This window comes from Streptomyces sp. UF-297 (assembly GCF_058245575.1).
Map to the genome: position 1 here is coordinate 1 of NZ_JBSIBZ010000041.1, position 52,759 is coordinate 52,759.

A 52,759-nucleotide genomic window follows, 5' to 3' on the forward strand; every position below is an offset into this window, starting at 1 on the left:
GTCGTACGGGCATCTCCGCGTCTGCGGGGGCGTTGGCGGGGTCCTGGACCGGCCGGTCCGCCGCAGAGCCGCAGGGGTGGATCCGCGGGGCCGCTCCGGTCCGCCCGCGGGGGTGGGACGCGCAGGGGGGACGGCGTATGGAGCCGCGCGCGGGTGGGGTACCCTCTTCTGCTCGATTGGCGGTCGACATGACCCGTATGGCACACTGTCCAGGTTGCTCGGTTGAGTGCCGATGCTGCGCGCCTCCCGCCGGGAGGACTGGAAGCGAGTCCCAGGTATTCGTCGCCTCTTATCAGGGGCGGAAGTACGGGAATCTTCCGGGAAGCGTCAGCGGGGTGCCTCGGCCAGGCGCCCGGTGGGTGTTCTTCCCCCGCCTTCTCCTTCTTGAAGGATTCCCCTGTGGGGATTCACGTAGAAGGGGTGCGACACGCCCGACCGCGTGGGTCGGAGGCAGGACCGTGCTTCTCCCGAAGCGCAGCGCACCGGGTCCCAGAGCGTTACGAGAGACAGGACTACGAAGTAGCCATGGCGGGACAGAAGATCCGCATCCGGCTCAAGGCCTACGACCACGAGGTCATCGACAGCTCGGCGAAGAAGATCGTCGAGACGGTGACCCGCACTGGTGCGTCGGTCGCGGGCCCGGTGCCGCTGCCCACTGAAAAGAACGTGTACTGCGTCATCAAGTCGCCGCACAAGTACAAGGACTCGCGCGAGCACTTCGAGATGCGCACGCACAAGCGCCTGATCGACATTCTCGACCCGACGCCCAAGACCGTTGACTCGCTGATGCGCCTGGACCTTCCGGCCGGCGTTGACATCGAGATCAAGCTCTGAGAGGCGCAGTAGAGATGGCTAAGCAGATCAAGGGCATCCTGGGCGAGAAGCTCGGCATGACCCAGGTCTGGGACGAGAACAACCGTGTCGTCCCGGTCACTGTGGTCAAGGCCGGCCCCTGCGTCGTTACCCAGGTGCGCACCAATGACCAGGACGGTTACGACTCCGTCCAGATCGCCTTCGGCGAGATCGACCCGCGCAAGGTGAACAAGCCCCTCAAGGGCCACTTCGCCAAGGCCGACGTCACCCCCCGTCGTCACCTCGTCGAGGTCCGTACCGCTGACGCCAGCGAGTACACCCTCGGCCAGGAGCTGACCGCTGAGACCTTCGAGTCCGGCGTCAAGGTCGACGTGACCGGCAAGAGCAAGGGCAAGGGCTTCGCCGGTGTCATGAAGCGTCATGGCTTCCACGGCGGCAAGGCCTCCCACGGTGCCCACCGCGTGCACCGCAAGCCGGGCTCCATCGGTGGCTGCGCCACCCCGGGCCGCGTGTTCAAGGGCATGCGGATGGCCGGCCGTATGGGCAATGAGCGGGTCACCACCCAGAACCTGACCGTCCACGCCGTTGACGCGGAGAAGGGTCTGCTGCTCATCAAGGGCGCAGTTCCTGGTCCGAACGGCGGCCTCGTCCTGGTCCGTACCGCGGCCAAGGGGGCCTGAGGTAACCGATGAGCACCATTGACATCCTTTCGCCGGCAGGCGACAAGGCCGGGACCGTCGAGCTCCCCTCGGAGATCTTCGACGCCAAGGTCAGCGTTCCGCTGATCCACCAGGTCGTTGTCGCGCAGCTGGCCGCTGCCCGTCAGGGCACGCACAAGACCAAGACTCGTGGCGAGGTCCGCGGCGGTGGCAAGAAGCCGTACCGCCAGAAGGGCACCGGCCGCGCGCGCCAGGGTTCGACCCGTGCGCCGCAGTTCGCCGGCGGTGGCATCGTCCACGGCCCCGTGCCGCGTGACTACTCCCAGCGGACCCCGAAGAAGATGAAGGCCGCCGCCCTGCGCGGTGCCCTCACCGACCGGGCCCGCAACAGCCGCATCCACGTCGTCTCCGGCGTGGTCGAGGGCCAGGTCTCCACCAAGGCCGCCAAGGCTCTCCTCGGCAAGGTCAGCGAGCGCAAGAACGTGCTCCTGGTCGCCGAGCGCGCCGACGAGGCCGCGTGGCTGTCCGCCCGCAACCTGCCCCAGGTTCACATCCTGGAGCCGGGCCAGCTGAACACGTACGACGTGCTCGTCTCCGACGACGTGGTCTTCACCAAGGCCGCCTTCGAGTCCTTCGTGTCTGGCCCCAAGGCCGTTGAGACCGAAGGGAGCGACGCCTGATGACTGAGGCCGTCGTCACCAGCAAGACCTTCTCGGACCCGCGCGACATTCTCGTCAAGCCGGTCGTCTCGGAGAAGAGCTACGCGCTGCTGGACGAGAACAAGTACACGTTCATCGTCGCGCCCGGCGCCAACAAGACCCAGATCAAGCAGGCCGTCGAGGCGGTCTTCTCGGTCAAGGTCACCGGGGTCAACACGATCAACCGGCAGGGCAAGCGCAAGCGCACCCGCACCGGTTTCGGTAAGCGCGCCAACACCAAGCGCGCCATCGTGACCCTCGCCGAGGGCGACCGTATCGACATCTTCGGCGGCCCGGTCTCCTAACGGAGTCCGAGTCGTCCGGAATCGGACGAGGACTGAGAAATGGGTATCCGCAAGTACAAGCCGACGACCCCGGGCCGTCGTGGCTCCAGCGTCGCCGACTTTGTCGAGATCACGCGGTCCACGCCGGAGAAGTCGCTGGTCCGCCCCCTGCACAGCAAGGGCGGCCGTAACAACGCCGGTCGTGTGACCGTTCGCCACCAGGGCGGTGGCCACAAGCGCGCCTACCGAGTGATCGACTTCCGTCGTCACGACAAGGACGGCGTGCCGGCCAAGGTCGCGCACATCGAGTACGACCCCAACCGCACCGCGCGCATCGCGCTGCTGCACTACGCAGACGGCGAGAAGCGCTACATCATCGCTCCCCGCGGCCTCGGCCAGGGTGACCGGATTGAGAACGGCCCTGGCGCCGACATCAAGCCCGGCAACAACCTGCCGCTGCGCAACATCCCCGTGGGTACGACCATCCACGCCATCGAGCTGCGGCCCGGCGGCGGCGCGAAGTTCGCCCGCTCCGCGGGTGCCTCCGTGCAGCTGCTGGCGAAGGAGGGCTCCATGGCCCACCTTCGTATGCCCTCCGGCGAGATCCGTCTGGTCGACGTCCGCTGCCGCGCCACTGTCGGCGAGGTCGGCAACGCCGAGCAGTCGAACATCAACTGGGGCAAGGCCGGCCGTATGCGCTGGAAGGGCGTCCGCCCGACCGTGCGTGGTGTCGTGATGAACCCGGTCGACCACCCGCACGGTGGTGGTGAGGGCAAGACCTCCGGTGGTCGCCACCCGGTCTCGCCCTGGGGCAAGAAGGAGGGTCGTACTCGCTCGCCGAAGAAGGCCAGCAACAAGTACATCGTCCGCCGCCGCAAGACGAACAAGAAGCGCTAGGAGCGGGTTTAGATGCCGCGCAGTCTCAAGAAGGGGCCCTTCGTCGACGGCCACCTCATCAAGAAGGTGGATGTCCAGAACGAAGCCGGCACCAAGAACGTCATCAAGACCTGGTCCCGCCGCTCCATGATCGTCCCGGCCATGCTCGGCCACACGATCGCGGTGCACGACGGCCGCAAGCACGTCCCGGTGTTCGTCACCGAGTCGATGGTCGGCCACAAGCTCGGCGAGTTTGCGCCGACCCGCACCTTCCGCGGCCACGAGAAGGACGACCGCAAGTCGCGGCGTCGCTGATCGGCGGAGTGCGAAGACTATGACTGACACCGAAGGGACAACCATGGAAGCCAGGGCCCAGGCACGCTACGTGCGTGTCACGCCCATGAAGGCCCGCCGCGTGGTGGACCTTGTCCGTGGCATGGATGCCACGGAGGCCCAGGCGGTCCTGCGTTTCGCCCCGCAGGCCGCGTCTGTGCCGGTCGGCAAGGTGCTGGACAGCGCCATTGCCAACGCCGCGCACAACTACGACCACACGGACGCCTCCTCGCTGTACATCAGCGAGGCGTACGTCGACGAGGGCCCGACCCTGAAGCGGTTCCGTCCGCGTGCCCAGGGCCGTGCCTACCGGATCCGCAAGCGGACCAGCCACATCACCGTGGTCGTCAGCAGCAAGGAAGGAACCCGGTAATGGGCCAGAAGGTAAACCCGCACGGGTTCCGGCTCGGCATCACCACCGACTTCAAGTCGCGTTGGTACGCCGACAAGCTGTACAAGGACTACGTCAAGGAAGACGTCGCCATTCGTCGCATGATGACGAAGGGCATGGAGCGCGCCGGTATCTCGAAGGTTGAGATCGAGCGCACCCGTGAGCGCGTCCGCGTTGACATCCACACCGCTCGTCCGGGCATCGTCATCGGCCGCCGCGGCGCCGAGGCGGACCGCATCCGCGGCGAGCTGGAGAAGCTGACCGGCAAGCAGGTCCAGCTGAACATCCTCGAGGTCAAGAACCCCGAGACCGACGCTCAGCTGGTGGCCCAGGCCGTCGCCGAGCAGCTGTCCTCCCGCGTCTCCTTCCGTCGCGCCATGCGTAAGAGCATGCAGTCGACGATGAAGGCCGGCGCCAAGGGCATCAAGATCCAGTGTGGCGGTCGTCTCGGCGGCGCCGAGATGTCCCGCTCGGAGTTCTACCGCGAGGGCCGTGTGCCCCTGCACACGCTCCGTGCGAACGTCGACTACGGCTTCTTCGAGGCCCGTACGACCTTCGGCCGCATCGGTGTGAAGGTCTGGATCTACAAGGGCGACGTCAAGAACATCGCCGAGGTTCGCGCCGAGAACGCCGCCGCCCGTGCGGGCAACCGCCCGGCCCGTGGCGGCGGCAACGACCGCCCGCGCCGCGGTGGCGAGCGTGGCGGCCGTGGCCGCAAGCCGCAGCAGCAGAACGCCGCTGCCGAGGCCCCCAAGGCCGAGGCCGCTGCCGCTGCTCCGGCGGAGACCCCCGGAACGGAGGCCTGACCGACATGCTGATCCCTCGCAGGGTCAAGCACCGCAAGCAGCACCACCCCAAGCGCAACGGCATGGCCAAGGGTGGCACCGAGCTGGCCTTCGGTGAGTACGGCATCCAGGCCGTGACTCCGGCCTACGTGACGAACCGGCAGATCGAGTCCGCTCGTATCGCCATGACCCGTCACATCAAGCGTGGCGGCAAGGTGTGGATCAACATCTACCCCGACCGTCCGCTGACGAAGAAGCCGGCCGAGACCCGCATGGGTTCCGGTAAGGGTTCTCCGGAGTGGTGGGTCGCGAACGTCAAGCCCGGTCGGGTGATGTTCGAGCTGTCCTTCCCGAATGAAAAGGTTGCTCGCGAGGCGCTGACCCGCGCCGCGCACAAGCTTCCGATGAAGTGCCGCATCGTGCGGCGCGAGGCAGGTGAGTCGTGATGGCGGCCGGTACCAAGGCGACCGAGCTGCGCGAGCTGAACAACGAGGACCTCGTTGCCAAGCTTCGTGAGGCCAAGGAGGAGCTGTTCAACCTCCGCTTCCAGGCGGCGACCGGACAGCTCGAGAACCACGGCCGGCTGAAGGCCGTCCGCAAGGACATCGCCCGGATCTACACCCTGATGCGTGAGCGCGAGCTCGGCATCGAGACGGTGGAGAGCGCCTGATGAGCGAGAAGAATGTGACTGAGACGAACGAGCAGCGCGGCTTCCGCAAGACCCGCGAGGGTCTCGTCGTCAGCGACAAGATGGACAAGACCGTCGTCGTCGCTGTCGAGGACCGCGTCAAGCACGCGCTGTACGGCAAGGTCATCCGCCGTACGAACAAGCTCAAGGCGCACGACGAGCAGAACGCCGCGGGTGTCGGCGACCGCGTCCTCCTCATGGAGACCCGGCCGCTGTCCGCGACGAAGCGCTGGCGCGTCGTCGAGATCCTCGAGAAGGCCAAGTAATTCCTGCGGGATTTCCGCAGGACAGTTCCGCCAGGCTCGGCGAGGGGCACTGAGGTGTCCCTCGCCGGGAACCGGCAGACGATCAGGAGATAGACGTGATCCAGCAGGAGTCGCGACTGCGTGTCGCCGACAACACTGGTGCGAAGGAAATCCTTTGCATCCGTGTTCTCGGTGGTTCCGGTCGCCGCTACGCGGGCATCGGTGACGTCATCGTCGCCACCGTCAAGGATGCGATCCCCGGTGGCAACGTGAAGAAGGGTGACGTCGTCAAGGCGGTCATCGTTCGCACCGTCAAGGAGCGCCGCCGTCCCGACGGCTCGTACATCCGCTTCGACGAGAACGCGGCCGTCATCCTCAAGAACGATGGCGACCCCCGCGGCACCCGTATCTTCGGCCCCGTGGGCCGTGAGCTGCGCGAGAAGAAGTTCATGAAGATCATCTCGCTCGCGCCGGAGGTGCTGTAACCGATGAAGATCAAGAAGGGCGACCTGGTCCAGGTCATCACCGGTAAGGACAAGGGCAAGCAGGGCAAGGTCATCCAGGCCTTCCCCCGCGAGGACCGCGTCCTGGTCGAGGGTGTCAACCGGGTCAAGAAGCACACCAAGGCCGGCCAGACCGCTCGTGGTTCGAAGACCGGCGGCATCGTGACGACCGAGGCCCCCATCCACGTCAGCAACGTGCAGCTGGTTGTGGAGAAGGACGGCCAGAAGGTTGTCACCCGCGTCGGATACCGCTTCGACGACGAGGGCAACAAGATCCGCGTTGCCAAGCGGACCGGTGAGGACATCTGATGACTGCCACCACCAACGCGCCGCGTCTCAAGACGCGCTACCGCGAAGAGATCGCCGGGAAGCTGCAGGAAGAGTTCTCCTACGAGAACGTCATGCAGATCCCCGGTCTGACCAAGATCGTGGTCAACATGGGTGTGGGCGACGCCGCCCGCGACTCCAAGCTGATCGAGGGCGCCATCCGCGACCTCACCACGATCACCGGCCAGAAGCCGGCCGTCACCAAGGCCCGTAAGTCCATCGCGCAGTTCAAGCTGCGCGAGGGCCAGCCGATCGGTGCCCACGTCACCCTCCGCGGTGACCGCATGTGGGAGTTCCTGGACCGCCTGCTGTCGCTCGCGCTTCCGCGCATCCGCGACTTCCGTGGTCTGTCCCCGAAGCAGTTCGACGGTCGGGGCAACTACACCTTCGGTCTCACGGAGCAGGTCATGTTCCACGAGATCGACCAGGACAAGATCGACCGGACGCGGGGCATGGACATCACCGTGGTTACCACGGCGTCCAACGACGACGAGGGCCGTGCCCTGCTTCGTCACCTCGGCTTCCCGTTCAAGGAGAACTGACCGTGGCGAAGAAGGCTCTGATCGCTAAGGCGGCCCGCAAGCCGAAGTTCGCTGTGCGCGCGTACACGCGTTGCCAGCGCTGCGGCCGGCCGCACTCCGTCTACCGCAAGTTCGGCCTGTGCCGCGTGTGCCTTCGTGAGATGGCTCACCGTGGCGAGCTGCCGGGCGTGACCAAGAGCTCCTGGTAATCCCCTAGTTGGGATTCCGGAGTCTCTCGGTAAGCATCTGGTCTGCGGGAGCCCACCCCTTCATCACCTAGAGTGGAAGGGTTGGGCGCCCGCCGCCCAGGAACGACTTACTACGCCGTAGGTCCCCGTGCCGCACCCGTCCCGCCCATGAGCGGGGAGAGGGATGGCACAGATAGGAAACCCCGGCGAGAGAGGCCGAAGGCCAATTCATGACCATGACTGATCCCATCGCAGACATGCTCACCCGTCTGCGGAACGCGAACTCGGCGTACCACGACACCGTCGTGATGCCGCACAGCAAGATCAAGTCGCACATCGCGGAGATCCTCCAGCAGGAGGGTTACATCACCGGCTGGAAGGTCGAGGACGCTGAGGTCGGCAAGAACCTCACCCTCGAGCTGAAGTTCGGCCCGAACCGTGAGCGCTCGATCGCCGGCATCAAGCGCATCTCGAAGCCGGGTCTGCGTGTTTACGCGAAGTCCACCAACCTGCCGAAGGTCCTCGGCGGCCTGGGCGTGGCGATCATCTCCACGTCCCACGGTCTCCTGACCGGCCAGCAGGCGCAGAAGAAGGGCGTGGGTGGGGAAGTCCTCGCCTACGTCTGGTAACCCGGGAACGGAGGAATAGCTAATGTCGCGTATTGGCAAGCTGCCCATCCAGGTTCCCGCTGGTGTGGACGTCACCATCGATGGCCGCACGGTCCAGGTGAAGGGTCCCAAGGGCACCCTTTCCCACACCGTCGCCGCGCCCATCGAGGTCGCCAAGGGTGAGGACGGCGTCATCAGCGTCACCCGCCCGAACGACGAGCGTCAGAACAAGGCCCTGCACGGCCTGTCCCGCACGCTGGTGGCGAACATGATCACCGGCGTGACCCAGGGCTACAGCAAGGCGCTCGAGATCAGCGGTGTCGGTTACCGCGTTCAGGCGAAGGGCTCCAACCTGGAGTTCTCCCTGGGCTACAGCCACCCGATCCTGATCGAGGCCCCGGAGGGCATCTCCTTCAAGGTCGAGTCGCCCACGAAGCTGAGCGTCGAGGGCATCGACAAGCAGAAGGTCGGCGAGGTCGCCGCCAACATCCGCAAGCTTCGCAAGCCCGACCCCTACAAGGCCAAGGGCGTGAAGTACGCGGGTGAGGTCATCCGCCGCAAGGTCGGAAAGGCTGGTAAGTAAGCCATGGCATACGGTGTGAAGATCGCCAAGGGCGACGCTTACAAGCGTGCCGCCGCGAAGCGGCGCCACATCCGCATCCGTAAGCGGATTTCGGGTACCCCGGAGCGTCCGCGTCTGGTCGTGACGCGGTCCAACCGCGGCATCACCGCTCAGGTCATCGACGACATCGCGGGCCACACGCTGGCCAGCGCGTCGACCCTGGACGCGTCGATCCGCGGTGGCGAGGGCGACAAGAGCGCCCAGGCCAAGAAGGTCGGCGCCCTGGTCGCCGAGCGTGCCAAGGCCGCCGGTGTCGAGGCAGTCGTGTTCGACCGTGGTGGCAAGCAGTACGCCGGGCGGATTGCCGCTCTGGCCGACGCCGCCCGCGAAGCCGGGCTGAAGTTCTAAGCCCCGGTTCCGTAGCTAGCGGACGTAACAGAGAGAGGTAAATCCAATGGCTGGACCCCAGCGCCGCGGAAGCGGTGCCGGTGGCGGCGAGCGGCGGGACCGTAAGGACCGGCGGGACGGCGGCGCAGCTGCCGAGAAGACCGCCTACGTCGAGCGTGTTGTCGCAATCAACCGCGTCGCCAAGGTTGTGAAGGGTGGTCGTCGCTTCAGCTTCACCGCGCTGGTCGTGGTGGGCGACGGTGACGGCACCGTCGGTGTCGGTTACGGCAAGGCCAAGGAGGTGCCGGCCGCCATCGCCAAGGGTGTAGAGGAGGCCAAGAAGCACTTCTTCAAGGTCCCCCGTATCGCGGGCACCATCCCTCACCCCATCCAGGGCGAGAAGGCTGCGGGCGTCGTCCTGCTCAAGCCGGCTTCCCCCGGTACCGGTGTTATCGCCGGTGGCCCGGTGCGCGCCGTTCTGGAGTGCGCGGGCATCCACGACGTGCTGAGCAAGTCGCTCGGTTCGTCGAACCCGATCAACATCGTGCACGCCACGGTGACCGCGCTTCAGGGCCTGCAGCGCCCCGAGGAGATCGCGGCCCGTCGTGGCCTGCCGCTGGAGGACGTTGCTCCCGCCGCTCTGCTGCGGGCGCGTGCAGGGGTGAACGCGTAATGGCGCGCCTCAAGATCACGCAGACGAAGTCCTACATCGGCAGCAAGCAGAACCACCGCGACACCCTTCGTTCGCTGGGCCTGAAGAAGCTCAACGACGTGGTTGTCAAGGAGGACCGCCCCGAGTTCCGCGGAATGGTGCACACCGTCCGTCACCTCGTGACGGTCGAGGAGGTCGACTGACATGGCGGAGAACAACCCGCTGAAGGTCCACAACCTCCGGCCCGCCCCGGGCGCCAAGACCGCCAAGACCCGTGTGGGTCGTGGTGAGGCGTCCAAGGGTAAGACCGCTGGTCGTGGTACCAAGGGCACGAAGGCCCGCTACCAGGTTCCGGAGCGCTTCGAGGGTGGGCAGATGCCCCTCCACATGCGCCTCCCGAAGCTGAAGGGCTTCAAGAACCCCGCCCACAAGCAGTTCCAGGTCGTGAACCTGGCCAAGCTGGCCGAGCTCTACCCGCAGGGTGGCGAGGTTACGGTGACCGACCTGGTCGCCAAGGGCGCGGTGCGCAAGAACGAGCTCGTCAAGGTCCTGGGCCAGGGCGAGATCTCCGTGGCGCTGCAGGTGACGGTCGACGCCGTCTCCGGCTCCGCCAAGGAGAAGATTGCCGCCGCCGGCGGCAGCGTCACCGAGCTCATCTGAACTCAGTGACGCAATCAACCGGGGATGCCCAGTAATTGGGGCATCCCCGGTTGGTCGTTCCAAGGGGGGCACGTGCGCCGGTAAGGTGGCGTGCACTGTTGCTGTAATTTCCGGGGGTACCCTCGGGCCCGCCGCGTGGTCTGTGCCTGCGCGGTTCTTTGACCGATTTGTATTCGTCGATCCTCAAGACCGTTACCTCTCGCTCGTCAAGGCGGGAGGCGCAGGAGGCACCGTGCTCACCGCGTTCGCCCGAGCGTTCAAGACGCCCGACCTGCGCAAAAAGCTGCTGTTCACGTTGGGGATCATCCTGATCTTCCGGCTCGGCGCGCACGTCCCGGTACCCGGGGTGAACTACTCGAACGTCGAGACCTGCATGAAGGCGGCAGGTTCCAACAGCGGGCTCTTCGGCCTGGTGAACATGTTCAGCGGCGGCGCGCTGCTGCAGATCACGATCTTCGCGCTGGGGATCATGCCGTACATCACGGCGAGCATCATCCTCCAGCTGCTGACCGTCGTGATCCCACGACTCGAAGCCCTCAAGAAGGAGGGGCAGTCAGGGCAGGCCAAGATCACGCAGTACACGCGTTATCTGACGGTCGCGCTGGCGATCCTGCAGGGTACGGGCCTGGTGGCGACCGCCAAGAGCGGCGCCCTCTTCCAGGGCTGCCCGGTGGCGACCGAGATCGTGCCGAGCGACTCCCTGTTCACCACGATCACGATGGTCATCACGATGACCGCCGGCACCGGCCTGATCATGTGGCTCGGTGAGCTGGTCACCGACCGCGGTATCGGCAACGGCATGTCGATCCTGATGTTCGTCTCGATCGCCGCGACCTTCCCCGGCGCGCTGTGGGGCATCAAGCTCTCCGGCAAGCTGGCCGACGGCTGGATCGAGTTCATCGCCGTCATCCTGGTCGGCCTGGCGATGGTCGCTCTGGTGGTCTTCGTCGAGCAGGCGCAGCGCCGCATCCCTGTGCAGTACGCGAAGCGCATGATCGGGCGCCGTTCCTACGGCGGTACGTCCACCTACATCCCGCTCAAGGTGAACCAGGCGGGCGTCATCCCCGTCATCTTCGCCTCGTCGCTGCTCTACATCCCGGCGCTGATCGCTCAGTTCAGCGGCTCGAAGGCGACGTGGGCACAGTGGATCAGCGCCAACTTCGTCAAGGGCGACCACCCGATCTACATCATCACGTACTTCCTCCTGATCGTCTTCTTCGCCTTCTTCTACGTCGCGATTTCCTTCAACCCTGAGGAAGTTGCCGACAACATGAAGAAGTATGGTGGCTTCATCCCGGGCATCCGGGCTGGTCGTCCGACGGCCGAGTACCTCAGCTACGTGCTCAACCGGATCACGTGGCCGGGCTCGCTGTATCTGGGCCTGATTGCGCTCGTACCAACAGTGGCGTTGGTGCTGTTCAACGCGAACCAGAACTTCCCGTTCGGCGGGACGAGCATCCTGATCATCGTGGGTGTGGGTCTGGAGACCGTGAAGCAGATCGAGAGCCAGCTCCAGCAGCGCAACTACGAAGGGTTCCTCCGCTGATGCGAATCGTCCTCGTCGGGCCTCCCGGGGCCGGCAAGGGTACGCAGGCCGCGTACCTTGCCAAGAACCTCGCGATCCCGCACATCTCCACGGGCGACCTTTTCCGCGCCAACATGAGCCAGGGCACGCCGCTGGGCCAGCAGGCCAAGGAGTACATGAGCGCCGGACAGCTCGTGCCGGACTCGGTGACGATCGGGATGGCTGAGGACCGGATGGACCAGGAGGACGCCCAGGGCGGCTTCCTGCTGGACGGCTTCCCGCGCAACCTCGGCCAGGCCGAGGCGCTGGACGCCTACCTCAAGGGCAAGGACCTGAAGCTGGACGCCGTCCTGGACCTGGAGGTCCCCGAGGACGAGGTCGTCAAGCGGATCGCGGGCCGCCGCATCTGCCGCAACGACAGCAGCCACGTCTTCCACGTGGTCTACAACGCGCCGAAGACCGAGGGCGTGTGCGACGCCTGCGGCGGCGAGCTGTACCAGCGTGAGGACGACCGCGAGGAGACCGTCCGCAAGCGGCTGGAGGTCTACCACACGGAGACCGAGCCGATCATCGACTACTACAAGGCACAGGACCTGGTCGTCACGATCCCGGCCCTGGGCAAGGTGGACGAGGTCACGGAGCGTGCGATGGCCGCGCTCCGCAGTGGCGAGTAGCCCCGAGGCTCCTGATACGGCCGCGGTGCCCCGTAGGGCATCGCGGCCGTACTGTTGAACACGTACGAACGCGCAGCGGGTGCTGCGGTCACAGCGACGAATGAAGGCGGAAGGCGCCAGCATGGTGGAGATCAAGACCCCGGAGCAGATCGCGAAGATGCGCGAGGCGGGGCTGGTCGTCGCCGCCATCCACGCGGCGACGCGGGAGGCGGCGGTCCCCGGCGCCACCACCAAGGACCTGGACGACGTCGCCCGCAAGGTGATCGCCGAGCACGGCGCCAAGTCGAACTTCCTGGGGTACGGCGGCTTCCCCGCCACGATCTGCACGTCCGTGAACGACGTCGTGGTGCACGGCATCCCCGACGAGAACACCGTCCTGCAGAACGGCGACATCATCTCCATCGACGCCGGCGCGATCATCGACGGCTGGCACGGCGACGCCGCCTACACCGCCTTCGTCGGCTCCGGTCACTCCCCGGAGCTGGTCGAGCTGAGCCGGGTGACCGAGGAGTCCATGTGGGCGGGCATCGCGGCCGTACGCAAGGGCAACCGCCTGGTCGACATCTCCCGGGCCATCGAGGGCTACATCCGGCGCCAGCCGCGGCCCGCGAACGGCAAGTACGGCATCGTCGAGGACTACGGCGGCCACGGCATCGGCTCGCAGATGCACATGGACCCGCACCTGCTGAACTATGTCGAGCGCAAGCGCGGCCGCGGCCCCAAGCTCGTGCCGGGCTTCTGCATCGCGATCGAGCCCATGGTCAACCTGGGCACCCCCAAGACCCACGTCCTCGAGGACGACTGGACGGTCAAGTCCGACGACGGCGGCTGGTCCTCGCACTGGGAGCACTCGGTGGCGCTGACCGAGCAGGGCCCGCTGGTCCTGACCGCGGTCGACGGCGGCAAGGCCAAGCTCGCCGAGTACGGCATCGAGGCGGCGCCGGATCCGTTGGCGTAAGTGTCGGGGGCCCTGGCGTAACGATCTCGTGAGCTGGGCAATAATCGTGGATTCGTCTTTTCGTGTGCACTGACGTAGACTGACGCGTCGGCTCTCGTGCATCCGTATGCCTGCTGTTTGGCAGCCACGCGGTGCGAGAGTTGATCAAGGTAGCCGATTCGAAGGGCGAAGCGTGGCCAAGAAGCAAGGTGCCATCGAAATCGAGGGCACCGTGATCGAGTCCCTCCCGAACGCCATGTTCAAGGTGGAGCTCCAGAACGGTCACAAGGTCCTCGCGCACATCAGCGGCAAGATGCGTATGCACTACATCCGCATCCTTCCGGATGACCGGGTCGTCGTGGAGCTCTCTCCCTACGACCTGACGCGTGGCCGGATCGTCTACCGCTACAAGTAGATCTTGTCGACGCCCCGCTCCCGTGGGGTGACGGCACTGACCCGGAGAACCTCACATCCCATGAAGGTCAAGCCGAGCGTCAAGAAGATCTGCGACAAGTGCAAGGTGATCCGCCGTCACGGCCGGGTCATGGTCATCTGCGACAACCTGCGCCACAAGCAGCGCCAGGGCTGACGCACGCCGACCTGCATTTCGCAGTTCTTCGCGCGACGCGAGCAATACGTACATACGCAGGGTCCGACCAGCCACGGCTGGCGACACCTCCGGCGGGGGCCGGAGACCCGGACCGTACCGCCTCTTCTGTCTGCAGGAGGGGCCGGCGGGCGGGAATGGCCCTGCGGAAGACCCCCGAATATCAACTGGAGCCATTGAATGGCACGCGTTTCCGGTGTTGACATTCCGCGCGACAAGCGCGTGGAGGTCGCACTCACCTACGTCTTCGGTATCGGCCGCACCCTGGCGAAGCAGACGCTCGACGCCGCCGGTGTGAACCCGAACACCCGCGTTCGTGACCTGGCCGAAGAGGACCTGGTCAAGATCCGCGAGTACGTGGACGCCAACCTCAAGACCGAGGGTGACCTCCGTCGTGAGGTTCAGGCCGACATCCGCCGCAAGGTCGAGATCGGCTGCTACCAGGGTCTGCGTCACCGCCGCGGCCTGCCGGTCCACGGTCAGCGCACCAGCACGAACGCTCGTACCCGCAAGGGCCCGCGTCGCGCCATCGCCGGCAAGAAGAAGCCGGGCAAGAAGTAGTCCTCAGCAGGACGCTTACCAGCGGTCTTCGCTGTAGGACCGACCACCTCCACGGGAGTAATGAATGCCTCCGAAGGGCCGTACGGCCGGCGCCAAGAAGGTGCGCCGCAAGGAGAAGAAGAACGTCGCCCACGGGCACGCTCACATCAAGAGCACGTTCAACAACACCATCGTTTCGATCACCGACCCCACGGGCAACGTGATCTCCTGGGCCTCGGCCGGCCACGTCGGCTTCAAGGGCTCGCGCAAGTCGACCCCGTTCGCCGCGCAGATGGCCGCCGAGTCGGCTGCCCGCCGCGCGCAGGAGCACGGCATGCGCAAGGTCGACGTGTTCGTCAAGGGTCCCGGCTCCGGCCGTGAGACCGCGATCCGCTCCCTCCAGGCCACCGGCCTTGAGGTGGGTTCGATCCAGGACGTCACGCCGACTCCGCACAACGGCTGCCGCCCTCCCAAGCGTCGCCGCGTCTGACGACCAGCTGAAGCAGGAGACAAAACAATATGGCGCGTTACACCGGGGCCGACTGCAAGCGTTGCCGTCGGGAGAAGCAGAAGCTGTTCCTCAAGGGCAGCAAGTGTGAGAGCGCAAAGTGCCCGATCGAGATTCGTCCTTACCCCCCGGGTGAGCACGGACGCGGGCGCACCAAGGACAGCGAGTACCTGCTGCAGCTTCGTGAGAAGCAGAAGTGCAGCCGGATCTACGGTGTTCTTGAGAAGCAGTTCGTCGGGTACTACAAGGAAGCGAACCAGAAGACCGGCAAGACCGGTGAGAACCTTCTGCGCATCCTGGAGACCCGGCTGGACAACGTGGTCTACCGGGCCGGCTTCGCCAAGTCCCGGGACCACGCTCGTCAGCTGGTCCGTCACGGACACATCAACGTGAACGGCCGCAAGACCGACATTCCGTCGGCTCGCGTGGCCGTGAACGACATCATCGAGGTCCGCGAGTCCTCCAAGAACCTGACCCCCTTCCAGGTGGCTCAGGCGGAGGCAGGCGAGAAGAGTGTTCCGGCCTGGCTGGAATCGATTCCTTCGAAGCTGCGGATTCTCGTGCACGGCCTGCCCGAGCGCCAGGTGATCGACACCCAGGTGCAGGAGCAGCTGATCGTTGAGCTCTACTCCAAGTAAGAGCTCATAACGGGGCGGGCGGTACGACTCCACAGGGGACGTGCCGCCCGTACCCTTGTCAGTACAGCGGACGTCAAATAGTGGTCGTCCACAACTGAAGGATCTCCAACATGCTTATCGCTCAGCGTCCCTCGCTGACCGAAGAGGTCGTCGACGAGTACCGCTCGCGGTTCGTGATCGAGCCGCTGGAGCCGGGCTTCGGCTACACCCTCGGCAACTCCCTGCGTCGTACGCTCCTCTCCTCGATTCCGGGTGCGGCGGTCACGTCCATCCGCATCGACGGTGTCCTGCACGAGTTCACCACCGTGCCGGGCGTCAAGGAGGACGTCACCGACCTCATCCTGAACATCAAGCAGCTGGTCGTCTCCTCGGAGCACGACGAGCCGGTCGTGATGTACCTGCGCAAGCAGGGCCCCGGCCTGGTCACCGCTGCTGACATCGCCCCGCCGGCCGGCGTCGAGGTCCACAACCCGGACCTGGTCCTGGCCACGCTCAACGGCAAGGGCAAGCTGGAGATGGAGCTGACCGTCGAGCGCGGTCGCGGCTACGTTTCCGCCGTCCAGAACAAGCAGGTGGGCCAGGAGATCGGCCGTATCCCGGTCGACTCCATCTACTCGCCGGTGCTCAAGGTCACGTACAAGGTCGAGGCGACCCGTGTCGAGCAGCGCACCGACTTCGACAAGCTGATCGTCGACGTCGAGACCAAGCAGGCCATGCGTCCGCGCGACGCCATGGCGTCGGCCGGTAAGACCCTGGTCGAGCTGTTCGGTCTGGCGCGCGAGCTCAACATCGACGCCGAGGGCATCGACATGGGCCCGTCCCCGACGGACGCCGCCCTGGCCGCCGACCTGGCGCTGCCGATCGAGGAGCTCGAGCTCACCGTCCGCTCGTACAACTGCCTCAAGCGCGAGGGCATCCACTCCGTGGGCGAGCTCGTCGCCCGCTCCGAGGCGGACCTGCTCGACATCCGCAACTTCGGTGCGAAGTCGATCGACGAGGTCAAGGCGAAGCTGGCCGGTATGGGCCTGGCGCTGAAGGACTCGCCTCCCGGCTTCGACCCGACCGCCGCCGCCGACGCCTTCGGCGCCGACGACGACGCGGACGCCGGTTTCGTGGAGACCGAGCAGTACTGAGCCCTGGGCTCACTGAACACTTCCGGCGGGCGGCCGCTCGTCGGTAACTGACACCGGTACCTGATACGGCCGGTGCAGACTGAAGGAGAAACACCATGCCGCGTCCCGCAAAGGGAGCCCGCCTCGGCGGCGGCGCCGCGCACGAGCGTCTGATGCTGGCGAACCTCGCCAAGTCGCTGTTCGAGCACGGCCGCATCACCACCACCGAGGCCAAGGCGCGCCGTCTGCGCCCGGTCGCGGAGCGCCTGATCACCAAGGCGAAGAAGGGCGACATCCACAACCGTCGCCTGGTGCTGCAGACGATCACCGACAAGTCGGTCGTCCACACCCTCTTCACCGAGATCGCGCCGCGCTTCGCGGAGCGTCCGGGTGGCTACACCCGGATCACCAAGGTCGGCAACCGTCGTGGCGACAACGCGCCGATGGCGGTCATCGAGCTGGTCGAGGGCGAGATCGCCAAGAAGGCGACCGTCGCTGAGGCCGAGGCTGCTGCGAAGCGCGCCGTCAAGGAGGCCGAGCAGGCTGCCGAGGCGCCGGCTGAGGAGTCGAAGGACGCCTAAGGCTCTGCCTTGTTGAGAGCGGGTCCACCCCTTTGGGGGTGGGCCCGCTTTCGCGTTCGGTGGGTGGGGGTGGGGGCTCGTTCGCGGTCGCGGGGTCCGCTGTGCCCACCTGTTCCGCCCTGCGGAACGCCTGCCCACAGCGAGAGTGAGAGGATCTGTGGGTGAGTGATGAGGTGGAGCCCGGGTCTGTTCGGGTGCGGTTGGATCTTTCTTATGCCGGGACGGAGTTTTCCGGGTGGGCCAAGCAGGCCGGGGGGCGGCGGACGGTTCAGGGGGAGATCGAGGACGCGCTGCGTACGGTGACGCGGTCGGCCGAGACGTATGAGCTGACGGTCGCCGGGCGGACGGACGCCGGAGTGCACGCCCGCGGGCAGGTCGCGCATGTGGATCTGCCGCAGGAGGTGTGGGACGAGCACCGGGACAAGCTGCTCAAGCGGCTGGCCGGGCGGCTGCCCAAGGACGTGCGGGTGTGGCGGGTGGCCGAGGCGCCGTACGGCTTCAACGCGCGGTTCTCGGCGATCTGGCGCCGGTACGCGTACCGGGTGACCGACCACCCCGGCGGCGTGGACCCGCTGCTGCGCGACCATGTGCTGTGGCACGACTGGGAGTTGGACGTCGAGGCGATGAACGCCGCCTCGCAGCCGCTGCTGGGCGAGCACGACTTCGCGGCGTACTGCAAGCGGCGCGAGGGTGCCACCACGATCCGTACGCTGCAGCGGCTGAGCTGGGAGCGGGGCGCGGACGGGATCATCACCGCGACCGTGAAGGCGGACGCCTTCTGCCACAACATGGTGCGCTCGCTGGTGGGCGCGCTGCTGTTCGTGGGCGACGGGCACCGGCCCGTGGAGTGGCCGGGCAAGGTGCTGGCGGCCGGTGTGCGGGACTCGGCGGTGCATGTCGTACGGCCGCACGGGCTGACCCTGGAGGAGGTCGGCTACCCGGCGGACGACCAGCTGATGGCCCGTAACAAGGAGGCCCGCAACAAGCGGACGCTGCCGGGCGCGGGCTGCTGCTGAGAGGGGGCGCCGCCGGGGCCGTACGCGCGCGGCGTACGGCCCGCGGGGTCAGGAGGACTGGGCCGCGGCGGCCTTGGCGGCCTGGTCGTTGCCGCGCTGCATGATGCGGTGCCAGGCGTAGGCGGCGCCGTCCCGGCCGGCCTGGCGGGCCTTGTCGTCGGAGGTCCGTACGTCCTTGCCGTTGGTGTAGCCGGCGATGGTGAAGTAGGCGTACCGGCCGTAGGCGTTGCTGGTGGCCAGGCAGTCCACGCCCTGGCAGAAGGCGGGCAGGCCGCCGCCGTTGAGCGCCGCCAGGTTGGGCTGGGCCTGCTTTTGCACCGTGTCCGCATCGGCCTTGGAGCCGAAGACGGCGATACCGACGGTGACCGCTATGCCGTCCCGGGAGAAGGTGGCGCGCAGCAGCTGCTTGCAGCCGTTGTTGGACAGCACCGAGACCAGGGCGCCCTGCGCGCCCGAGGTGCAGTCCTTGGTGGAGGACGTCTTCGCGACGGGGTAGGCGCGGTCGCCGGCCACCAGCTTCTTGTCGGGGAAGAGGGTGGCGGGGGTGAGCGGGGCCCGGTCCTTCTTGGGGTCGGTGATGTAGTCCCGCGGGTTGGGCGGCGGCGGGACCGTCACATCGGAGAAGGACGGCTTGGGGGTGTCCGGCTGGGCGGGCAGCTCGGGCGAGGGCAGCGCGCCAGGTTTGCCGGAGCCGCCGCCGCTCTTGAGCACGGCGGTGGTGACGATGCCGCCCACCGCGAGTACGCCCAGCGCGCAGCCGCCGATGACCAGCCAGCGCTTGCGGCGGTTCTTGGCCGCGCTCTCGTCGGCGAGTGCGTTCCAGTCGGGAGTCGACGGCGGCTGGCCCCCGGGCCCGTACGGCCCCCCTTGCCCAAAGCTCATGCCGCGCATCTTAAGGGAGGGCGGGGACCGGTGGGCTTGGTGGGCGCCGTGGGGCGGGCTCGCCGCGGGCCCCGCTAATCCGGTTGGTCGGGACGGGGGCGGGCGGCGAGAATTGCCCACCATGGGACACGTGGAGGCTGGACATCTGGAGTACTACCTGCCGGACGGGCGGGTGCTGTTGGCCGATGTGTCCTTCCGGGTCGGCGAGGGCGCCGCGGTCGCCCTGGTGGGAGCCAACGGCGCGGGCAAGACGACGCTGCTGAAGCTGATCGCGGGGGAGCTGCAGCCGCACGGCGGGGCGGTGACCGTCAGCGGGGGGCTGGGCGTGATGCCGCAGTTCGTCGGGTCGGTGCGGGACGAGCGGACCGTACGGGACCTGCTGGTCTCGGTCGCACAGCCGCGGATCCGCGAGGCCGCCAAGGCGGTGGACGAGGCCGAGCACGCGATCATGACCGTCGACGACGAGGCCGCGCAGATGCGGTACGCGCAGGCGCTCAGCGACTGGGCCGAGGCGCGCGGGTACGAGGCCGAGACGGTGTGGGACATGTGCACCATGGCCGCGCTCGGCGTCCCGTACGACAAGGCGCAGTGGCGGCAGGTGCGCACCCTGAGCGGCGGTGAGCAAAAGAGGCTGGTGCTGGAGTCGCTGCTGCGCGGCAGCGACGAGGTGCTGCTGCTGGACGAGCCGGACAACTATCTGGACGTGCCGGGCAAGCGGTGGCTGGAGGAGCGGCTGCGCGAGACGAAGAAGACGGTGCTCTTCGTCAGCCACGACCGGGAACTGCTGTCCCGGGCGGCGGACAAGATCGTCGCGGTCGAGCCGGGGCCCGCCGGGTCCGATGTGTGGGTGCACGGCGGCGGTTTCGCGACCTTCCACGAGGCGCGCAGGGAGCGGTTCGCGCGCTTCGAGGAGCTCAAGCGGCGCTGGGAGGAGAAGCACGCGCAGCTGAAGAAGCTGGTGGTCACGCTGCGGCAGGCGGCCTCCGTCAGCCATGAGATGGCCTCCCGGTACGCCGCGGCCCAGACGCGGCTGCGCAAGTTCGAGGAGGCCGGGCCGCCGCCGGAGCCGCCGCGCGAGCAGGAGATCACCATGCGGCTGCGGGGCGGGCGTACCGGCGTACGGGCCGTGACCTGCGAGAACCTCGAACTGAGCGGGCTGATGAAGCCCTTCTCGCTGGAGGTCTTCTACGGGGAGCGGGTGGCCGTCCTCGGGTCGAACGGCTCGGGCAAGTCGCACTTTCTGCGGCTGCTGGCCGGTGACCGCGACAACCCTGTCGCGCATACGGGCCGGTGGAAGCTGGGCGCCCGCGTCGTACCCGGCCACTTCGCGCAGACCCATGCCCACCCGGAGCTGGAGGGCCGCGTCCTCCTGGACATCCTGTGGAGCGAGCACGCCAAGGACCGGGGCCAGGCGATGAGCGCCCTGCGCCGCTACGAGCTGGAGCGCCAGGCCGAGCAGCGCTTCGAGAAGCTCTCCGGCGGCCAGCAGGCCCGCTTCCAGATCCTGCTGCTGGAGCTGGCCGGGACGACCGCGCTGCTGCTGGACGAGCCGACGGACAACCTGGACCTGGAGAGTGCGGAGGCGCTGCAGGAGGGGCTGGAGGCGTACGAGGGGACGGTGCTGGCGGTGACCCACGACCGCTGGTTCGCCAAGTCCTTCGACCGCTATCTGGTCTTCGGGTCGGACGGTCGGGTACGGGAGACGGCCGAGCCGGTGTGGGACGAGCGGCGGGTCGAGCGGGAGCGGTAGCGGCTGAGGATCTAGGGCCTGTCCCGCCGAGCCATCGGCGGGACAGGCCCTAGCCTTGCCGCATGACGGCCCTCAAAGAGGATCTTTCCGGCATTCCGGATGCCGATGGTGCGCCTGATTCTTTCGGTGCCGCCGGGGACTCGCCGGTGGTGCAGTGGCTGCTGCGGCCCGCCTCCTGGGTGCTGCGGGCGGTGGCCGGCGGGCTGATGGCGGTGCTGATCGTGCAGATCTACCGCGTCAGCCCGACCGTCGGGATGGACAACGCCTTCGTGGTCAAGGCGGCGCGGGCGCTGCTGGAGGGCGGTGCCCCGTACGCCGACAAGCGCTTTCTGTACCTGCCCGGTGCGGTGATCGCGGCGGTGCCCGGGGCGCTGCTGTCCAAGGGCGAGCTGCGGCTGCTGGTGCCGGTGGCCGGGACGGCGCTGGTGCTGCTGGGATGGGCCCTCTCACTGCGGATCTTCCGGGTTCCGCTGGGCAGCAGGCTGGCGGCGCTGGGCGTGGTGGGCCTGGTCTTCTTCGAGCCGTTCCGCAATGTCGTCAACATCGGCAACTGGACGCTGGCCTCGGTGGTGGCGCTGCCCCTGGCGCTGCTGCTGGCGCTGCGCGGCCGGTGGGCGGCGGCGGGCGTGGTGATCGGGCTGGCGCTCGCGCTCAAGCCGATGCTGCTGCCGCTGGTGCTGCTCCTGGTCTTCGCGCGGCGCTGGCGGGCGCTGGCGCTGGCAGCGGCGGTCCCGGTGGCGGCGTCCGTGCTGGCGGCGCTGGCGATGCCCCGCCCCGGGATGTTCTTCACCCGCACACTGCCCTTCCTGCTGCGCGGCCAGGACAGCTTCGCGCGCCCCTTCGACGCCTCGCTCGGCATGATCCTCACGCGGCTGGGGGCGCCGGAGCCGCTGGCGTACGCCCTGGCGGCGACAGCGGCGGCGGCCGGGGTGGGCTGTGCGTGGCTGCGGTGGCGGCGTGGCGACGGGCAGGGAAGCGGGCAGGGCCACGGGCAGGGCCACGGGCAGGGAGGGGCCGCGCTGCGGCTGGTGGAGAGCGCCGCGATGCTGATGCTGGCGGCCTTCCTGGTCTCCCGGCCCTCCTTCGACCACTACCTGCTCGTGGTGCTGCTGCCGCTGCTGGCGTCGGTGGCCGTGCCCGGCTCGCTGCCCCGTACGGCCTGGTTCTGGGTCGCGCTGGTGCCGCAGATCTCCGGGATGTCCTGGCCGTATCTGGAGACCATCCAGCGCCGGGCCTTCAGAGACGCGGCGATGCTGTGGATCCTCGCCGCGGCGCTGGCCTGGGCCTGTGTACGGGGGCGGAAGGGGCGGGCGGTGCCCGTGGGGGAGGCTCGTACGCCGGTTCGGGGCGCGTTTTGACCCGACTGGGGGCGGGCCGGTATTCTGCTGGTTCGTTATGCGTATTGGCTTGCTCTATCTCACGTGAGGGGCCCTTACGCCGGTCCGCCGGAGCGGTCCAGCGGTACGAACCCGGGTTGCGTCACCCGCGGAGTGCCAGTGCTGTGACCGTTTGTGGTGGCCAGTACAGGACCCTATTCACTGAAGAAGCGAAGGCTAACCGTGCGTACGTTCAGCCCCAAGCCCGGCGATGTCCAGCGCCAGTGGCACATCATCGACGCGCAGGACGTTGTCCTGGGCCGTCTGGCCTCTCAGGCTGCCTCCCTTCTGCGGGGCAAGCACAAGCCGGTCTACGCGCCCCACGTCGACACCGGTGACTTCGTCATCATCGTCAACGCCGACAAGGTGCACCTGTCCGGCAACAAGCGGACCCAGAAGATGGCCTACCGCCACTCCGGTTTCCCGGGTGGTCTGCGCTCGGTCCGCTACGACGAGCTGCTCGACAAGAACCCCGAGAAGGCCGTCGAGAAGGCCATCAAGGGCATGCTCCCCAAGAACACCCTCGGCCGCCAGATGCTCTCGAAGCTGAAGGTCTACGCGGGCTCCGAGCACCCCCACGGTGCCCAGCAGCCCGTCCCGTTCGAGATCACCCAGGTCGCGCAGTAAGTCCGGCCACACCCCCTAAGACGAAAAGAATCTGAGGAGCATCGTGGCCGAGACCACCGCCGAGACCCCCGTCGTCGAAGACGAGAACGTCTCCGTCGAGGAGTACACCACCGAGTCCGAGGTCGTGGAGTCGGAGTACACCTCCGAGTCCCTCGCCTCCCGCTTCGGCGACCCCCAGCCGGCTGCCGGCCTGGGCCGTCGCAAGAACGCCATCGCCCGCGTCCGGATCGTCCCGGGCACCGGCCAGTGGAAGATCAACGGTCGCACCCTTGAGGGCTACTTCCCCAACAAGGTGCACCAGCAGGAAGTCAACGAGCCCTTCAAGGTGCTCGAGCTCGACAACCGCTACGACGTCATCGCCCGCATCTCCGGCGGCGGCATCTCCGGCCAGGCCGGTGCGCTGCGCCTGGGCGTGGCCCGTGCGCTGAACGAGGCCGACGTCGAGAACAACCGCGGCCCGCTGAAGAAGGCCGGCTTCCTCAAGCGCGACGACCGTGCGGTCGAGCGCAAGAAGGCCGGTCTGAAGAAGGCCCGCAAGGCTCCGCAGTACAGCAAGCGCTAATTGCCGCTCGCTGCGCTCGCAGCTTTGGCGAACGCCCCGGTGGCACGATCCGTGCTGCCGGGGCGTTCGGCTATCCAAGACCAGGGGCGTATACCTGGACGTAAGACCCCGGTCCAAGCTCATCTACTCGGAGGACACCAGTGGGACGACTCTTCGGCACGGACGGTGTGCGCGGTGTCGCCAATGCGGATCTGACGGCGGAGCTCGCGCTCGGCCTCTCGGTCGCTGCGGCGCATGTGCTTGCCGAGGCCGGCACGTTTGAAGATCATCGTCCGGTTGCGGTGGTCGGCCGTGATCCGCGGGCGTCGGGGGAGTTCCTGGAGGCCGCGGTCGTCGCGGGCCTGGCGAGCGCGGGTGTGGATGTGCTGCGGGTGGGCGTACTGCCGACCCCGGCGGTGGCGTACCTGACCGGGTCGCTCGGCGCGGACCTGGGCGTGATGCTCTCCGCCAGCCACAACCCGATGCCCGACAACGGCATCAAGTTCTTCGCCCGCGGCGGCCACAAGCTCGCCGACGAGCTGGAGGACCGTATCGAGGAGACCTACCGCTCGCACGCCTCCGGCGAGCCCTGGCAGCGGCCGACGGGCGCGGGCGTGGGCCGGGTCAAGGTCTACGACGAAGGCTTCGACAACTACGTCGCCCATTTGGTGGGTGTGCTGCCCAACCGCCTTGACGGCCTGAAGATCGTCATCGACGGGGCGCACGGCGCGGCGGCGCGGGTCTCCCCGGAGGCGTTCGCGCGGGCCGGCGCCGAGGTCGTCACCATCGGTACGGACCCCGACGGCCTCAACATCAACGAGGGCTGCGGCTCCACCCACCTGGACCTGCTGCGCGCAGCGGTCGTCGAGCACGGCGCCGACCTGGGCGTCGCCCACGACGGCGACGCCGACCGCTGCCTGGCCGTGGACGGCGCGGGCCACGAGGTCGACGGCGACCAGATCCTGGCCGTACTGGCCCTGGGCATGCGCGAGTCGGGCACCCTGCGCAAGAACACCGTGGTCGCCACCGTCATGTCCAACCTCGGCTTCAAGCTGGCCATGGAACGCGAGGGCATCGACCTGGTCCAGACGGCGGTCGGCGACCGCTACGTCCTGGAGGAGATGAAGGCCAACGGCTTCGCGCTGGGCGGCGAGCAGTCCGGGCACGTCATCGCGCTCGACCACGCCACCACCGGCGACGGCACCCTCACCGGCCTCATGCTGGCCGCCCGCGTGGCGGCGACCGGCCGCCCGCTGAGCGAGCTGGCCGGCGTCATGCAGCGGCTGCCGCAGGTCCTGATCAACGTCCGCGACGTCGACAAGTCGCGGGTCTCCACCTCGCCCGAGCTGATCGCGGCGGTCGCCGAGGCCGAGCGCGAACTGGGCGGCACCGGGCGCGTGCTGCTGCGCCCCTCGGGCACGGAACCGCTGGTACGGGTCATGGTCGAGGCGGCGGACATCGAGCAGGCGCGGTCGGTGGCGGGGCGGCTGGCGGACGTGGTGAAGTCGGCGCTCGGCTAGTCCCTGGCGCATCTCCCGGCGCGTCCCCCGCCCCCTCCCCCTCCTCCCCCTAAAGGGGGAGGGGGCGGGGGGTGGGTTCGGGGGTGGGGGGATGCGGTGGATTGCGAGAATTACCGCGCGGACTCCCGCCTGCCCCGGCCCGCCCCGCCGTTCGTACGGGCCCGCTGCCGGGACCACAGGAGTTTCTGGGTGAGCAGGGTGAGGGTGCCGGCCAGCACGATGCCGCCGAGGTTGAGCAGGAGCTGGCCGGTGGAGCCCCAGGTCTGGGCGTAGTCGTCGTAACTGAAGGCCACCGCGGCGTTGGCGGCTGCCGGGACCGTGGTCACGGAGATGGCCACGCCCACCAGCGCGCCGGACTTCGCCGAGGTCAGCGAGAGCGTGCCGGCGATGCCCGCCAGGAACGCCACGACGAAGGACATCAGGTCCGGCTGCCAGATGAAGGACGTATTGGGGCGGGCCCCTTCGACCTTGTCCTCGGTGAACAGGCCCGCCGCGTCCATGAAGAAGCTGAAGCCCACCGTCAGGACCATGGCGATCGCAAAGCCGACCAGCAGGGCGGTCAGCGAGCGCAGGGCCGGCCGCGGCGCCCGCTGCACCAGGGCCGTACTGAACCCGGCCAGCGGCCCGAACTCCGGGCCGACCGCCATCGCGCCCACGATCAGGATGGCGTTGTCCAGCACCACACCGCACGCCGCGATCATCGTCGCGATGGTCAGGAAGGCGATGTAGGTGACGGAGAGCGTGGACTCCTCGTGGGTGGCGTCCCGCAGGTGCTCCCACAGGACGGCGTCGGCGCCCTCGCCCGGCGCGTCCTCCTCGGCCCGGTCCGCCCGCTCCGACAGCGACAGGTCGATGTTCTCCACGGCGATCGAGCCGCTCTCGTGCAGGCCGAGCGCGCGCAGCTGCCGCAGCAGCCCGTCGCCCGCCTCCCGCGCGACATCGCACAGGACGACGTCGCCGCGCGGGTCGCGGGCGGCCCCGGCGAGCACCGCGACATGCGTGGTGCCCACCGTGTCCTCGATGAGCCGCAGGACCTCGTCGGTGCGCTCGGCCGGGGTGATCAGGCGTAGGTGCAGCATGTCCGCACCTTAACCAGCGGCCCGTACGGACAGGAGCCCGCGCGCTCCTCGGAGTCAGGGGCGTGCGCGGCTCTCAGAGCTTGCGCAGGGACAGCCGCTGCACCTTGTGGTCGGGTCCCTTGCGCAGGACGAGGTTGGCGCGGCCGCGGGTGGGGGCCACATTCTGTTCCAGATTGGGCTTGTTGACGGTGCGCCAGATCATCCGGGCGTAGTCCAGCGCCTCCTCCTCGGAGACCTGGGTGTACTTGCGGAAGTAGGAGAAAGGATTCTGGAAGGCCGTATCGCGCAATTTGCGGAAGCGACCGAGATACCACTGCTCGATGTCCTCGCTGCGCGCGTCCACGTACACCGAGAAGTCGAAGAAGTCCGCGAGGCCGAGCCGGGTCCTGCCGTCCTTGCCGGGGAGGGCGGGCTGCAGGACGTTCAGGCCCTCGACGATGAGGATGTCGGGGCGGTGCACGGTCAGCCGCTCGCCCGGCACGATGTCGTAGATGAGGTGGGAGTAGACCGGAGCGGTCACTTCCGCCTTGCCGGACTTCACATCCGCGACGAAGCGGGTCAGGGCCCGGCGGTCGTAGGACTCGGGGAAGCCCTTGCGGGACATCAGGCCCCGCCGGTGCAGCTCGGCGTTGGGGAAGAGGAACCCGTCGGTGGTGACCAGCTCCACGCGCGGGTGCTCGGGCCAGCGCGCCAGCAGGGCCTGCAGGAGGCGCGCGGTGGTCGACTTGCCGACCGCGACGCTGCCCGCGACCCCTATGACGAACGGCGTGCCCTCCTGGGCGCCGTGGCCGTTGCCCGCCTCGCCCAGGAAGGTGTTCAGCGCGCCGCGCAGATTGCTGGTGGCGCCCACGTACAGGTTCAGGAGGCGGGACAGCGGCAGGTAGACGTCGCGCACCTCGTCGAGGTCGATGACATCGCCCAGGCCGCGCAGCCGCTCGACCTCTTCGGCGGTCAGCGGCAGCGGGGTCTTCTCCCGCAGGGCGCTCCATTCCGCGCGGGTCAGGTCCACGTACGGGGTGCGTTCGGCGCGGCGTCGCTGCGGCTCGGTGGTGAGAGGCACGGGCCCATTGTGCGCGGGGGCGGTGGGCGGTTCGCCTCCGGGGCCGGGTGCGTGTCATCTCCGGTCACCCGCCGGGGTGCCGGTCCGCGTCCGGACGGCGCGTCGGGGCATTGACCATATTGCGCGGGGGCGCTGATCGGACCGGGCCGTAGGCTGCCCCCATGTGCGGAATCGTGGGGTACGTGGGCGGACAGTCCGCCCTGGATGTCGTCCTGGCCGGTCTCAAGCGCCTGGAGTACCGCGGGTACGACTCGGCGGGCGTCGCCGTGCTCGCCGACGGCGGGCTGGCCGCCGCGAAGAAGGCGGGCAAACTCGCCAATCTGGAGAAGGAGCTGGCGGGCCGGCCGCTGCCGACGGGCTCCACGGGCATCGGGCACACCCGGTGGGCCACGCACGGCGCGCCGAACGACGCCAACGCCCACCCGCACCTGGACAACGCCGGCCGGGTCTGCGTCGTCCACAACGGCATCATCGAGAACTTCGCCGAGCTGCGCGCCGAACTGGCCGACCGCGGCCACAAGTTGGCGTCCGACACGGACACCGAGGTCGTCTCCCACCTGCTCGCCGAGAGCTTCTCCTCCTGCGGCGACCTGGCCGAGGCGATGCGGCAGGTGTGCCGCCGCCTGGAGGGCGCCTTCACCCTGGTCGCGGTGCACGCCGACGCGCCCGACGTGGTCGTGGGCGCGCGCCGCAACTCGCCCCTGGTGGTGGGCGTCGGGGACGGCGAGTACTTCCTGGCCTCGGACGTCGCGGCGTTCATCGCGCACACCCGCGAGGCCGTCGAACTGGGCCAGGACCAGGTCGTGGAGCTGACCCGGGACGGGGTGGGCGTCACCGACTTCGAGGGCGCGCCCGCCGATGTCCGTACGTACCACGTGGACTGGGACGCCTCGGCCGCCGAGAAGGGCGGCTACGACTACTTCATGCTCAAGGAGATCGCCGAGCAGCCCAAGGCCGTGGCGGACACCCTGCTCGGCCGGATCGGGGCCGACGGGCGCCTGGCGCTGGACGAGGTCCGCATCCCGGACGCGGTGCTGCGCGAGGCCGGCAAGGTGGTGATCGTGGCGTGCGGGACCGCCTTCCACGCCGGTCTGATCGCCAAGTACGCCATCGAGCACTGGACGCGCATCCCCTGCGAGGTGGAGCTGGCCAGCGAGTTCCGCTACCGGGACCCGATCCTGGACCCGCGCACGCTGGTGATCGCCATCTCCCAGTCGGGGGAGACCATGGACACGCTGATGGCGCTGCGGCACGCCCGCGAACAGGGCGCGAAGGTCCTCGCCATCTGCAACACCAACGGCTCGACGATCCCGCGCGAGTCCGACGCGGTGCTCTACACACACGCCGGCCCCGAGGTCGCCGTCGCCTCCACGAAGGCGTTCCTGACGCAGCTGGTGGCCTGCTACCTGGTCGCCCTGTATCTGGGGCAGGTGCGCGGCACCAAGTGGGGCGACGAGATCCGGGCCGTGGTGCGCGAGCTGGCCGAGATCGGCACCCAGGTCGACCAGGTGCTGGAGACGATGGAGCCGGTACGGGAGCTGGCCCGCTCGCTCGCGGGGAAGAACACCGTGCTCTTCTTGGGGCGGCACGTGGGCTACCCGGTGGCGCTGGAGGGCGCGCTGAAGCTGAAGGAGCTCGCGTACATGCACGCGGAGGGCTTCGCGGCGGGCGAGTTGAAGCACGGGCCGATCGCGCTGATCGAGGACGATCTGCCGGTGGTGGTCGTGGTGCCCTCGCCGCGCGGGCGCTCCGTGCTCCACGACAAGATCGTCTCCAATATCCAGGAGATCCGGGCACGCGGCGCCCGGACGATCGTGATCGCGGAGGAGGGGGACGACGCGGTGGTGCCCTACGCGGACCATCTCGTGCGCATCCCGCGCACCCCGACGCTGCTGCAGCCGCTGGTCTCCACGGTGCCGTTGCAGGTCTTCGCCTGCGAGCTGGCCACCGCGCGCGGCAACGAGGTCGACCAGCCGCGGAACCTGGCGAAGTCGGTGACGGTGGAATGAGCGCACGCGGGTGCGCGGCGAGTGACGGCGGACGAGACGGAGCGGGCGCGGCGTGATTGTTGGTGTGGGGATCGATGTGGCGGCGATCGACCGGTTCGCCGCGGCGCTGACACGGACACCGGAGATGGCCCAACGGCTGTTCGTGGAGCGCGAGTTGCTGCTGCCCGGCGGAGAGCGGCGGGGGGTCGCGTCGCTGGCGGCGCGGTTCGCGGCCAAGGAGGCCCTGGCCAAGGCGCTGGGGGCGCCGGGCGGGCTGCGCTGGACCGACGCGGAGATCTCCACGCTGGACAGCGGGCAGCCGGTGCTGAGCGTACGGGGGACCGTCGCGGAGCGGGCCGCCGAGCTGGGGGTCACCTCCTGGCACGTGTCGCTCAGCCACGACGCGGGCGTGGCCTCGGCCGTGGTGATCGCCGAACGGTGAGGTGACCGCCGGAAGGCGAGTGCCGAAGGGTGGCCGTCCGGGGCGTTTGCCACACTCGGGGTATGCGTACTGCTTACAGCGTTGAGGTCGTACGGGCCGCGGAGCGGGAGCTGATGGCGCGGCTGCCCGAGGGCGCGTTGATGCAGCGGGCCGCCGCGGGGCTCGCGGTGGCCTGCGCCGGGCTGCTGGGGCGGGTGTACGGGGCGCGGGTGGTGCTCCTGGTGGGCAGCGGGGACAACGGCGGCGACGCGCTGTACGCGGGCGCCCGGCTGGCCCGCCGCGGCGCCGGTGTCACGGCCGTGCTGCTGGCCCCCGAGCGGGCGCACGCGGGCGGGCTGGCGGCGCTGCGCGCGGCCGGCGGGCGGGTGTCCGCCGACGCGCAGCGCGACATCGCGCGCGCCGACCTCGTCGTGGACGGGATCGTGGGCATCGGCGGCAAGGGCGGGCTGCGCGAGCCGGCCGCCCAACTGGCTCTTGCCGCGCGGGAGTCGACGGTGGTCGCGGTCGATCTGCCCAGCGGCGTGGACGCCGACACGGGAGCGGTGGCCGGGGCCGCCGTACGCGCCGATCTGACGGTGACCTTCGGGGCGTACAAGCCGGGGCTGCTGATCGACCCCGCGCACACCTTCGCGGGCGCGCTGCGGCTGGTGGACATCGGCCTCGACCTGCCCGCGCCCGACGTCGAGGCGCTGCAGCACGCCGATGTGGCGGCGCTGCTGCCCCGGCCGTCCGCGCAGAGCGACAAGTACCGCAGGGGCGTGGTGGGCGTGGTGGCGGGCTCCGCGCGCTACCCGGGGGCCGCGGTGCTGGCGGTGGCGGGCGCGCTGCGGGGCGGCGCGGGCGCCGTGCGGTACGTGGGCCCGGCCGCCGACGCCGTACTCGCCCGCTTCCCCGAGACGCTGGTGCACGCGGGGCCGCCGTCGAAGGCGGGCCGGGTGCAGGCGTGGGTGATCGGCCCCGGGCTCGGGGACGAGGGCGGGGCGGTGGACGACGTGCTGGCCGCGGACGTCCCGGTGCTGGTGGACGCGGACGGCCTGCGCTTCCTCGACCCCGCCCGGGTACGCGCCCGCGCCGCCGCGACCCTGATCACCCCGCACGCGGGGGAGGCGGCGGCACTGCTGGGGACCGACCGCGAACAGGTCGAGGCCGAGCGCCTGCGGTCCGTACGCGAACTGGCCGCGCGCTACGGCGCGGTGGCGCTCCTGAAGGGCTCCACCACCCTGGTCGCCGCCGCGCAGGGCCCGCTTCGGGCCAATCCCACCGGTACGCCATGGCTGGCCACGGCAGGCAGCGGCGACGTGCTGTCGGGGCTGACCGGCTCCCTGCTGGCGGCGGGCCTTTCGGCCCTGGAAGCGGCCTCCGTCGGCGCCTACCTCCACGGCTTGGCGGCCCGCAGGGCGGTCGGCGAGGAGGGGGTTCCGATCACAGCCAACGACGTGGCGGACGCCTTGGGCGGCGCCTGGCGCGACGTACAGCGCTGAGCGCTCCGCCGGCAGCGCGGTCATGAATCCGCGGGCCGCCGGGGGCTGGCCGCGCCCACGCGGCGGAGCCGCATATCGGCACTGCCCCGCGCCCCTCAGGGGCGCGGGAGGACTACGCCCCGAGGGGGAACCGACAGCGGCAGTAGGGCGAACCTTGCCCGGCGGGCGCGCACGTCCGCCCTGACGCGGCATGCGTCACCCCATGAGACGTACGCTCGCGGTGCTGTTGTGCGCCGCCACACTCACCGGCGCTGCCGGGCCCTCGTCGGCCGAGCCCGCGCCCCCGGCGCCCGTGGTGTCCGAGGCCGAGCTGGTGCCGGGCATCCCGCTCACGCCGTACCACCCGATCCAGCTGGACACCCCGGACCAGGTGCTGGCGCCGGTGTTCCCGCAGGGGCGGACGGCGCAGCGGCCGGTGCCGGGGCCGCCGCCCGCCGCGGTCGAGGCGCGCATCGAGTACGTGCCGCGCTCGGAGGTCGTACAGGACCGGGCGGCCGTGCCGCGCTGCAGCATGTTCACCGGGCCCTACCAGTGGCAGGTGGAGCACCATCTGCGGCTGAAGGCGGACGGACGGCAGTCCGCCGCGGACTGCAAGGCCATCCGGGCCTTCCAGCTCAAGGAGCACATCGAGCCCGCCAATGGCTTCGCCGGGCCGGTCACCTGGGCCGTGATCCGGCTGTTGCGGGCGCAGCAGAACCCCAACGCGGCCAAGCGCTGCCCGGTGATCACGTCGCGGATCGCCTGTGTGGACCTGCCGCGCCAGATCATGTGGGTGCAGCAGGGCACGAAGGTCGTCTTCGGCCCCGTGGCCATCCGCTCGGGCCGCGCCGGGTACCCCACGCGCATCGGCTGGCACCGGGTCTACTGGCGCCACAAGAACCACTGGTCGACCATCTACCACTCGCCCATGCCGTTCAGTCAGTTCTTCGACGGGGGCCAGGCGCTGCACGGCACGTACGGCAACATCTACCGCCCGCCGGGCTCCTATGGCTGTGTGAATCTCAAGTGGCTGGATGCGCAGAAGCTGTGGAACGTGCTCAGGAATCGTGACGTCGTCTACGTATGGGGCCGCAGGCCGGGTACATGACACAAGGATGTACGTCACATCAGGGCACATGAGCGACGCCTGAGACACTGGGGGCGATGACTGAGACAGCAATGCGCGCCCGCGCGATCGTGGACCTGGCCGCCGTGCGGTCCAACGTCCGTGCGCTGCGGGCCCGCGCACCCCGGGCAGAGCTGATGGCCGTGGTCAAGGCCGATGGCTACGGACACGGCGCGGTGCCCTGTGCCCGCGCCGCCCGTCAGGCGGGGGCCACCTGGCTGGGTACGGCCCTGCCCCAGGAGGCGCTGGCGCTGCGCGCGGCCGGGGACACCGGGCGGCTGATGTGCTGGCTGTGGACGCCGGGCGGGCCCTGGCGGCAGGCCGTCGAGCAGGACATCGACGTCTCGGTCAGCGGGATGTGGGCGCTGCGGGAGGCCGTCGCCGCGGCCGAGGAGTGCGGCCGGACCGCCCGGGTGCAGCTGAAGATCGACACCGGGCTCGGCAGGAACGGCTGCCAGCCGCACGACTGGGCCGAGCTGGTGGACGCCGCGGGCGCCGCCCAGGCCTCGGGCGCCATCGCCGTCACGGGCCTGTGGTCGCACTTCGCGTGCGCCGACGAGCCCGGGCACCCCGCCAACGCCGCCCAGCTGGAGGTCTTCCAGAAGGCGGTCGCCGAGGCGGAGGGGCAGGGCCTGTCCCCCGAGGTACGGCACATCGCCAATACGCCCGGGCTGCTGACCCTCCCCGAGGCGCACTTCGATCTCGTACGCACCGGAATCGGCGTGTACGGGGTGTCCCCGAGCCCGGAGGTGGGCCTCCCGCAGGACTTCGGGCTGCGGCCCGCGATGACCCTGGAGGCCTCGCTGGCATCAATCAAGCGGGTGCCGGGCGGACACGGGGTGTCGTACGGGCACCACTACACGACGGCCGAGGAGACCACCCTCGCGCTGATCCCCCTCGGCTACGCCGACGGCATTCCCCGGCATGCGTCGGGGCGCGGACCGGTCCTGGTCGCGGGGCAGTGGCGCACGGTGGCCGGGCGGGTCGCCATGGACCAGTTCGTGGTCGATCTCGGCGCGGACACCGCGCAGGTGGGCGACGCGGCGGTGCTGTTCGGGCCCGGCGACGCGGGCGAGCCGACCGCGGAGGACTGGGGCGCCGCGGTAGGAACCATCGGATACGAGATCGTCACACGGATCGGAGGCCGGGTCCCACGCGTCTATATCAACGAACGCGCCGGTACGGGGGACACCACGGGGGATACGGGGAGCGGGTCATGAGCCAGGCGAAGGAGTCGGTGACCGAGGCCGCGGTCGAAGCGGCGGCGGAGGCCGTCGGGGCCGTCGAGGCGGCGGGCAGCTGGGCCAGGGCGGGGCGGCACGCGGGCCTGGCCGGGATGGCGATCGGGGTGGTCGCGGCGGGCGCCGCGGCCGGGGTCGCCGTGGAGCGGCTCACCGTCGGCCGGGGCATGCGCCGCAGGGCGCGCCTCGCGCTGGACGCCGCGGGGCCCTACGGGTCCCTGCGCGGCACACCGGGGCGGGCCAGGGCCGAGGACGGCACCGAGCTGTACTACGAGATCGACGACCCCGCGGGCGGAAGTGTCACGGCGCCCCAAGGGGGGCGCCGCAAAGGGCTGTTGGGGGTTGTGGGGCGGCGCGCCACGGCCCCCACTGTCGTCTTCTGCCACGGTTACTGCCACAACCAGGACTCCTGGCACTTCCAGCGCGAGGCACTGCGCGGGGTGATCCGCACGGTGCACTGGGACCAGCGCAGCCACGGCCGCTCGGCGCGCGGCGCGGGCCAGCTGGAGGGCACCGAGGAGGTGACCATCGACCTGCTGGGCCGGGACCTGAAGGCGGTGCTGGACCGGGCGGTCCCCGAGGGGCCGATCATCCTGGTCGGGCACTCCATGGGCGGGATGACGGTGATGGCGCTGGCCGACCAGTTCCCCGACTATGTCGCCGAGCGGGTGGTCGGGGTGGGCCTGGTCGGCACCTCCGCGGGGCGGCTGAGCGAGGTCGCCTTCGGGCTGCCGGGCCTGCCCACGCTCGGGGTCAAGGCCTTCCACCAGGTCGTACCGCGGCTGCTGAAGGTGATGGGGGCCCGTACGGAGTTCGTGGAGCGGGGGCGGCGGGCGCTGGCCGACGTCATCGCCGAGGTCGTCAAGCGGACCTCCTTCGGTACGCCCAAGGAGGTGGACCCGGCGGCGGCCCGCTTCGCGGAGCGGATGATCGAGTCGACGCCGATCGACGTCGTCGCGGAGTTCTTCCCGGCCTTCGCGGTGCACGACAAGACGGCCGCGCTGGCGGCGTACGACGGGGTGCCGGCGCTGGTGCTGGCCGGTGAGGACGACATGATCACCCCGGCCGACCACGCCAGGGCGATCGCCGAGTACCTCCCGAACGCCGAGCTGGTGTGCGTCCCGGGCGCGGGCCATCTGGTGATGCTGGAGCGCCCCGAACTGGTCTCGGGGCATCTGACGGTGCTCATCGAGCGCGCCACCGAGGCCGCCCGCGCCGCGCGCTCGGCCCGCGCCTAGGCGCGCGCGTTCCCGGTGCGGGCGGTGCGCGCCGTACCATCGGCGCATGCGTACGACCGGTACCACTGCCCATGTAACCGTCAAGTCCCCCGACCAGATGCAGGAGTTGGGCCGCAGGCTCGCCACGCTGCTGCGCCCCGGCGACCTGGTGCTGCTCACCGGTGAGCTGGGCGCGGGCAAGACGACGCTGACCCGCGGTCTGGGGGAGGGGCTGGGCGTACGCGGCGCCGTGACCTCCCCGACCTTCGTCATCGCGCGGGTGCACCCCTCGCTGTGCGGCGGCCCGGCGCTGGTGCACGTGGACGCCTACCGCCTGGGCGGCGGGCTGGACGAGATGGAGGACCTCGACCTGGACGTCTCGCTGCCGGAGTCGGTGATCGTGGTGGAGTGGGGCGACGGCAAGGTCGAGGAGCTGTCCGAGGACCGGCTGCATGTGGTGATCGAGCGGGCGGTCGGTGCGGATGTCATGGAGGCGGACGGTGCCGACGATGTGCGCGAGGTGACCTTCACCGGTGTCGGGCCGCGCTGGGCCGAGGCGGATCTGACCGGGGCGCTGGGATAGTTTCCGACAAGCCGTCGGCAAGATGTTGCGCCCGCGGTGCCGGGCGTGGTCACATGGATAACAGAGTGCTGGTTAGGCCTGCCTAACTCCACCCTCGTGCCCCCAGGAGGCGCCCATGTCGGCCCAACAGCCCTCCCCCACGCCCGAAGCGCGCGGGGGCACCCCCGCCGCCGCGGCCCGGCGCGACGAGCACGGCGGGTGTGAGCAGTCCCCGACGATGCGCCAGCTGCTGGCGGCGTGCGCCGCGGCCAGCGCGGTCTCCACCCCTCCCGACGCCCCGGCGGCGGCCGGCGAGCGGCGCGAGGGCGACGCCGGGGGCGGGGAGACGCCGGTCGCCGAAGGGCGCGACGCGGCCTAGGAATTCCCGCGGGGCCGTCCCCCGTACGGGGAGATCCGCACCCAGCGATCCGTGCGGGGAAGCCCGTACGAGGGATGCCCTACGAGGTATGCCGTACGGGCCGGCTCAGGCGACGACGACGACCTTGGTGCTGCGCAGCGCGAAGTCCCACATCGCCGCGCCGTCCGCGGGCGCCTCGCGGACCGCGCCGGCCTTCTTGCCGGCCTTCTGGTCGGGCGTGGAGCCGTCCACCGCGGCGCTGAAGCCGACCGTGGTGTTGTCCACGTACGCGAAGCGCACCACGTGCTTGACCCGCACACCGTCCGAGCCGGTGATGGGGCCCTCCGTGCGCGAGCTGACGGTGTAGGTGCCCGGGCCTGGGCTGACGGAGCTGGGCGCGACCTGGAACGTACGGGTCACCTTGCCGTCCGCGCCCACCAGCCACACCCGCTTGGCGCCCAGCGCGTAGACCACCCGCTGGCCCTGGCCGGAGTTCGGCGGCAGCGCGGTGTTGTGCTGGGTCTTGCCCTTGTCCTTGTCTTTGTCCTTGTGCTCCGCCCCGGAAGGGCCGGGCGTGGGCGCGGCCGAGGAGCCGGGGGAGCGGACCTGGGTGAGATGGTCAGGGGCGGAGGCGGACGCCTGATAGGTGAGGAAGCCGACGGCGGCGAGGGCCGCCGCGGTCAGAGCGGTCACGATCGATCGGCTCTTTGCGGCCACCAGTGCCACCTTTCCGTACGTGCCTGAACATCGGCGACCGTAGCACTAGCGCGCATGTACGGGAGTGCACCCGTGAAGGCAGTGCCGCCCGAGCCGTAGGCTTATGGGCGTGCTGCTGCTAGCTCTTGACACCGCCACCCCCGCCGTCACCGTCGCCCTGCACGACGGCTCCCGTGTTCTCGCCGCCTCCCGGCAGGTGGACGCGCGCAGGCACGGCGAGCTGCTGCTGCCCGCCGTGGACCGGGTGCTGGCCGAGGCCGGGGTCGCACTCGGCGCGGTCAGCGACATCGTCGTCGGCGTGGGCCCGGGCCCGTACACGGGACTGCGGGTCGGGCTGGTCACCGCCGCGGCCTTCGGCGCCGCGCTGGACGTGCCGGTCCACGGGCTGTGCTCGCTGGACGGCCTGGCGTACGCGGCCGGCCTGGAGACGCCCTTCGTGGTGGCGACCGACGCCCGCCGCAAGGAGGTCTACTGGGCGCGCTACGCGAACTCCCGTACGCGCCTGACCGAGCCCGCCGTCGACCGGCCCGCCGACCTCGCCGAGCAGGTCGCCGGGGTGCCCGCGGTGGGCGCGGGCGCGCTGCTGTACCGCGACGTCTTCACCGGCGTACGCGAGGACGGCCCCGAGCACCAGTGCGCCGCAGCGCTCGCCACGCTGGCCGCCCGGAAGCTGGCGGCCGGCGAGGAGTTCCTGGCGCCGCAGCCGCTGTATCTGCGCCGCCCGGACGCCCAGGTGCCCGCCAACTACAAGGTGGTCACCCCCAAGTGAGCGCCCACCCGTCGCCCGGCCACCGCCCCTCGACGGCGCCGCTGCGCGGCGGCACCCCCCACCTGCGCGAGATGCGCTGGTGGGACCTCGCGCCGGTGCTCGAGCTGGAGAGTGAACTCTTCCCCGACGACGCCTGGTCCAAGGGGATGTTCTGGTCCGAGCTGGCGCACGCCCGCGGCGCCGGTGCCACCCGCCGCTATGTCGTCGCCGAACTGGAGGGCCGCCTGGTCGGCTACGGCGGCCTGGCCGCCGTGGACGGCACCGGCGACATCCAGACCATCGCCACCGCCCGCGACCAGTGGGGCACCGGCCTCGGCGCCCGCCTGCTGAGCGAACTCCTGGCCGCGGCCACCGCCTTCGAGTGCCGCGAGGTGCTCCTGGAAGTGCGGGTGGACAACACCCGCGCCCAGCGCCTGTACGAGCGCTTCGGCTTCGCCCCCATCGGCTTCAGGCGCGGCTACTACCAGCCGGGCAACGTCGACGCGCTGGTCATGCGCCTGGACACCACGGCCGATCCCGCCCCTGACTCCGACCCGGCTTCCGCCCCCGCACAAGGAACACAGACCCATGGCTGACGAACCGCTCGTCCTCGGCATCGAGACCTCCTGCGACGAAACCGGTGTCGGCATCGTGCGCGGCCACACCCTGCTGGCCGACGCGGTCGCCTCCAGCGTGGACGAGCACGCCCGCTTCGGCGGCGTGGTGCCCGAAGTCGCCTCCCGCGCGCACCTGGAGGCGATGGTCCCCACCATCCAGCGCGCCCTCAAGGACGCCGGCGTCGCCGCTTCCGACCTGGACGGCATCGCCGTCACCGCGGGCCCGGGGCTGGCCGGCGCGCTGCTGGTGGGCGTCTCGGCGGCCAAGGCGTACGCCTACGCGCTGGGCAAGCCGCTGTACGGCGTCAACCACCTCGCCTCCCACATCTGCGTGGACCAGCTCGAACACGGCGCACTGCCCGAGCCGACGATGGCCCTGCTGGTCTCCGGCGGCCACTCCTCGCTGCTGCTGTCCGAGGACATCACCTCCGACGTACGGCCGCTGGGCTCGACCATCGACGACGCGGCGGGCGAGGCCTTCGACAAGGTCGCCCGGGTGCTCAACCTGGGCTTCCCCGGCGGCCCGGTCATCGACAAGTACGCCCGCGAGGGCGACCCGGACGCCATCCGGTTCCCGCGCGGCCTGACCGGCCCGCGCGACCCCGCCTACGACTTCTCCTTCTCCGGCCTGAAGACCTCCGTCGCCCGCTGGATCGAGGCCAAGCGCGCCGCGGGCGAGGACGTCCCGGTCGCGGACGTCTCGGCGTCCTTCCAGGAGGCGGTGGTGGACGTACTGACCCGCAAGGCCGTGCGCGCCTGCAAGGACAACGGCGTGGACCACCTGATGATCGGCGGCGGGGTGGCCGCCAACTCCCGGCTGCGCGCGATGGCCCAGCGCCGCTGCGAGGACGCCGGCATCACGCTGCGCGTACCGCGCCCCAAGCTGTGCACGGACAACGGCGCGATGGTCGCGGCCCTGGGCGCCGAAATGGTCGCCCGCAACCGCGCCGCCTCCTCCTGGGACCTGTCCGCCGACTCCTCCCTGCCCGTCACCGAGCCGCACGTGCCGGGCCACGCGCACGACGGCGGGCATGCCCACGAGCACGACCACGACCACTTCCACGAGCTGAGCAAGGACAACCTCTACTCCTGACCCGCCGCTGTCGCCCGGCGAGGCGCGCCTTACCCTGTCAGTTGCGAGATAACGCAAGTGCGACGGGGAGGCGGCAGGTATGCACTGGCTGTGGTGGGTGTTCGCGTTCTTCATGGCCGGAGGCTTCGCCAAGGTCGTCGATGTCGGGCGCACCGCGATGCGCAACCGGCACGAGCGCAAGATGGAGCGGCTGGAGTCCGTCCGTCAGGAGCGCAAGGCGCTTGAGGCCGCCGAGCGCGGGCCGGACCCGGTCTGCGGCTGCACGCACCACCTCGCCAAGCACGACAAGCAGGGCAAGTGCCATGAGGCCGTGGAGGTCGCCACGGCCTGGGACGCGGACCGCAAGCCCGTCAAGTACGAGGCGGGGACGTGCAATTGCCAGCAGTACGTGGGCCCGCAGCCGCTCTCCCGGGTCTACGCCGAGGACCTCACCGACCTGGCGTGAGCGGGGCGGGGCGGCCCAGCAGCATGGCAGGGGCGCCCGCGACCCGGGTGAGGAAGACGACGCAGGAGTTGGCGCCGGGGCCGCTCAGCTTGAGCTTCTTGCGCAGCTCCTCCGGCTCGACGGCGGAGCCGCGCTTCTTGATGACGGCGGTGCCGATCGCGCGCTCGCGCAGCAGCGCCCTGAGCTTCTTGACGTTGAAGGGCAGCGTGTCGGTGATCTCGTACGCGGTGGCGTAGGGCGTCGGCAGCAGCGCGTCGGCGGTGATGTACGCGATGGTGGGGTCGATCAGCCGGCCGCCGAGGTGCTGGGCCACGTCCGCGACGAGATGGGCGCGGATCACGGCGCCGTCCGGCTCGTACAGATAGCGGCCCACCGGACCGGGCTCGGGGTCGGGCAGGCCCGCGCCCAGGAGGGTGTCGGCGGCGGGCAGCAGCGTGGCGCGGCGGGCGCCGGGGGCGGTGCCGAACCACAGGACGGCCTCCTTCACATCGCCGCCGTCGGAGATCCACTCGGCCTCGGCGTCCTCGGGGATCGCCTCGTGGGGGACACCGGGGGCGATCTTGAGGGCGGCGTGCGGGGCGCGCCGGGCCGCCTCGACGGCCCAGGACAGCGGCGGGGAGTAGGCCTCCGGGTCGAAGATGCGGCCGCGGCCGCCCCGGCGGGCCGGGTCCAGGAACACCGCGTCGTAGGAGGAGGTGTCGACCTCGGCGACATCCGCGCAGCGCACCTCGATCAGCTCCGCCAGGCCCAGGGCCCGGGCGTTGGCGCGGGCCGCGGCGCAGGTGACCGGGTCGCGGTCGACGGCCAGCACCGAGATACCGGCCCTGGCCAGCGCGATCGCGTCGCCGCCGATGCCGCAGCACAGATCGGCCAGTGAGCGCACGCCCAGCGCGGACAGGCGCTCGGCGCGGTAGGCGGCGACCGTGGCGCGGGTGGACTGCTCGACGCCGTTGGGCGTGAAGTACATCCGCTGCGCGTCCCGCTCGCCGAACTTGGCCGCCGCGCGCTGCCGCAGCCGGGCCTGGCCCAGGGCCGCGGAGACCAGCGGCGCGGGGTGCGTGCGGCGCAGCCGGGTCGCGGTGGCCAGTTCGTCGGCCGGGTCGTGGTCGCGCAGCTCGGCCAGCAGCGCCTGCCCCTCGTCGGTGAGCAGGGCGGCCAGGGCGGAATCGGCGGCGGGGGCGGGGTCGAGGTCGTTCACCTGCTCATTGTGGGCCAGACGGCAAACGGCCCGGGTACGCCGGGCTCAAGGGCACGGCCATGACGCGGAGGACGGCCGGCCTGCTGCGCCGGATCGGGGGGGCAGGGCTTCGCCGTGGCCCGCCTGGAGGGCTATCTGTGAGCGGCCCGGCGGGGAGTCCTGGGCGGCGGTACGGGCTCGCGCCGCCGCTGGGCGCTGTCGCTGATGCGGATGAGCAGCGCCACCATCACCCAGTTCGCCACCAGGGACGAGCCGCCCTTGGCGAGGAAGGGCAGCGCCTTTCCGGTCAGCGGGATCAGCCCGGTGACACCGCCGGTGACGACGAAGACCTGCAGCAGCAGCGCGCCGGCCAGCCCGACCGCCAGCAGCTTGCCGAAGGGGTCGCGGGCGATCAGCGCGGCGCGGATGCCGCGCTGGGCCAGCAGGACGTAGAGCAGCAGCACCGCCATCACCCCGGCCAGGCCCAGCTCCTCGCCGACCGTGGTCAGGATGAAGTCGCTGTTGCCCGCGAAGCCGATCAGCTCCGGGTGGCCCTGGCCCAGGCCCGTACCGCTGATGCCGCCGCTGCCGAAGCTGAACAGCGCCTGCCCCAGCTGGTCGGACATGTGCGCTGCCTTGCCCTCGGGGGTGAAGGCCTGCATCGGGTTCTGCCAGGCCTCGATACGGCCCTTGACGTGCGGCTCGATCGACCCGACGGTGACCGCGCCGACCGCGGCCATCAGCAGGCCGCACACCACCCAGCTGGTCCGCTCGGTGGCCATGTAGAGCATGATCACGAACACCCCGAAGAAGATCAGTGAGGTGCCCAGGTCGCGCTCGAAGACCAGGACCAGCAGGCTGATGACCCAGATGGTGAAGATCGGGCCGAGCTGGCGTCCGGGGGGCAGCTGCATGCCCATGAAGCGGCGGCCGGTCAGCGCCAGCGCGTCGCGGTTGGCGGTGAGATAGCCCGCGAAGAAGATCGCGATCATCACCTTCACGAACTCACCGGGCTGCAGCGAGAGCGGGCCCAGGAAGATCCACCGCTTGGCGCCGTACGTCGCGTCCCCCGCGAAGAAGGCCGGGGCCATCAGCAGGACGAGCGCGACCGCCATCGTCAGGTAGATGTAGCGCTGCAGGAAGCGGTGGTCGCGCAGGACGAGCAGGACGGCGATGCAGGCCACCACCCCGATCACGGTCCACACCAGCTGCGTGCTGGCGGCCGGGGCCTGTCTCAGGCTGGGCTTGGCGACGTAGGTGATGTCCAGCCGGTTCATCAGCACCAGGCCGAGGCCGGTCAGCAAGGTGGCCAGCGGCAGGATCAGCGGGTCGGCGCGGGGCGCGAAGCGGCGTACGACCAGGTGCGGGACCAGCGCCAGGAAGAACACCGAGGCGGCGAAGTAGCCCAGCCCCGCGGGCAGCCGGCCGGTCATCGACAGCCCGGTGTAGGCGTAGCCGAAGACCGTGATCACGATGACGAAGGCGAGCAGCAGAGCCTCGGTGCGCCGGCGGTTGGGCGCCTGCGCGAGAGCCGCGAACGACATGGTGCGCTCGGCGTCGCTCTCGGGCTCCCCGGTGCTCCGGGAGGCGCTCGTCAGTCCACGCACGGGATTCCTCCGCCATCGATGGTGGGCGCCGAGGGTTGCTCGGTCCGTGGGGAAGACGGGCCGGATGTGGGGGTGGTTGCGGTATTTGTGGAAGGTGTGGGCTTTCCTACACCGTCGGCGGAGCCGTTCTCACCTGCTGATTTGCCGCCCTCGTCGGTCCCCTTGGGGCTCAGCGCCGCCGCGACGATCCGCTTGATCTTCGCCGGGTCGACCCGGTTGACGTCCTCGCCGTTGTGCTTGGCGAAGCCCTCGATGGGCAGCGTGGTGAACTGCACGTTCCCGCCGGAGAGGTTCTTCGCCTGCTTGATGAACGACATCAGGTCCCAGCCCTCGTCGATCACCAGGTCCTTCTTGGCCACGTCCAGCAGCTTCAGCAGCCGTACGGGGTCGGTGAAGGTGCCCGCCGAGTTGAGCTTGTGCATGGCGGAGGCGAGAAAGGCCTGCTGGCGGCGGGTGCGGTCCAGATCGCCGCGGGGCAGCCCGTGCCGCTGCCGTACGAAGGCGAGGGACTGCGGGCCGTTCAGGGTCTGCTCGCCCGCCGGGAAGTCGGCGCCCGAATAGCGGTCCTTGACCGGCTTCTTCAGGCACACCCGCACCCCGTCCAGCGCATCGGCGATGTGCAGGAAACCGACCAGGTTCACCTCGGCGAAGTGGTCGATGGGCACGCCCAGGAAATTGCGTACGGTCTCGATCTCGGCCTTGCGGCCCGCCTCGCGCCCCGCGTGCTCCAGGGTGGGCTTGTCGCGCTCGCCCTGCCGGTAGAGCCGGTCCTCGGCACGGGCCTTGGCCAGCCCGTACGCCTTCTTGATCTTGTCCTTGCCGTGGCCCGGGATGTCGACGAAATCGTCGCGCGGAATGGAGAAGGCCTTGGCCCGGCCGCCGTCGCCGGGCACGTGCAGCAGGATCAGGGTGTTGGTGTTGTAGCCGCCGATCTCCGAGCTGCCGGCGTGCAGCTTGTCCAGCACGTCCTGGGGCAGGTCGTCGCCGTCCTGGTCCTTACGGCTGTCCAGGCCCATCAGCAGGATGTTGGTGTCGCCGCCGCTCGACTTGGGCGCGCCGTCCTCCAGCGCGCGCGAGGACCCGATGTGCGCGGCCAGGTCGCGGTAGAGGTACCAGCCCGCCGCGCCCACGCACAGCGCCAGCGCGAGCCCGCACAGCAGCAGCGTGCGCCCCAGGCGGCGGGGCTTGCGGCGGCGCCTGCCCGTACGCCGCTGCTCGATGTCCGTACCCGTCCGACGGTGCTTCATCGCACCAGGGTCGAACGGCCGCGCTGAAGGAATCCTGAGGGTCCTGAAGACGCCTTCAGAAGCGGACCGTCACCCCTCGCGTACGGGAAACTCGGGAAATACAGCCACCAGGCGCGCGCCCCCCTCGCCGTCCCCGACGACCAGGTCCCCGCCGTGCGCGCGGGCGATGGAGCGGGCGATGGCCAGCCCCAGACCGCTGCCGCCGCGCCCGCGGTCGCGGGCCGCGTCCAGCCGCGCGAAGCGCTCGAAGACGTGCTCGCGCTCGGCCTCGGGAATGCCGGGACCGTCGTCGGCGACCTCCAGCACGGCCTGCCCGCCCTCGCCGCGCGCGGTGATCCGTACCTCCGAGCGCGCATACCGCAGCGCGTTGTCGACGAGATTGGCCAGCAGCCGCTCCACCTGCGCGGGGTCCGCGCGTACCGGCACCGGCGCGGGGGCCAGGACGCTGAGGCGGATCGCGGCCCGCGGCCTGCGGGCCGCGTCCTCGGCCGCCAGCAGCGCCAGGTCCACCGGCTCGCGTGCCGGGGCGGGCCGGGCGTCCAGCCGGGCGAGCAGCAGCAGGTCCCCGGCCACGCGCTGGAGCCGCTCGGTGTCGGCGAGCGCGGCCCGTACGCGGGCCAGCAGCGCGGGCCCGCGCTCCGGCCCCGCCAGGGCCACCTCCAGCTGGGAGCGGACGGCGGCGATCGGGTTGCGCAGCTCGTGCGAGGCGTCCGCGACGAACTGCCGCTGCCGGGCGACGGCCTCCTCCAGCCGGTCCAGGGTGGCGTTGACCGTACGGGCCAGCAGCGCGACCTCGTCCCCGCCCGCCGGGTCGGGCACCCGGCGGTCCAGCGCGCTCTCGGTGACGGCGGCCAGCTCGGTGCGGATGGCGGTGACCGGGCGCAGCGCCAGGCCCGTGACCGCCCAGGCGATCGCGGCGGCCAGCGCGATCAGCGCCGGGGCGCCGGCCAGCAGGCCCAGTGCGATGGCGTGGGTGGCGTCGTCCACGTCCGACAACACGGTCAGCGCGTACACGTACCGGACCCCGCCCTCGGGCGGCGAGGCCCGCACCACGACCAGGTCGCCGCGCTCACCGGCCGCCGCCGGGCCGCCGGTGACGATGCGGGAGGCGGAGTCCTGCCCGGGCGGCGGCCGGAAGCCGGACAGCGCGGCGGCGGGCGGCTCGGCGGCGTGGGGGGGGGGGGGGGGGGGGGGGGGGGGGGGGGGGGGGGGGGGGGGGGGGGGGGGGGGGGCGGCGTGCCGGGTGGTGGCCACCACCCGGCCTGCGGAGTCCAGTACGAGCACCAGGTCCACGCCGGAGTCGGGCGCGGGCAGCGGCGCGGGAAGCGTGCCCGTGTCGACCTGCGCGGCGACCTTGCGCGCGGCCAGCTCGGTACGGCCCGTCGTGTTGTCCAGCAGATTGGCCCGCAGCACGGTGTAGAGCCAGCCCCCGCCCACCCCCAGCACCAGCGCCATCGTCAGCGCGGCCGCCGCCGCGGCCCGCCCCCGTACGCTCCGCGGCCACCGCACCCTGCGCGGCCACCGCCCCGGCGGCGGGCCACTAGCCACCGTCGGGCGCCATTCGGTAGCCCACCCCGTGCACCGTCAGGATCGACCGGCGCCCGAAGGGGGCGTCGACCTTCTTGCGCAGCGAGGACACGTACACCTCGACGATGTTCGGGTCGATCTCGGCGGGGGAGTCCCACACCTCGTCCAGGATGTCCTGCTTGGCCACCGCCCGGCCCTCGCCCGCCATCAGGCAGCGCAGTACGCCCAGTTCGCGCGCGGTCAGCTCGATGTCGGCGGCGCCCCTGCGGCACCGGCGGCCCTCGGCGTCCAGCGTCAGATCCCCGGCCTGCAGGGTGTGCGGGCGCTCGCCGCCCCGCCCCCGCCGCCCCAGCGCACGCAGCCGCGCCAGCAGGACGACGAAGGAGAACGGCTTGGTCAGATAGTCGTCGGCCCCCGAGTCCAGCCCCTCGGCCTCGTCGTACTCGCCGTCCTTGGCGGTCAGCATCAGCACCGGCGTCCAGATCTCGCGCCGCCGCAGCCGCCCGCAGAGCTCATAGCCGTTGAGCCCCGGCAGCATCACGTCCAGCACGATCACGTCGTACGGCCCCGCCAGCGCCAGCTCCAGCCCCCGGTGCCCGTCATGAGCGACATCCACCCAGTGCCCCTCAGCGGCCAGCCCCCGCCGAAGCGAATCGGCCAGCCCCTCTTCATCCTCGACCACCAGTACCCGCATGCCCCCATTGTCCGGGTTCGCCCGCGACACCTCTTTTTCACCACCCCCACCAGGGACGGCCGCGCCGACAAACACAACGGGAGGGGGCGGGGCTGCGGCGCGCCCGACCCGGACCAAACCCCTCGCCGAAGGCGAAAACCCCGCCGCGAGGCGACCCGATCGTGCCGGGCGACGCCAGTCGCGTTGGCACTCCGCTTGACCGAGTGCTAACCGCGTCATAACCTCGGGCCTGGCACTCTCCAACGGGGAGTGCCAAACACAGCGACGGGTAGATCCGGCACCCGCGACGACGGATCCGACCTGGTCGCCACCTCAGACAGTTAACCCCGTGAGATCTCCGAAGGGGGAGGTCGGATCGTGACGACCGCCAGCTCCAAGGTTGCCATCAAGCCGCTCGAGGACCGCATTGTGGTCCAGCCGCTCGACGCCGAGCAGACCACGGCCTCTGGCCTGGTTATCCCGGACACCGCGAAGGAGAAGCCCCAGGAGGGCGCCGTCCTCGCCGTGGGCCCGGGCCGCTTCGAGAACGGCGAGCGCCTGCCGCTCGACGTGAAGGTCGGCGACGTCGTGCTCTACAGCAAGTACGGCGGCACCGAGGTGAAGTACAACGGCGAGGAGTACCTCGTCCTCTCGGCTCGCGACGTGCTCGCGATCATCGAGAAGTAATTCACCCAGTTTTGCTGTGATCTGCGCCCCGGTCCCCGAGTTCTAACAACCCGGTAGCCGGGGCGCAGTTCCATTGAGAGGACTTGAAGCACACTCATGGCGAAGATCCTGAAGTTCGACGAAGACGCCCGTCGCGCCCTTGAGCGCGGCGTCAACAAGCTCGCCGACACGGTCAAGGTGACGATCGGCCCCCGCGGCCGCAACGTCGTCATCGACAAGAAGTTCGGCGCGCCCACCATCACCAACGACGGTGTCACCATCGCCCGCGAGGTCGAGGTCGAGGACCCGTACGAGAACCTCGGCGCCCAGCTGGTGAAGGAGGTGGCGACCAAGACCAACGACATCGCTGGTGACGGCACCACCACCGCCACCGTCCTGGCCCAGGCTCTGGTCCGCGAGGGCCTGCGCAACGTCGCCGCCGGCGCTTCCCCGGCCGCCCTGAAGAAGGGCATCGACGCCGCGGTCAAGGCCGTGTCCGAGGACCTCCTCGCGACCGCCCGCCCGATCGACGACAAGGCCGACATCGCGGCCGTCGCCGGCCTGTCCGCCCAGGACAAGCAGGTCGGCGAGCTCATCGCCGAGGCGATGGACAAGGTCGGCAAGGACGGTGTCATCACCGTCGAGGAGTCCAACACCTTCGGTCTGGAGCTGGACTTCACCGAGGGCATGGCCTTCGACAAGGGCTACCTGTCCCCCTACATGGTCACCGACCAGGAGCGTATGGAGGCCGTCCTCGACGACCCGTACATCCTGATCCACCAGGGCAAGATCGCCTCCATCCAGGACCTGCTGCCCCTCCTGGAGAAGGTCATCCAGGCCGGTGGCTCCAAGCCGCTGCTGATCATCGCCGAGGACGTCGAGGGCGAGGCGCTCTCCACCCTGGTCGTGAACAAGATCCGCGGCACCTTCAACGCCGTCGCCGTCAAGGCCCCGGGCTTCGGCGACCGCCGCAAGGCGATGCTGCAGGACATGGCCACCCTCACCGGTGCCACCGTCATCGCCGAGGAGGTCGGCCTCAAGCTCGACCAGGCCGGTCTGGACGTGCTGGGCTCGGCCCGCCGCGTGACCGTCACCAAGGACGACACCACCATCGTCGACGGTGGCGGCAACTCCGGTGACGTCGAGGGCCGCGTCGCCCAGATCAAGGCCGAGATCGAGGCCACGGACTCCGACTGGGACCGCGAGAAGCTCCAGGAGCGCCTCGCCAAGCTCGCCGGTGGCGTCTGCGTCATCCGCGTGGGTGCGGCCACCGAGGTCGAGCTCAAGGAGAAGAAGCACCGCCTGGAGGACGCGATCTCCGCGACCCGTGCGGCCGTTGAGGAGGGCATCGTCTCCGGCGGTGGCTCCGCGCTCGTCCACGCCGCCAAGGTGCTGGAGGGCGGCCTGGGCAAGGAGGGCGACGAGGCCACCGGTGTCGCCGTCGTCCGCCGCGCCGTCGTCGAGCCGCTGCGCTGGATCGCCGAGAACGCCGGCCTCGAGGGCTACGTCATCACCTCCAAGGTGGCGGAGCTGGAGAAGGGCCAGGGCTTCAACGCGGCCACCGGCGAGTACGGCGACCTGGTCAAGGCCGGCGTCATCGACCCGGTCAAGGTCACCCGCTCCGCCCTGGAGAACGCCGCCTCCATCGCCTCCCTGCTCCTGACGACCGAGACCCTGGTCGTCGAGAAGCCGGCGGAGGAGGAGCCCGAGGCCGGTCACGGCCACGGTCACGCGCACTGAGGCACCGGCACGCAGCGCAGTCCGGCTGAGCCGCTGACGCGCTGACGCCGTACCGAAGCCCGGTCTCCCGTGGGGGGACCGGGCTTCGGCCGTCTTCGCCGCGGGCCGCGCTCAGGCCAAGTGGTCGAGGTCCTGCGGCCGTACGGGATGCGCGAACGGCAGCCCGCGGGCGTACCGCTCGATCTCGTCCAGCGCCGCGTCCGCCAGGCGGTGCAGCTCGCCGCCCAGCGAACCGGCGATGTGCGGGGTCAGCAGCACATTGGGCAGGTCGTACAACGGCGAGTCGGCGGGCGGGAGTTCGGGGTCCGTGACGTCCAGGACCGCGTTCAGCCGGCCCGAGGCCAGCTCCTTGAGCAGCGCGCGCTCGTCGACGAGCGAGCCCCGCGCGGTGTTGAGGAGGGTCGCGCCGTCCTGCATCAGCCCCAGCTGCCGCGCGCCGATCATGTGCCGGGTGGCGGGGAGCTGCGGCGCGTGGACGGTGACGGTGTCGCTCTGCGCGCACAGCTCGTCCAGCGGTACGCGCCGCGCGCCCAGCCGCGCCGCCTGCTCCTGCGCCACGTACGGATCGTGCAGCAGCACCGAAAGGTCGAAGGGGCGCAGCAGCTCGATCACCCGGCGCCCGACGCGGGAGGCGCCGACGACGCCGACCGTCCGCTGGTGGTTGCCCGAACCCGCCAACTCCCGCATCCAGTCGTGCCGTTGGCCGCGCAGTGCGCGGTAGCGCTGCGCCGCGTGCAGCACGCGCTTGTGGGCGAAGAGGATCGCGGCGAGGGTGAATTCGGCGACCGGCACCGCGTTGGCCTCCGCCGCCGAGGAGACGGTGATGCCCCGCTCCCAGCAGGCGGGCGTGATGTGCCCCTTCACCGACCCGGCCGCGTGCACGACGGCACGCAGCCGCGGCGCCCGCTCCAGCACCCGCGCGGTCACCGGCGGCGCCCCCCAGCACGTCAGCAGTACCTCTGCCTGCCCGAGCGCCGCCGCCACCTCGGCCCCCGGCTCCGCCAACTCCTGCGCCACCAGCCCCGTTTCGACCCGCGCCAGCGCCGCGAGCCGCCCGAGATGCCGCTCGTGGAACAGCTGCTCGGCCACCTCCGGCCCCATGCAGACCAGCACCACGGGCCGCCGCCCCGGTGCGCCCGCCGCCCGCCCGTCCACGGCTCCGGCCGCCCTACTGGGGCCCGTACTTGCGGCCCGTCTTGGAGGTGATGCCGCCCAGGAGGTTGCGGGGGGCGAGCTTGGCGGCGCCCATCAGGGCCTTGTAGCGCGGGTCCGGCACGGACAGGGACTTGCCGCGGGCCAGGTCGCGCATGGCCGCGTCCACCAGCTTGTCCGCGTCCAGCCACATCCAGCTCGGGATGTTGTCGGTCCCCATCCCGGCCCGCTGGTGGAATTCGGTGCGCACGAATCCGGGGCACAGCGCCATCAGCCGTACGTTGCTGCTCGCCAGGTCGCGCGCCGCGCCCTGCGTGAACTGCGCGACCCACGCCTTGCTCGCCCCATAGGTGCCGCGCGGCACGAACGCCGCGATCGAGGCGACATTGACGACTGCGCCGCGCCGCCGCTCGCGCATCCCCTTGACCGCCTCCGAGGTCAGCCGCAGCACCGCCTCGCAGTGCACCTTGAGCATCGCCAGCTCATCGTTCATCGGCACTTCCAGGTACTCGCCCTTGTTGCCGAACCCCGCGTTGTTGACCAGCAGATCCACCGGGTGCGTACGGTCGGCCAGCCGCGCCTCGACCGCCTCGATCCCCTCGTCCGTGGCCAGGTCGGCCTCCAGGACCTCGGCCTCGATGCCGTGCCGGTCGTGCAGTTCGGTGGCCTGCTCCCGCAGCCGCTTCTCGTCGCGCGCCACCAGCACCACGTTGTGGCCGTCCTTGGCCAGCCGCCGGGCGAAGGCCGCCCCGATGCCCGCCGTTGCTCCCGTAATCAATGCAGTCGTCATACGGGCACGCTATCCGCCCGGCCGCGGGGCCGTGGGCCGCATATCCGCCAAGATCCAGCAGCCCGCCGCCCACCTGTTCGCGGCAGGTCCGGACCCCCTGGACCGCCGGCCTCAACTCCCCTCCCCGCAGCGGATGTTGACCGGCGCCCGCGGGCCGCCCCGTATGCCCGTACGGTGCGCCCGCAAAGTTCATCACCGTGAGTGGCCCCGTCCACGGCGTGATCCCCCGCGCGGGGCCCGCGCTCCGGCCGCCGGCGCACGGCCGGCGGCGGACCGCCCCGGACCACTGTGACCCAAGCCGCTCTCGATAATTCCCCGCAGCCCCCAAGATTCGCTTATGATCGAAGAATGATCGAGGCCCGTCATCTCCGCGTGCTGCGCGCCGTCGACCGGACCGGCTCCTTCTCGGCCGCCGCCCGGGAGCTGGGCTGTACCCAGCCCGCCGTCAGCCAGCAGATGAAGGCGCTCGAGCAGTCCGTGGGCACGCCCCTGCTGATCCGTACGGGCCGCGAGATGCGGCTGACCCAGGCCGGCGAGGCCCTGGTGCGGCACGCCGCCGGGATCCTGGCCGGGCTGACCGCCGCCGAGGAAGAGGTCGCCGCGATCGCGGGCCTGCGGGCGGGCCGGGTGCGGCTGGTCTCCTTCCCCTCCGGCAGCTCCACGCTCGTACCGACCGCGCTGGCCGCGATGCGCGCCGCGCACCCCGGCACCCGCGTCTCCCTGGTCGAGGCCGAGCCGCCCCGCTCCATCGAGATGCTGCGCAACGGGGACTGCGAGATCGCGCTGGCCTTCCGCTACCCGGAGGTGCGCGGCGCCGATCCGGCCGCCGACGCGGAGTGGGACGACCTCGTCGTACGCCCGATCCTCGCCGACCGGCTGGTCGGCCTGGTCCCCGAGGACCACCGCCTCGCGCAGGCGCCGCGCATCGGCTTCGCCGAGCTGGCCGACGAGCCCTGGATCGCGGGCTGCCCGCGCTGCCGCAGGCACCTCGTCGAGGTCTGCGAGAGCGCGGGCTTCACCCCCCGCATCGACTTCGCCACCGACGACTACCCGGCGGTGATCGGGCTGGTCGGCGCGGGTCTGGGAGTGGCGGCGCTGCCCGGCCTCGCGCTGGAGTCCGTACGGCCCAAGGGGGCCAGGACCGTGGTGATGGAGCCGGCCGTGCAGCGCGAGATCGTGGCGCTCACGCTGCCGGACCTGGCCCATGTCCCGGCCGTCGACGCGATGCTCGACCACCTCGCGGACGCCGGCCGCCGCTGACCGGGAGCGGCATCCCGCCGCCCCGAATGAACGTTTCTTCAGTCCTCGGCCGTCACGCGCTGGTCGCGCCCGCGCGCCCGGCCGCCACCGTCGCGGGAACCAGGCGGTGGCGGGCCCGGCCCATCAGTTCCTCGCGCTCGTCCTCCGTCAGGCCGCCCCAGACTCCGTAGGGCTCGCGGACCGCCAGGGCGTGTGCCGCGCACTGGGACCGCACCGGGCAGCGCATGCAGACCTCTTTCGCCGATGTCTCGCGCGCGCTGCGGGCCGCTCCGCGCTCGCCCTCGGGGTGGAAGAAGAGCGAGCTGTCCACGCCGCGGCACGCGGCGAGGAGCTGCCAGTCCCAGAGGTCTGCGTTCGGGCCCGGGAGGCGGGAGAAATCTGCCATTGCTTGATCCCCTCGAAGCGTGCTGGTTCGGGCTCTCGGTGCTCAAGACCGTACATCTACTGTCTAAGTAGATGTAAATATGACTCATTGCGAATCTAGCCATAGACACCGTGAAAATGGAAGAAAAGCCGCCAAATAGGGCATGGAGCCAAGAAGGGGGGTGCTTGCGCCCGATGCGCCTTCTGCGTGTCCAGGCCCTCACGTAGAGTGTCGAAAGCGGCTACCCGACCCGTAACTCTTTCGAGTGACCGTCGTTGAGAGGGCGGAGGCGGTTGATGGAGCAAGTCCTCGGGCAGGTGTCCGAGGCCGTCAATCGCACAGGTGAATACGTACCAGCCTGGAGGCTCAAGGTGACGCGCAGCAGCTGTGAGAGCCGCGGAGGACAGCCATGACATCCGTCCTCGTCTGCGACGACTCCCCGCTTGCCCGAGAGGCGCTGCGCCGGGCGGTTGCGACCGTCCCCGGTGTCGAGCGCGTGACGACTGCGGCCAACGGCGAGGAAGTCCTCCGCCGCTGGGGTGCTGATCGCTCGGACCTGATTCTGATGGACGTACGGATGCCCGGGCTCGGCGGTGTGGAAACCGTGCGGCGGCTGCTGTCCGCCGACCCCGGGGCCCGGATCATCATGCTCACGGTCGCCGAGGACCTGGACGGTGTCGCGCTCGCGGTCGCCGCAGGTGCGCGCGGCTATCTGCACAAGGACGCCTCGCGCGCCGAGCTGCGGGCCACGGTCACCCAGGCGCTCGCCGACCCGACGTGGCGCCTGGCCCCGCGGCGGCTGCGGTCGGCGGAGATGGGTGCGGCCCCGACGCTGACCGCCCGCGAGATCCAGGTGCTGGAGGGGATGAGCCACGGCCGTTCCAACGCCGAGATCGGGCGCGAGCTGTTCCTGTCGGAGGACACGGTCAAGACGCACGCCAGGAGGCTTTTCAAGAAGCTCGGCGCCTCCGACCGCGCGCACGCCGTCGCCCTGGGTTTCCGCTGGGGTCTGGTCCGCTGAGCGCGCCGGGCAACGGGATTGCGGCGCCCGCCACTTGATCGGGAGGCGAGAGCCGCAACCCCGCTGCTACGGCGCCCGGCGCCGAAAAGTCACGCGATACCGCATCCTTGAGTTGTGACTCCTCCCCGGCGGAGGCCGGGGCTTCTCACTCGGCCAGAAGAGACCTCATGACGGACAAGCCCTGCCCGGTGCCGTACGGCACGGATACAAGCTACCGGCGCGGTCTCGGGGTCGGCATGGGCACAACCCGATCGGGGGAGGCGTGGGACGTGGGTGCTGGTGCGATGGCTCGTAACGGTTCAGTGCACAACAACGGGGGCGATGCCGCGAACGGCGGCGCGCCAAGGCACCATGGACCGATGCGCGAT

General features: G+C 70.4%; 66 protein-coding genes (1 of these 66 cut by a window edge). 54 read left to right on the plus strand and 12 right to left on the minus strand.

The genetic code is table 11. The features are described 5' to 3' along the window. The first annotated feature begins 525 nt into the window (after positions 1–525). The 32 genes from rpsJ (at position 526) to truA (ending at position 18,318) form a co-directional block, all read left to right on the plus strand. Entirely contained in the window at positions 526–834 is a 309-nt protein-coding gene (rpsJ, locus tag AC4IJH_RS22670; protein WP_003948644.1) for a 30S ribosomal protein S10, read from the plus strand. A 14-nt stretch (positions 835–848) separates the two neighbouring features. Beyond that, the gene (gene rplC, locus AC4IJH_RS22675) at positions 849–1,493 is read left to right on the plus strand and encodes a 50S ribosomal protein L3 (protein WP_031003040.1); all 645 of its coding nucleotides are present in this window, start codon (positions 849–851) and stop codon (positions 1,491–1,493) included. 8 nt (positions 1,494–1,501) lie between these two features. Further along, positions 1,502–2,152 (plus strand): 50S ribosomal protein L4, encoded by a 651-nt coding sequence (gene rplD, locus AC4IJH_RS22680; RefSeq protein WP_490853650.1) that lies wholly within the window; start codon positions 1,502–1,504, stop codon positions 2,150–2,152. Next, positions 2,152–2,475: a 50S ribosomal protein L23 gene (gene rplW, locus AC4IJH_RS22685; protein WP_490853651.1), complete on the plus strand. Its 324-nt coding sequence runs from the start codon at positions 2,152–2,154 to the stop codon at positions 2,473–2,475. The genes rplD and rplW overlap by 1 nt, the downstream gene beginning before the upstream one ends. 39 nt (positions 2,476–2,514) lie before the next feature. After that, entirely contained in the window at positions 2,515–3,351 is an 837-nt protein-coding gene (rplB, locus tag AC4IJH_RS22690; RefSeq protein WP_490853652.1) for a 50S ribosomal protein L2, read from the plus strand. A gap of 12 nt (positions 3,352–3,363) precedes the next feature. Next, entirely contained in the window at positions 3,364–3,645 is a 282-nt protein-coding gene (gene rpsS, locus AC4IJH_RS22695) for a 30S ribosomal protein S19 (RefSeq protein WP_490853653.1), read from the plus strand. Positions 3,646–3,688: 43 nt separating this feature from the next. Continuing rightward, entirely contained in the window at positions 3,689–4,036 is a 348-nt protein-coding gene (rplV, locus tag AC4IJH_RS22700; RefSeq protein ID WP_103831837.1) for a 50S ribosomal protein L22, read from the plus strand. Continuing rightward, positions 4,036–4,860 carry a 30S ribosomal protein S3 gene (rpsC, locus tag AC4IJH_RS22705; protein WP_490853654.1) on the plus strand — a complete coding sequence of 275 codons (825 nt, stop codon included), beginning with the start codon at positions 4,036–4,038 and terminating at the stop codon, positions 4,858–4,860. The genes rplV and rpsC overlap by 1 nt, the downstream gene beginning before the upstream one ends. 5 nt (positions 4,861–4,865) lie before the next feature. Then, positions 4,866–5,285, plus strand: coding sequence for a 50S ribosomal protein L16 (gene rplP / locus AC4IJH_RS22710; protein WP_355545565.1), 420 nt, complete (start codon positions 4,866–4,868; stop codon positions 5,283–5,285). Next, positions 5,285–5,509, plus strand: a complete 225-nt coding sequence (gene rpmC, locus AC4IJH_RS22715; RefSeq protein ID WP_004950453.1) for a 50S ribosomal protein L29 — start codon at positions 5,285–5,287, stop codon at positions 5,507–5,509. The genes rplP and rpmC overlap by 1 nt, the downstream gene beginning before the upstream one ends. After that, positions 5,509–5,793: a 30S ribosomal protein S17 gene (rpsQ, locus tag AC4IJH_RS22720; RefSeq protein WP_490853655.1), complete on the plus strand. Its 285-nt coding sequence runs from the start codon at positions 5,509–5,511 to the stop codon at positions 5,791–5,793. Before rpmC ends, rpsQ begins: the two co-directional genes overlap by 1 nt. 95 nt (positions 5,794–5,888) lie before the next feature. After that, on the plus strand, positions 5,889–6,257 hold the full coding sequence (gene rplN, locus AC4IJH_RS22725) for a 50S ribosomal protein L14 (RefSeq protein ID WP_003998823.1): 369 nt from the start codon (positions 5,889–5,891) through the stop codon (positions 6,255–6,257). A gap of 3 nt (positions 6,258–6,260) precedes the next feature. Beyond that, positions 6,261–6,584 carry a 50S ribosomal protein L24 gene (gene rplX / locus AC4IJH_RS22730; RefSeq protein WP_030413017.1) on the plus strand — a complete coding sequence of 108 codons (324 nt, stop codon included), beginning with the start codon at positions 6,261–6,263 and terminating at the stop codon, positions 6,582–6,584. Then, entirely contained in the window at positions 6,584–7,144 is a 561-nt protein-coding gene (gene rplE, locus AC4IJH_RS22735) for a 50S ribosomal protein L5 (RefSeq protein ID WP_490853656.1), read from the plus strand. The genes rplX and rplE overlap by 1 nt, the downstream gene beginning before the upstream one ends. Positions 7,145–7,146: 2 nt before the next feature. After that, the gene (locus tag AC4IJH_RS22740) at positions 7,147–7,332 is read left to right on the plus strand and encodes a type Z 30S ribosomal protein S14 (RefSeq protein WP_004571834.1); all 186 of its coding nucleotides are present in this window, start codon (positions 7,147–7,149) and stop codon (positions 7,330–7,332) included. Positions 7,333–7,541: 209 nt separating this feature from the next. After that, positions 7,542–7,940, plus strand: coding sequence for a 30S ribosomal protein S8 (gene rpsH / locus AC4IJH_RS22745; protein WP_490853657.1), 399 nt, complete (start codon positions 7,542–7,544; stop codon positions 7,938–7,940). A gap of 22 nt (positions 7,941–7,962) precedes the next feature. Next, on the plus strand, positions 7,963–8,502 hold the full coding sequence (rplF, locus tag AC4IJH_RS22750; RefSeq protein WP_490853658.1) for a 50S ribosomal protein L6: 540 nt from the start codon (positions 7,963–7,965) through the stop codon (positions 8,500–8,502). Positions 8,503–8,505: 3 nt separating this feature from the next. Then, positions 8,506–8,889, plus strand: coding sequence for a 50S ribosomal protein L18 (gene rplR / locus AC4IJH_RS22755; protein ID WP_490853659.1), 384 nt, complete (start codon positions 8,506–8,508; stop codon positions 8,887–8,889). Between the two features lie 46 nt (positions 8,890–8,935). After that, complete coding sequence (gene rpsE / locus AC4IJH_RS22760; RefSeq protein ID WP_490853660.1) at positions 8,936–9,541, plus strand: 30S ribosomal protein S5; 606 nt, start codon at positions 8,936–8,938, stop codon at positions 9,539–9,541. After that, positions 9,541–9,723 carry a 50S ribosomal protein L30 gene (rpmD, locus tag AC4IJH_RS22765; RefSeq protein ID WP_006347219.1) on the plus strand — a complete coding sequence of 61 codons (183 nt, stop codon included), beginning with the start codon at positions 9,541–9,543 and terminating at the stop codon, positions 9,721–9,723. The genes rpsE and rpmD overlap by 1 nt, the downstream gene beginning before the upstream one ends. 1 nt (position 9,724) lies before the next feature. Then, positions 9,725–10,180, plus strand: coding sequence for a 50S ribosomal protein L15 (gene rplO / locus AC4IJH_RS22770; protein ID WP_490853661.1), 456 nt, complete (start codon positions 9,725–9,727; stop codon positions 10,178–10,180). Between the two features lie 232 nt (positions 10,181–10,412). After that, positions 10,413–11,726, plus strand: coding sequence for a preprotein translocase subunit SecY (secY, locus tag AC4IJH_RS22775; protein WP_490853662.1), 1,314 nt, complete (start codon positions 10,413–10,415; stop codon positions 11,724–11,726). Beyond that, a complete protein-coding gene (locus tag AC4IJH_RS22780; RefSeq protein WP_490853663.1) occupies positions 11,726–12,379 on the plus strand; it encodes an adenylate kinase in 654 nt (217 codons plus the stop codon). The genes secY and AC4IJH_RS22780 overlap by 1 nt, the downstream gene beginning before the upstream one ends. 121 nt (positions 12,380–12,500) lie before the next feature. Continuing rightward, positions 12,501–13,337 (plus strand): type I methionyl aminopeptidase, encoded by an 837-nt coding sequence (map, locus tag AC4IJH_RS22785; protein WP_490853664.1) that lies wholly within the window; start codon positions 12,501–12,503, stop codon positions 13,335–13,337. Between the two features lie 172 nt (positions 13,338–13,509). After that, positions 13,510–13,731, plus strand: coding sequence for a translation initiation factor IF-1 (infA, locus tag AC4IJH_RS22790; protein ID WP_003956442.1), 222 nt, complete (start codon positions 13,510–13,512; stop codon positions 13,729–13,731). A 60-nt stretch (positions 13,732–13,791) separates the two neighbouring features. Continuing rightward, entirely contained in the window at positions 13,792–13,905 is a 114-nt protein-coding gene (gene rpmJ / locus AC4IJH_RS22795; RefSeq protein WP_003956441.1) for a 50S ribosomal protein L36, read from the plus strand. Positions 13,906–14,103: 198 nt separating this feature from the next. Next, the gene (gene rpsM / locus AC4IJH_RS22800; RefSeq protein WP_490853665.1) at positions 14,104–14,484 is read left to right on the plus strand and encodes a 30S ribosomal protein S13; all 381 of its coding nucleotides are present in this window, start codon (positions 14,104–14,106) and stop codon (positions 14,482–14,484) included. 64 nt (positions 14,485–14,548) lie between these two features. After that, on the plus strand, positions 14,549–14,953 hold the full coding sequence (rpsK, locus tag AC4IJH_RS22805) for a 30S ribosomal protein S11 (protein WP_004571845.1): 405 nt from the start codon (positions 14,549–14,551) through the stop codon (positions 14,951–14,953). A gap of 29 nt (positions 14,954–14,982) precedes the next feature. Continuing rightward, positions 14,983–15,609 (plus strand): 30S ribosomal protein S4, encoded by a 627-nt coding sequence (rpsD, locus tag AC4IJH_RS22810; protein ID WP_490853666.1) that lies wholly within the window; start codon positions 14,983–14,985, stop codon positions 15,607–15,609. Between the two features lie 110 nt (positions 15,610–15,719). After that, positions 15,720–16,742: a DNA-directed RNA polymerase subunit alpha gene (locus AC4IJH_RS22815; RefSeq protein ID WP_003956430.1), complete on the plus strand. Its 1,023-nt coding sequence runs from the start codon at positions 15,720–15,722 to the stop codon at positions 16,740–16,742. 95 nt (positions 16,743–16,837) lie between these two features. Continuing rightward, a complete protein-coding gene (gene rplQ, locus AC4IJH_RS22820) occupies positions 16,838–17,302 on the plus strand; it encodes a 50S ribosomal protein L17 (RefSeq protein ID WP_490853667.1) in 465 nt (154 codons plus the stop codon). A 161-nt stretch (positions 17,303–17,463) separates the two neighbouring features. After that, entirely contained in the window at positions 17,464–18,318 is an 855-nt protein-coding gene (gene truA / locus AC4IJH_RS22825) for a tRNA pseudouridine(38-40) synthase TruA (protein WP_490853668.1), read from the plus strand. A gap of 48 nt (positions 18,319–18,366) precedes the next feature. Here truA and AC4IJH_RS22830 read toward each other — a convergent pair whose 3' ends face one another. Next, positions 18,367–19,200, minus strand: coding sequence for a hypothetical protein (locus tag AC4IJH_RS22830; protein ID WP_490853669.1), 834 nt, complete (start codon positions 19,198–19,200; stop codon positions 18,367–18,369). A gap of 121 nt (positions 19,201–19,321) precedes the next feature. Between AC4IJH_RS22830 and AC4IJH_RS22835 the strand changes: the two genes are divergently transcribed. From AC4IJH_RS22835 to glmM, 5 genes are all read left to right on the plus strand, one after another. Continuing rightward, positions 19,322–20,950, plus strand: a complete 1,629-nt coding sequence (locus AC4IJH_RS22835) for an ABC-F family ATP-binding cassette domain-containing protein (protein WP_490853670.1) — start codon at positions 19,322–19,324, stop codon at positions 20,948–20,950. A 62-nt stretch (positions 20,951–21,012) separates the two neighbouring features. Then, on the plus strand, positions 21,013–22,308 hold the full coding sequence (locus AC4IJH_RS22840; RefSeq protein WP_490853671.1) for a glycosyltransferase 87 family protein: 1,296 nt from the start codon (positions 21,013–21,015) through the stop codon (positions 22,306–22,308). A gap of 201 nt (positions 22,309–22,509) precedes the next feature. Then, positions 22,510–22,953, plus strand: coding sequence for a 50S ribosomal protein L13 (gene rplM, locus AC4IJH_RS22845; RefSeq protein WP_490853672.1), 444 nt, complete (start codon positions 22,510–22,512; stop codon positions 22,951–22,953). 43 nt (positions 22,954–22,996) lie between these two features. After that, entirely contained in the window at positions 22,997–23,515 is a 519-nt protein-coding gene (rpsI, locus tag AC4IJH_RS22850; RefSeq protein WP_490853673.1) for a 30S ribosomal protein S9, read from the plus strand. A gap of 140 nt (positions 23,516–23,655) precedes the next feature. Next, positions 23,656–25,014 carry a phosphoglucosamine mutase gene (glmM, locus tag AC4IJH_RS22855; protein ID WP_490853674.1) on the plus strand — a complete coding sequence of 453 codons (1,359 nt, stop codon included), beginning with the start codon at positions 23,656–23,658 and terminating at the stop codon, positions 25,012–25,014. Positions 25,015–25,124: 110 nt separating this feature from the next. On the opposite strand, the gene AC4IJH_RS22860 is transcribed toward glmM, so the two are convergent. After that, positions 25,125–26,093, minus strand: a complete 969-nt coding sequence (locus tag AC4IJH_RS22860) for a DUF389 domain-containing protein (protein ID WP_490853675.1) — start codon at positions 26,091–26,093, stop codon at positions 25,125–25,127. Positions 26,094–26,166: 73 nt separating this feature from the next. Further along, on the minus strand, positions 26,167–27,153 hold the full coding sequence (gene coaA / locus AC4IJH_RS22865) for a type I pantothenate kinase (RefSeq protein WP_490853676.1): 987 nt from the start codon (positions 27,151–27,153) through the stop codon (positions 26,167–26,169). Positions 27,154–27,314: 161 nt separating this feature from the next. On the opposite strand from coaA, the gene glmS reads away from it, so the two are divergent. The 8 genes from glmS (at position 27,315) to AC4IJH_RS22905 (ending at position 35,568) form a co-directional block, all read left to right on the plus strand. Beyond that, a complete protein-coding gene (glmS, locus tag AC4IJH_RS22870) occupies positions 27,315–29,162 on the plus strand; it encodes a glutamine--fructose-6-phosphate transaminase (isomerizing) (protein ID WP_490853677.1) in 1,848 nt (615 codons plus the stop codon). Positions 29,163–29,214: 52 nt separating this feature from the next. Beyond that, positions 29,215–29,583, plus strand: a complete 369-nt coding sequence (locus AC4IJH_RS22875; protein WP_490853678.1) for a holo-ACP synthase — start codon at positions 29,215–29,217, stop codon at positions 29,581–29,583. A 62-nt stretch (positions 29,584–29,645) separates the two neighbouring features. Further along, positions 29,646–31,064 carry an NAD(P)H-hydrate dehydratase gene (locus AC4IJH_RS22880; protein ID WP_490853679.1) on the plus strand — a complete coding sequence of 473 codons (1,419 nt, stop codon included), beginning with the start codon at positions 29,646–29,648 and terminating at the stop codon, positions 31,062–31,064. A gap of 202 nt (positions 31,065–31,266) precedes the next feature. After that, on the plus strand, positions 31,267–32,151 hold the full coding sequence (locus AC4IJH_RS22885; protein ID WP_490853680.1) for a L,D-transpeptidase: 885 nt from the start codon (positions 31,267–31,269) through the stop codon (positions 32,149–32,151). Between the two features lie 56 nt (positions 32,152–32,207). Beyond that, complete coding sequence (gene alr / locus AC4IJH_RS22890; RefSeq protein WP_490853681.1) at positions 32,208–33,389, plus strand: alanine racemase; 1,182 nt, start codon at positions 32,208–32,210, stop codon at positions 33,387–33,389. Then, positions 33,386–34,648: an alpha/beta fold hydrolase gene (locus AC4IJH_RS22895; protein ID WP_490853682.1), complete on the plus strand. Its 1,263-nt coding sequence runs from the start codon at positions 33,386–33,388 to the stop codon at positions 34,646–34,648. Before alr ends, AC4IJH_RS22895 begins: the two co-directional genes overlap by 4 nt. Positions 34,649–34,694: 46 nt before the next feature. Beyond that, the gene (gene tsaE, locus AC4IJH_RS22900; RefSeq protein ID WP_490853683.1) at positions 34,695–35,210 is read left to right on the plus strand and encodes a tRNA (adenosine(37)-N6)-threonylcarbamoyltransferase complex ATPase subunit type 1 TsaE; all 516 of its coding nucleotides are present in this window, start codon (positions 34,695–34,697) and stop codon (positions 35,208–35,210) included. Positions 35,211–35,325: 115 nt separating this feature from the next. After that, complete coding sequence (locus AC4IJH_RS22905; protein ID WP_490853684.1) at positions 35,326–35,568, plus strand: hypothetical protein; 243 nt, start codon at positions 35,326–35,328, stop codon at positions 35,566–35,568. 105 nt (positions 35,569–35,673) lie between these two features. Here AC4IJH_RS22905 and AC4IJH_RS22910 read toward each other — a convergent pair whose 3' ends face one another. Then, positions 35,674–36,264: a hypothetical protein gene (locus AC4IJH_RS22910; RefSeq protein ID WP_490853685.1), complete on the minus strand. Its 591-nt coding sequence runs from the start codon at positions 36,262–36,264 to the stop codon at positions 35,674–35,676. A 109-nt stretch (positions 36,265–36,373) separates the two neighbouring features. On the opposite strand from AC4IJH_RS22910, the gene tsaB reads away from it, so the two are divergent. From tsaB to AC4IJH_RS22930, 4 genes are all read left to right on the plus strand, one after another. Further along, the gene (gene tsaB, locus AC4IJH_RS22915; RefSeq protein ID WP_490853686.1) at positions 36,374–37,033 is read left to right on the plus strand and encodes a tRNA (adenosine(37)-N6)-threonylcarbamoyltransferase complex dimerization subunit type 1 TsaB; all 660 of its coding nucleotides are present in this window, start codon (positions 36,374–36,376) and stop codon (positions 37,031–37,033) included. 71 nt (positions 37,034–37,104) lie between these two features. Continuing rightward, positions 37,105–37,608 carry a ribosomal protein S18-alanine N-acetyltransferase gene (gene rimI / locus AC4IJH_RS22920; RefSeq protein WP_490853712.1) on the plus strand — a complete coding sequence of 168 codons (504 nt, stop codon included), beginning with the start codon at positions 37,105–37,107 and terminating at the stop codon, positions 37,606–37,608. Beyond that, positions 37,601–38,722 (plus strand): tRNA (adenosine(37)-N6)-threonylcarbamoyltransferase complex transferase subunit TsaD, encoded by a 1,122-nt coding sequence (gene tsaD / locus AC4IJH_RS22925; RefSeq protein WP_490853687.1) that lies wholly within the window; start codon positions 37,601–37,603, stop codon positions 38,720–38,722. Before rimI ends, tsaD begins: the two co-directional genes overlap by 8 nt. Positions 38,723–38,801: 79 nt before the next feature. Then, entirely contained in the window at positions 38,802–39,167 is a 366-nt protein-coding gene (locus AC4IJH_RS22930; RefSeq protein ID WP_490853688.1) for a hypothetical protein, read from the plus strand. On the opposite strand, the gene AC4IJH_RS22935 is transcribed toward AC4IJH_RS22930, so the two are convergent. The 5 genes from AC4IJH_RS22935 to AC4IJH_RS22955 form a co-directional block, all read right to left on the minus strand. Further along, on the minus strand, positions 39,151–40,365 hold the full coding sequence (locus tag AC4IJH_RS22935; protein WP_490853689.1) for a THUMP-like domain-containing protein: 1,215 nt from the start codon (positions 40,363–40,365) through the stop codon (positions 39,151–39,153). The genes AC4IJH_RS22930 and AC4IJH_RS22935 overlap by 17 nt on opposite strands. Positions 40,366–40,496: 131 nt before the next feature. Beyond that, entirely contained in the window at positions 40,497–41,888 is a 1,392-nt protein-coding gene (locus AC4IJH_RS22940; protein ID WP_490853713.1) for an FtsW/RodA/SpoVE family cell cycle protein, read from the minus strand. A 50-nt stretch (positions 41,889–41,938) separates the two neighbouring features. Continuing rightward, positions 41,939–43,198 carry an LCP family protein gene (locus tag AC4IJH_RS22945; protein WP_490853690.1) on the minus strand — a complete coding sequence of 420 codons (1,260 nt, stop codon included), beginning with the start codon at positions 43,196–43,198 and terminating at the stop codon, positions 41,939–41,941. A 69-nt stretch (positions 43,199–43,267) separates the two neighbouring features. Next, the gene (locus tag AC4IJH_RS22950) at positions 43,268–44,707 is read right to left on the minus strand and encodes a sensor histidine kinase (protein ID WP_490853691.1); all 1,440 of its coding nucleotides are present in this window, start codon (positions 44,705–44,707) and stop codon (positions 43,268–43,270) included. 31 nt (positions 44,708–44,738) lie between these two features. Continuing rightward, positions 44,739–45,419, minus strand: coding sequence for a response regulator transcription factor (locus AC4IJH_RS22955; RefSeq protein WP_490853692.1), 681 nt, complete (start codon positions 45,417–45,419; stop codon positions 44,739–44,741). Positions 45,420–45,776: 357 nt separating this feature from the next. On the opposite strand from AC4IJH_RS22955, the gene groES reads away from it, so the two are divergent. After that, the gene (gene groES / locus AC4IJH_RS22960) at positions 45,777–46,085 is read left to right on the plus strand and encodes a co-chaperone GroES (RefSeq protein ID WP_039652762.1); all 309 of its coding nucleotides are present in this window, start codon (positions 45,777–45,779) and stop codon (positions 46,083–46,085) included. A gap of 96 nt (positions 46,086–46,181) precedes the next feature. Then, on the plus strand, positions 46,182–47,804 hold the full coding sequence (gene groL, locus AC4IJH_RS22965) for a chaperonin GroEL (RefSeq protein ID WP_490853693.1): 1,623 nt from the start codon (positions 46,182–46,184) through the stop codon (positions 47,802–47,804). A gap of 111 nt (positions 47,805–47,915) precedes the next feature. On the opposite strand, the gene AC4IJH_RS22970 is transcribed toward groL, so the two are convergent. Both AC4IJH_RS22970 and AC4IJH_RS22975 read right to left on the minus strand, forming a co-directional pair. Continuing rightward, positions 47,916–48,905, minus strand: coding sequence for a hydroxyacid dehydrogenase (locus AC4IJH_RS22970; protein ID WP_490853714.1), 990 nt, complete (start codon positions 48,903–48,905; stop codon positions 47,916–47,918). A gap of 67 nt (positions 48,906–48,972) precedes the next feature. After that, positions 48,973–49,746, minus strand: a complete 774-nt coding sequence (locus AC4IJH_RS22975) for an SDR family NAD(P)-dependent oxidoreductase (RefSeq protein WP_490853694.1) — start codon at positions 49,744–49,746, stop codon at positions 48,973–48,975. Between the two features lie 348 nt (positions 49,747–50,094). On the opposite strand from AC4IJH_RS22975, the gene AC4IJH_RS22980 reads away from it, so the two are divergent. Further along, entirely contained in the window at positions 50,095–51,006 is a 912-nt protein-coding gene (locus tag AC4IJH_RS22980) for a LysR family transcriptional regulator (RefSeq protein WP_490853695.1), read from the plus strand. A gap of 52 nt (positions 51,007–51,058) precedes the next feature. Here the strand turns inward: AC4IJH_RS22980 and AC4IJH_RS22985 are convergent, their stop codons facing one another. Next, positions 51,059–51,391 carry a WhiB family transcriptional regulator gene (locus AC4IJH_RS22985; RefSeq protein WP_490853696.1) on the minus strand — a complete coding sequence of 111 codons (333 nt, stop codon included), beginning with the start codon at positions 51,389–51,391 and terminating at the stop codon, positions 51,059–51,061. A 388-nt stretch (positions 51,392–51,779) separates the two neighbouring features. Here AC4IJH_RS22985 and AC4IJH_RS22990 point away from each other — a divergent pair, with 388 nt between their 5' ends. Then, a complete protein-coding gene (locus tag AC4IJH_RS22990) occupies positions 51,780–52,391 on the plus strand; it encodes a response regulator transcription factor (RefSeq protein WP_003948568.1) in 612 nt (203 codons plus the stop codon). A gap of 359 nt (positions 52,392–52,750) precedes the next feature. Further along, positions 52,751–52,759 carry the start of a sigma-70 family RNA polymerase sigma factor gene (locus tag AC4IJH_RS22995; protein WP_490853697.1) on the plus strand. It continues 567 nt past the right edge of the window, so the window shows 9 of its 576 coding nt (coding positions 1–9); its start codon is at positions 52,751–52,753; its stop codon lies off the right edge, out of view.

What these genes read in the sequence shown, in the direction of transcription:
- AC4IJH_RS22780 (WP_490853663.1), top strand. Translation starts at nt 11,726, where the DNA reads ATGCGAATCGTCCTCGTCGGGCCTCCCGGGGCCGGCAAGGGTACGCAG.
- AC4IJH_RS22885 (WP_490853680.1), top strand. Translation starts at nt 31,267, where the DNA reads ATGAGACGTACGCTCGCGGTGCTGTTGTGCGCCGCCACACTCACCGGC.
- rpsC (WP_490853654.1), top strand. Translation starts at nt 4,036, where the DNA reads ATGGGCCAGAAGGTAAACCCGCACGGGTTCCGGCTCGGCATCACCACC.
- tsaE (WP_490853683.1), top strand. Translation starts at nt 34,695, where the DNA reads ATGCGTACGACCGGTACCACTGCCCATGTAACCGTCAAGTCCCCCGAC.
- rpsK (WP_004571845.1), top strand. Translation starts at nt 14,549, where the DNA reads ATGCCTCCGAAGGGCCGTACGGCCGGCGCCAAGAAGGTGCGCCGCAAG.
- rplO (WP_490853661.1), top strand. Translation starts at nt 9,725, where the DNA reads ATGGCGGAGAACAACCCGCTGAAGGTCCACAACCTCCGGCCCGCCCCG.
- AC4IJH_RS22895 (WP_490853682.1), top strand. Translation starts at nt 33,386, where the DNA reads ATGAGCCAGGCGAAGGAGTCGGTGACCGAGGCCGCGGTCGAAGCGGCG.
- AC4IJH_RS22905 (WP_490853684.1), top strand. Translation starts at nt 35,326, where the DNA reads ATGTCGGCCCAACAGCCCTCCCCCACGCCCGAAGCGCGCGGGGGCACC.
- rpmJ (WP_003956441.1), top strand. Translation starts at nt 13,792, where the DNA reads ATGAAGGTCAAGCCGAGCGTCAAGAAGATCTGCGACAAGTGCAAGGTG.
- AC4IJH_RS22940 (WP_490853713.1), bottom strand. Translation starts at nt 41,888, where the DNA reads ATGTCGTTCGCGGCTCTCGCGCAGGCGCCCAACCGCCGGCGCACCGAG.
- groL (WP_490853693.1), top strand. Translation starts at nt 46,182, where the DNA reads ATGGCGAAGATCCTGAAGTTCGACGAAGACGCCCGTCGCGCCCTTGAG.
- map (WP_490853664.1), top strand. Translation starts at nt 12,501, where the DNA reads ATGGTGGAGATCAAGACCCCGGAGCAGATCGCGAAGATGCGCGAGGCG.
- rplB (WP_490853652.1), top strand. Translation starts at nt 2,515, where the DNA reads ATGGGTATCCGCAAGTACAAGCCGACGACCCCGGGCCGTCGTGGCTCC.
- rpsD (WP_490853666.1), top strand. Translation starts at nt 14,983, where the DNA reads ATGGCGCGTTACACCGGGGCCGACTGCAAGCGTTGCCGTCGGGAGAAG.
- AC4IJH_RS22860 (WP_490853675.1), bottom strand. Translation starts at nt 26,093, where the DNA reads ATGCTGCACCTACGCCTGATCACCCCGGCCGAGCGCACCGACGAGGTC.
- rpsS (WP_490853653.1), top strand. Translation starts at nt 3,364, where the DNA reads ATGCCGCGCAGTCTCAAGAAGGGGCCCTTCGTCGACGGCCACCTCATC.
- AC4IJH_RS22990 (WP_003948568.1), top strand. Translation starts at nt 51,780, where the DNA reads ATGACATCCGTCCTCGTCTGCGACGACTCCCCGCTTGCCCGAGAGGCG.
- AC4IJH_RS22975 (WP_490853694.1), bottom strand. Translation starts at nt 49,746, where the DNA reads ATGACGACTGCATTGATTACGGGAGCAACGGCGGGCATCGGGGCGGCC.
- rpsJ (WP_003948644.1), top strand. Translation starts at nt 526, where the DNA reads ATGGCGGGACAGAAGATCCGCATCCGGCTCAAGGCCTACGACCACGAG.
- rpsH (WP_490853657.1), top strand. Translation starts at nt 7,542, where the DNA reads ATGACCATGACTGATCCCATCGCAGACATGCTCACCCGTCTGCGGAAC.
- glmS (WP_490853677.1), top strand. Translation starts at nt 27,315, where the DNA reads ATGTGCGGAATCGTGGGGTACGTGGGCGGACAGTCCGCCCTGGATGTC.
- rplW (WP_490853651.1), top strand. Translation starts at nt 2,152, where the DNA reads ATGACTGAGGCCGTCGTCACCAGCAAGACCTTCTCGGACCCGCGCGAC.
- tsaD (WP_490853687.1), top strand. Translation starts at nt 37,601, where the DNA reads ATGGCTGACGAACCGCTCGTCCTCGGCATCGAGACCTCCTGCGACGAA.
- rpmD (WP_006347219.1), top strand. Translation starts at nt 9,541, where the DNA reads ATGGCGCGCCTCAAGATCACGCAGACGAAGTCCTACATCGGCAGCAAG.
- rplC (WP_031003040.1), top strand. Translation starts at nt 849, where the DNA reads ATGGCTAAGCAGATCAAGGGCATCCTGGGCGAGAAGCTCGGCATGACC.
- rplR (WP_490853659.1), top strand. Translation starts at nt 8,506, where the DNA reads ATGGCATACGGTGTGAAGATCGCCAAGGGCGACGCTTACAAGCGTGCC.
- AC4IJH_RS22945 (WP_490853690.1), bottom strand. Translation starts at nt 43,198, where the DNA reads ATGAAGCACCGTCGGACGGGTACGGACATCGAGCAGCGGCGTACGGGC.
- rplV (WP_103831837.1), top strand. Translation starts at nt 3,689, where the DNA reads ATGGAAGCCAGGGCCCAGGCACGCTACGTGCGTGTCACGCCCATGAAG.
- rplF (WP_490853658.1), top strand. Translation starts at nt 7,963, where the DNA reads ATGTCGCGTATTGGCAAGCTGCCCATCCAGGTTCCCGCTGGTGTGGAC.
- AC4IJH_RS22840 (WP_490853671.1), top strand. Translation starts at nt 21,013, where the DNA reads ATGACGGCCCTCAAAGAGGATCTTTCCGGCATTCCGGATGCCGATGGT.
- rplE (WP_490853656.1), top strand. Translation starts at nt 6,584, where the DNA reads ATGACTGCCACCACCAACGCGCCGCGTCTCAAGACGCGCTACCGCGAA.
- AC4IJH_RS22880 (WP_490853679.1), top strand. Translation starts at nt 29,646, where the DNA reads ATGCGTACTGCTTACAGCGTTGAGGTCGTACGGGCCGCGGAGCGGGAG.
- rplP (WP_355545565.1), top strand. Translation starts at nt 4,866, where the DNA reads ATGCTGATCCCTCGCAGGGTCAAGCACCGCAAGCAGCACCACCCCAAG.
- AC4IJH_RS22970 (WP_490853714.1), bottom strand. Translation starts at nt 48,905, where the DNA reads ATGGGGCCGGAGGTGGCCGAGCAGCTGTTCCACGAGCGGCATCTCGGG.
- AC4IJH_RS22815 (WP_003956430.1), top strand. Translation starts at nt 15,720, where the DNA reads ATGCTTATCGCTCAGCGTCCCTCGCTGACCGAAGAGGTCGTCGACGAG.
- rpsQ (WP_490853655.1), top strand. Translation starts at nt 5,509, where the DNA reads ATGAGCGAGAAGAATGTGACTGAGACGAACGAGCAGCGCGGCTTCCGC.
- alr (WP_490853681.1), top strand. Translation starts at nt 32,208, where the DNA reads ATGACTGAGACAGCAATGCGCGCCCGCGCGATCGTGGACCTGGCCGCC.
- AC4IJH_RS22980 (WP_490853695.1), top strand. Translation starts at nt 50,095, where the DNA reads ATGATCGAGGCCCGTCATCTCCGCGTGCTGCGCGCCGTCGACCGGACC.
- rplQ (WP_490853667.1), top strand. Translation starts at nt 16,838, where the DNA reads ATGCCGCGTCCCGCAAAGGGAGCCCGCCTCGGCGGCGGCGCCGCGCAC.
- AC4IJH_RS22930 (WP_490853688.1), top strand. Translation starts at nt 38,802, where the DNA reads ATGCACTGGCTGTGGTGGGTGTTCGCGTTCTTCATGGCCGGAGGCTTC.
- AC4IJH_RS22985 (WP_490853696.1), bottom strand. Translation starts at nt 51,391, where the DNA reads ATGGCAGATTTCTCCCGCCTCCCGGGCCCGAACGCAGACCTCTGGGAC.
- AC4IJH_RS22835 (WP_490853670.1), top strand. Translation starts at nt 19,322, where the DNA reads ATGGGACACGTGGAGGCTGGACATCTGGAGTACTACCTGCCGGACGGG.
- rplX (WP_030413017.1), top strand. Translation starts at nt 6,261, where the DNA reads ATGAAGATCAAGAAGGGCGACCTGGTCCAGGTCATCACCGGTAAGGAC.
- rplD (WP_490853650.1), top strand. Translation starts at nt 1,502, where the DNA reads ATGAGCACCATTGACATCCTTTCGCCGGCAGGCGACAAGGCCGGGACC.
- rpsM (WP_490853665.1), top strand. Translation starts at nt 14,104, where the DNA reads ATGGCACGCGTTTCCGGTGTTGACATTCCGCGCGACAAGCGCGTGGAG.
- AC4IJH_RS22830 (WP_490853669.1), bottom strand. Translation starts at nt 19,200, where the DNA reads ATGAGCTTTGGGCAAGGGGGGCCGTACGGGCCCGGGGGCCAGCCGCCG.
- rpsE (WP_490853660.1), top strand. Translation starts at nt 8,936, where the DNA reads ATGGCTGGACCCCAGCGCCGCGGAAGCGGTGCCGGTGGCGGCGAGCGG.
- rimI (WP_490853712.1), top strand. Translation starts at nt 37,105, where the DNA reads ATGCGCTGGTGGGACCTCGCGCCGGTGCTCGAGCTGGAGAGTGAACTC.
- AC4IJH_RS22955 (WP_490853692.1), bottom strand. Translation starts at nt 45,419, where the DNA reads ATGCGGGTACTGGTGGTCGAGGATGAAGAGGGGCTGGCCGATTCGCTT.
- rpmC (WP_004950453.1), top strand. Translation starts at nt 5,285, where the DNA reads ATGGCGGCCGGTACCAAGGCGACCGAGCTGCGCGAGCTGAACAACGAG.